Annotated in this window: 57 protein-coding genes and 2 tRNA genes; 26 read left to right on the plus strand and 33 right to left on the minus strand. The window is 46.8% G+C overall.

Features of this window, described 5'->3' with window-relative positions:
- The first annotated feature begins 21 nt into the window (after window positions 1-21).
- Window positions 22-95: transfer RNA gene (locus K2Y22_08240), tRNA-Gly, on the plus strand.
- Between the two features lie 234 nt (window positions 96-329).
- On the opposite strand, the gene K2Y22_08245 is transcribed toward K2Y22_08240, so the two are convergent.
- A tRNA-Met gene (locus K2Y22_08245) sits at window positions 330-406 on the minus strand.
- 120 nt (window positions 407-526) lie between these two features.
- Between K2Y22_08245 and dtd the strand changes: the two genes are divergently transcribed.
- Complete coding sequence (gene dtd, locus K2Y22_08250; protein MBX9878435.1) at window positions 527-967, plus strand: D-tyrosyl-tRNA(Tyr) deacylase; 441 nt, start codon at window positions 527-529, stop codon at window positions 965-967.
- Window positions 968-1073: 106 nt separating this feature from the next.
- Here the strand turns inward: dtd and tmk (K2Y22_08255) are convergent, their stop codons facing one another.
- Together tmk (K2Y22_08255) and tmk (K2Y22_08260) are read right to left on the minus strand one after the other, a co-directional pair.
- Window positions 1074-1778 carry a dTMP kinase gene (gene tmk, locus K2Y22_08255; GenBank protein MBX9878436.1) on the minus strand — a complete coding sequence of 235 codons (705 nt, stop codon included), beginning with the start codon at window positions 1776-1778 and terminating at the stop codon, window positions 1074-1076.
- A gap of 18 nt (window positions 1779-1796) precedes the next feature.
- The gene (gene tmk, locus K2Y22_08260; GenBank protein ID MBX9878437.1) at window positions 1797-2453 is read right to left on the minus strand and encodes a dTMP kinase; all 657 of its coding nucleotides are present in this window, start codon (window positions 2451-2453) and stop codon (window positions 1797-1799) included.
- 174 nt (window positions 2454-2627) lie between these two features.
- Between tmk (K2Y22_08260) and K2Y22_08265 the strand changes: the two genes are divergently transcribed.
- The gene (locus K2Y22_08265; GenBank protein ID MBX9878438.1) at window positions 2628-3377 is read left to right on the plus strand and encodes a tetratricopeptide repeat protein; all 750 of its coding nucleotides are present in this window, start codon (window positions 2628-2630) and stop codon (window positions 3375-3377) included.
- A gap of 22 nt (window positions 3378-3399) precedes the next feature.
- Here K2Y22_08265 and K2Y22_08270 read toward each other — a convergent pair whose 3' ends face one another.
- Together K2Y22_08270 and kdsB are read right to left on the minus strand one after the other, a co-directional pair.
- On the minus strand, window positions 3400-4191 hold the full coding sequence (locus tag K2Y22_08270) for a hypothetical protein (protein ID MBX9878439.1): 792 nt from the start codon (window positions 4189-4191) through the stop codon (window positions 3400-3402).
- 41 nt (window positions 4192-4232) lie between these two features.
- Complete coding sequence (kdsB, locus tag K2Y22_08275) at window positions 4233-4994, minus strand: 3-deoxy-manno-octulosonate cytidylyltransferase (GenBank protein ID MBX9878440.1); 762 nt, start codon at window positions 4992-4994, stop codon at window positions 4233-4235.
- A gap of 114 nt (window positions 4995-5108) precedes the next feature.
- Between kdsB and K2Y22_08280 the strand changes: the two genes are divergently transcribed.
- Both K2Y22_08280 and K2Y22_08285 read left to right on the plus strand, forming a co-directional pair.
- A complete protein-coding gene (locus K2Y22_08280; protein ID MBX9878441.1) occupies window positions 5109-5603 on the plus strand; it encodes a hypothetical protein in 495 nt (164 codons plus the stop codon).
- Window positions 5600-6361, plus strand: a complete 762-nt coding sequence (locus tag K2Y22_08285) for a hypothetical protein (GenBank protein ID MBX9878442.1) — start codon at window positions 5600-5602, stop codon at window positions 6359-6361. The genes K2Y22_08280 and K2Y22_08285 overlap by 4 nt, the downstream gene beginning before the upstream one ends.
- Here the strand turns inward: K2Y22_08285 and K2Y22_08290 are convergent.
- From K2Y22_08290 to hisS, 5 genes are all read right to left on the minus strand, one after another.
- Window positions 6345-7088, minus strand: a complete 744-nt coding sequence (locus tag K2Y22_08290) for a DUF2490 domain-containing protein (protein MBX9878443.1) — start codon at window positions 7086-7088, stop codon at window positions 6345-6347. The two genes, K2Y22_08285 and K2Y22_08290, sit on opposite strands and share 17 nt — an antisense overlap.
- Window positions 7089-7151: 63 nt before the next feature.
- Entirely contained in the window at window positions 7152-9260 is a 2109-nt protein-coding gene (locus tag K2Y22_08295) for a tetratricopeptide repeat protein (GenBank protein ID MBX9878444.1), read from the minus strand.
- A 55-nt stretch (window positions 9261-9315) separates the two neighbouring features.
- Window positions 9316-10161: an AAA family ATPase gene (locus tag K2Y22_08300; protein MBX9878445.1), complete on the minus strand. Its 846-nt coding sequence runs from the start codon at window positions 10159-10161 to the stop codon at window positions 9316-9318.
- Between the two features lie 21 nt (window positions 10162-10182).
- Window positions 10183-10605: a hypothetical protein gene (locus K2Y22_08305; GenBank protein ID MBX9878446.1), complete on the minus strand. Its 423-nt coding sequence runs from the start codon at window positions 10603-10605 to the stop codon at window positions 10183-10185.
- A 7-nt stretch (window positions 10606-10612) separates the two neighbouring features.
- On the minus strand, window positions 10613-11905 hold the full coding sequence (gene hisS / locus K2Y22_08310; protein MBX9878447.1) for a histidine--tRNA ligase: 1293 nt from the start codon (window positions 11903-11905) through the stop codon (window positions 10613-10615).
- A gap of 253 nt (window positions 11906-12158) precedes the next feature.
- Here hisS and K2Y22_08315 point away from each other — a divergent pair, with 253 nt between their 5' ends.
- Window positions 12159-13730, plus strand: coding sequence for a sensor domain-containing diguanylate cyclase (locus K2Y22_08315; protein ID MBX9878448.1), 1572 nt, complete (start codon window positions 12159-12161; stop codon window positions 13728-13730).
- A gap of 35 nt (window positions 13731-13765) precedes the next feature.
- Entirely contained in the window at window positions 13766-14248 is a 483-nt protein-coding gene (locus tag K2Y22_08320; protein ID MBX9878449.1) for a hypothetical protein, read from the plus strand.
- Here the strand turns inward: K2Y22_08320 and K2Y22_08325 are convergent.
- Entirely contained in the window at window positions 14245-15183 is a 939-nt protein-coding gene (locus K2Y22_08325; GenBank protein ID MBX9878450.1) for a M48 family metallopeptidase, read from the minus strand. The genes K2Y22_08320 and K2Y22_08325 overlap by 4 nt on opposite strands.
- 124 nt (window positions 15184-15307) lie before the next feature.
- Between K2Y22_08325 and K2Y22_08330 the strand changes: the two genes are divergently transcribed.
- A complete protein-coding gene (locus tag K2Y22_08330; protein MBX9878451.1) occupies window positions 15308-15943 on the plus strand; it encodes a hypothetical protein in 636 nt (211 codons plus the stop codon).
- Between the two features lie 14 nt (window positions 15944-15957).
- Here K2Y22_08330 and K2Y22_08335 read toward each other — a convergent pair whose 3' ends face one another.
- Both K2Y22_08335 and K2Y22_08340 read right to left on the minus strand, forming a co-directional pair.
- Window positions 15958-17940 carry a hypothetical protein gene (locus K2Y22_08335; protein ID MBX9878452.1) on the minus strand — a complete coding sequence of 661 codons (1983 nt, stop codon included), beginning with the start codon at window positions 17938-17940 and terminating at the stop codon, window positions 15958-15960.
- 26 nt (window positions 17941-17966) lie between these two features.
- Window positions 17967-18224, minus strand: coding sequence for a YggT family protein (locus K2Y22_08340; protein ID MBX9878453.1), 258 nt, complete (start codon window positions 18222-18224; stop codon window positions 17967-17969).
- A gap of 88 nt (window positions 18225-18312) precedes the next feature.
- Between K2Y22_08340 and thiL the strand changes: the two genes are divergently transcribed.
- From thiL to K2Y22_08360, 4 genes are all read left to right on the plus strand, one after another.
- Window positions 18313-19293 carry a thiamine-phosphate kinase gene (gene thiL / locus K2Y22_08345; GenBank protein MBX9878454.1) on the plus strand — a complete coding sequence of 327 codons (981 nt, stop codon included), beginning with the start codon at window positions 18313-18315 and terminating at the stop codon, window positions 19291-19293.
- Window positions 19294-19355: 62 nt separating this feature from the next.
- A complete protein-coding gene (gene folD / locus K2Y22_08350; protein ID MBX9878455.1) occupies window positions 19356-20234 on the plus strand; it encodes a bifunctional methylenetetrahydrofolate dehydrogenase/methenyltetrahydrofolate cyclohydrolase FolD in 879 nt (292 codons plus the stop codon).
- Window positions 20235-20246: 12 nt separating this feature from the next.
- Window positions 20247-20861 carry a hypothetical protein gene (locus tag K2Y22_08355; GenBank protein MBX9878456.1) on the plus strand — a complete coding sequence of 205 codons (615 nt, stop codon included), beginning with the start codon at window positions 20247-20249 and terminating at the stop codon, window positions 20859-20861.
- A 61-nt stretch (window positions 20862-20922) separates the two neighbouring features.
- Window positions 20923-21123, plus strand: a complete 201-nt coding sequence (locus tag K2Y22_08360) for a hypothetical protein (GenBank protein MBX9878457.1) — start codon at window positions 20923-20925, stop codon at window positions 21121-21123.
- 16 nt (window positions 21124-21139) lie between these two features.
- Here the strand turns inward: K2Y22_08360 and K2Y22_08365 are convergent, their stop codons facing one another.
- On the minus strand, window positions 21140-21829 hold the full coding sequence (locus K2Y22_08365; protein ID MBX9878458.1) for a hypothetical protein: 690 nt from the start codon (window positions 21827-21829) through the stop codon (window positions 21140-21142).
- 101 nt (window positions 21830-21930) lie between these two features.
- Here K2Y22_08365 and K2Y22_08370 point away from each other — a divergent pair, with 101 nt between their 5' ends.
- From K2Y22_08370 to msrB, 4 genes are all read left to right on the plus strand, one after another.
- On the plus strand, window positions 21931-23259 hold the full coding sequence (locus K2Y22_08370; GenBank protein MBX9878459.1) for a competence/damage-inducible protein A: 1329 nt from the start codon (window positions 21931-21933) through the stop codon (window positions 23257-23259).
- Window positions 23244-23756: a GNAT family N-acetyltransferase gene (locus K2Y22_08375; GenBank protein MBX9878460.1), complete on the plus strand. Its 513-nt coding sequence runs from the start codon at window positions 23244-23246 to the stop codon at window positions 23754-23756. The genes K2Y22_08370 and K2Y22_08375 overlap by 16 nt, the downstream gene beginning before the upstream one ends.
- Before the next feature lie 33 nt (window positions 23757-23789).
- Window positions 23790-24329: a peptide-methionine (S)-S-oxide reductase MsrA gene (msrA, locus tag K2Y22_08380; GenBank protein MBX9878461.1), complete on the plus strand. Its 540-nt coding sequence runs from the start codon at window positions 23790-23792 to the stop codon at window positions 24327-24329.
- A gap of 87 nt (window positions 24330-24416) precedes the next feature.
- On the plus strand, window positions 24417-24836 hold the full coding sequence (gene msrB, locus K2Y22_08385) for a peptide-methionine (R)-S-oxide reductase MsrB (GenBank protein MBX9878462.1): 420 nt from the start codon (window positions 24417-24419) through the stop codon (window positions 24834-24836).
- 16 nt (window positions 24837-24852) lie between these two features.
- Here the strand turns inward: msrB and K2Y22_08390 are convergent, their stop codons facing one another.
- The 7 genes from K2Y22_08390 to K2Y22_08420 form a co-directional block, all read right to left on the minus strand.
- Window positions 24853-26745, minus strand: a complete 1893-nt coding sequence (locus tag K2Y22_08390) for a hypothetical protein (GenBank protein MBX9878463.1) — start codon at window positions 26743-26745, stop codon at window positions 24853-24855.
- Window positions 26738-28699, minus strand: a complete 1962-nt coding sequence (locus tag K2Y22_08395) for a DUF4118 domain-containing protein (GenBank protein ID MBX9878464.1) — start codon at window positions 28697-28699, stop codon at window positions 26738-26740. The genes K2Y22_08390 and K2Y22_08395 overlap by 8 nt, the downstream gene beginning before the upstream one ends.
- Window positions 28700-28706: 7 nt before the next feature.
- Window positions 28707-29312, minus strand: a complete 606-nt coding sequence (gene kdpC, locus K2Y22_08400; protein ID MBX9878465.1) for a potassium-transporting ATPase subunit KdpC — start codon at window positions 29310-29312, stop codon at window positions 28707-28709.
- A gap of 9 nt (window positions 29313-29321) precedes the next feature.
- Window positions 29322-31436 (minus strand): potassium-transporting ATPase subunit KdpB, encoded by a 2115-nt coding sequence (gene kdpB, locus K2Y22_08405; GenBank protein ID MBX9878466.1) that lies wholly within the window; start codon window positions 31434-31436, stop codon window positions 29322-29324.
- A 24-nt stretch (window positions 31437-31460) separates the two neighbouring features.
- Window positions 31461-33251: a potassium-transporting ATPase subunit KdpA gene (gene kdpA / locus K2Y22_08410; protein MBX9878467.1), complete on the minus strand. Its 1791-nt coding sequence runs from the start codon at window positions 33249-33251 to the stop codon at window positions 31461-31463.
- A 14-nt stretch (window positions 33252-33265) separates the two neighbouring features.
- Window positions 33266-33355 (minus strand): K(+)-transporting ATPase subunit F, encoded by a 90-nt coding sequence (kdpF, locus tag K2Y22_08415; protein MBX9878468.1) that lies wholly within the window; start codon window positions 33353-33355, stop codon window positions 33266-33268.
- Window positions 33356-33452: 97 nt separating this feature from the next.
- Window positions 33453-34511, minus strand: coding sequence for a hypothetical protein (locus K2Y22_08420; GenBank protein ID MBX9878469.1), 1059 nt, complete (start codon window positions 34509-34511; stop codon window positions 33453-33455).
- A gap of 589 nt (window positions 34512-35100) precedes the next feature.
- Between K2Y22_08420 and K2Y22_08425 the strand changes: the two genes are divergently transcribed.
- Complete coding sequence (locus K2Y22_08425) at window positions 35101-35685, plus strand: hypothetical protein (protein ID MBX9878470.1); 585 nt, start codon at window positions 35101-35103, stop codon at window positions 35683-35685.
- A gap of 3 nt (window positions 35686-35688) precedes the next feature.
- Here the strand turns inward: K2Y22_08425 and queA are convergent, their stop codons facing one another.
- Complete coding sequence (queA, locus tag K2Y22_08430; protein MBX9878471.1) at window positions 35689-36795, minus strand: tRNA preQ1(34) S-adenosylmethionine ribosyltransferase-isomerase QueA; 1107 nt, start codon at window positions 36793-36795, stop codon at window positions 35689-35691.
- On the opposite strand from queA, the gene queG reads away from it, so the two are divergent.
- On the plus strand, window positions 36794-37825 hold the full coding sequence (gene queG, locus K2Y22_08435) for a tRNA epoxyqueuosine(34) reductase QueG (GenBank protein MBX9878472.1): 1032 nt from the start codon (window positions 36794-36796) through the stop codon (window positions 37823-37825). The two genes, queA and queG, sit on opposite strands and share 2 nt — an antisense overlap.
- A gap of 3 nt (window positions 37826-37828) precedes the next feature.
- Here the strand turns inward: queG and K2Y22_08440 are convergent, their stop codons facing one another.
- From K2Y22_08440 to ppsA, 5 genes are read right to left on the minus strand one after another with little or no spacing between them, the layout of a single operon-like run.
- The gene (locus K2Y22_08440) at window positions 37829-38611 is read right to left on the minus strand and encodes an SDR family oxidoreductase (GenBank protein ID MBX9878473.1); all 783 of its coding nucleotides are present in this window, start codon (window positions 38609-38611) and stop codon (window positions 37829-37831) included.
- A complete protein-coding gene (locus K2Y22_08445) occupies window positions 38608-38880 on the minus strand; it encodes a hypothetical protein (protein ID MBX9878474.1) in 273 nt (90 codons plus the stop codon). The genes K2Y22_08440 and K2Y22_08445 overlap by 4 nt, the downstream gene beginning before the upstream one ends.
- A 42-nt stretch (window positions 38881-38922) precedes the next feature.
- Complete coding sequence (gene secF / locus K2Y22_08450) at window positions 38923-39879, minus strand: protein translocase subunit SecF (protein ID MBX9878475.1); 957 nt, start codon at window positions 39877-39879, stop codon at window positions 38923-38925.
- Window positions 39876-41432 carry a protein translocase subunit SecD gene (gene secD / locus K2Y22_08455; GenBank protein ID MBX9878476.1) on the minus strand — a complete coding sequence of 519 codons (1557 nt, stop codon included), beginning with the start codon at window positions 41430-41432 and terminating at the stop codon, window positions 39876-39878. Before secD ends, secF begins: the two co-directional genes overlap by 4 nt.
- Before the next feature lie 45 nt (window positions 41433-41477).
- Window positions 41478-43892, minus strand: a complete 2415-nt coding sequence (gene ppsA, locus K2Y22_08460) for a phosphoenolpyruvate synthase (protein ID MBX9878477.1) — start codon at window positions 43890-43892, stop codon at window positions 41478-41480.
- A 373-nt stretch (window positions 43893-44265) separates the two neighbouring features.
- On the opposite strand from ppsA, the gene K2Y22_08465 reads away from it, so the two are divergent.
- The gene (locus K2Y22_08465; protein MBX9878478.1) at window positions 44266-46260 is read left to right on the plus strand and encodes a tetratricopeptide repeat protein; all 1995 of its coding nucleotides are present in this window, start codon (window positions 44266-44268) and stop codon (window positions 46258-46260) included.
- A gap of 72 nt (window positions 46261-46332) precedes the next feature.
- On the opposite strand, the gene K2Y22_08470 is transcribed toward K2Y22_08465, so the two are convergent.
- Together K2Y22_08470 and K2Y22_08475 are read right to left on the minus strand one after the other, a co-directional pair.
- Window positions 46333-47028, minus strand: coding sequence for a GGDEF domain-containing protein (locus K2Y22_08470; protein ID MBX9878479.1), 696 nt, complete (start codon window positions 47026-47028; stop codon window positions 46333-46335).
- Window positions 47029-47176: 148 nt separating this feature from the next.
- Complete coding sequence (locus K2Y22_08475) at window positions 47177-48526, minus strand: amidohydrolase family protein (protein ID MBX9878480.1); 1350 nt, start codon at window positions 48524-48526, stop codon at window positions 47177-47179.
- A 75-nt stretch (window positions 48527-48601) separates the two neighbouring features.
- On the opposite strand from K2Y22_08475, the gene K2Y22_08480 reads away from it, so the two are divergent.
- The 5 genes from K2Y22_08480 to fabD are packed head-to-tail and all read left to right on the plus strand — an operon-like array spanning window position 48602 to window position 52419.
- A complete protein-coding gene (locus tag K2Y22_08480; protein ID MBX9878481.1) occupies window positions 48602-49123 on the plus strand; it encodes a DUF177 domain-containing protein in 522 nt (173 codons plus the stop codon).
- Between the two features lie 40 nt (window positions 49124-49163).
- Window positions 49164-49358 carry a 50S ribosomal protein L32 gene (rpmF, locus tag K2Y22_08485; GenBank protein MBX9878482.1) on the plus strand — a complete coding sequence of 65 codons (195 nt, stop codon included), beginning with the start codon at window positions 49164-49166 and terminating at the stop codon, window positions 49356-49358.
- Between the two features lie 24 nt (window positions 49359-49382).
- Complete coding sequence (gene plsX / locus K2Y22_08490; protein ID MBX9878483.1) at window positions 49383-50420, plus strand: phosphate acyltransferase PlsX; 1038 nt, start codon at window positions 49383-49385, stop codon at window positions 50418-50420.
- Between the two features lie 2 nt (window positions 50421-50422).
- Window positions 50423-51427, plus strand: a complete 1005-nt coding sequence (locus K2Y22_08495; protein ID MBX9878484.1) for a ketoacyl-ACP synthase III — start codon at window positions 50423-50425, stop codon at window positions 51425-51427.
- A 53-nt stretch (window positions 51428-51480) separates the two neighbouring features.
- Complete coding sequence (gene fabD, locus K2Y22_08500; protein MBX9878485.1) at window positions 51481-52419, plus strand: ACP S-malonyltransferase; 939 nt, start codon at window positions 51481-51483, stop codon at window positions 52417-52419.
- Window positions 52420-52422: 3 nt separating this feature from the next.
- Here the strand turns inward: fabD and K2Y22_08505 are convergent, their stop codons facing one another.
- The 4 genes from K2Y22_08505 to K2Y22_08520 form a co-directional block, all read right to left on the minus strand.
- Entirely contained in the window at window positions 52423-53643 is a 1221-nt protein-coding gene (locus K2Y22_08505; protein ID MBX9878486.1) for a saccharopine dehydrogenase NADP-binding domain-containing protein, read from the minus strand.
- A 99-nt stretch (window positions 53644-53742) separates the two neighbouring features.
- The gene (locus K2Y22_08510; GenBank protein ID MBX9878487.1) at window positions 53743-54240 is read right to left on the minus strand and encodes a hypothetical protein; all 498 of its coding nucleotides are present in this window, start codon (window positions 54238-54240) and stop codon (window positions 53743-53745) included.
- Between the two features lie 122 nt (window positions 54241-54362).
- On the minus strand, window positions 54363-55070 hold the full coding sequence (locus K2Y22_08515; protein MBX9878488.1) for a glycosyltransferase family 2 protein: 708 nt from the start codon (window positions 55068-55070) through the stop codon (window positions 54363-54365).
- A gap of 8 nt (window positions 55071-55078) precedes the next feature.
- Complete coding sequence (locus tag K2Y22_08520; protein ID MBX9878489.1) at window positions 55079-55813, minus strand: hypothetical protein; 735 nt, start codon at window positions 55811-55813, stop codon at window positions 55079-55081.
- Between the two features lie 408 nt (window positions 55814-56221).
- Here K2Y22_08520 and K2Y22_08525 point away from each other — a divergent pair, with 408 nt between their 5' ends.
- Both K2Y22_08525 and K2Y22_08530 read left to right on the plus strand, forming a co-directional pair.
- Window positions 56222-56785 carry an S-layer homology domain-containing protein gene (locus K2Y22_08525; protein MBX9878490.1) on the plus strand — a complete coding sequence of 188 codons (564 nt, stop codon included), beginning with the start codon at window positions 56222-56224 and terminating at the stop codon, window positions 56783-56785.
- Window positions 56786-56876: 91 nt separating this feature from the next.
- Window positions 56877-57668 carry a hypothetical protein gene (locus K2Y22_08530; GenBank protein ID MBX9878491.1) on the plus strand — a complete coding sequence of 264 codons (792 nt, stop codon included), beginning with the start codon at window positions 56877-56879 and terminating at the stop codon, window positions 57666-57668.
- Window positions 57669-57671 lie beyond the last annotated feature (3 nt).

The raw sequence follows: 57671 nt of genomic DNA on the forward strand, positions 1-57671 counted from the left end.
TATGTGATGCAGCGCTTGAATGCGGGTGTAGTTCAATGGTAGAACGGCAGCCTTCCAAGCTTCATACAGGGGTTCGATTCCCCTCACCCGCTCCAATTAGCAAAAAAGCCCGGTCAGCGACCGGGCTTTTTTGTTCTTAATCGCTCCGGTCAGACAACCCACTGGGTTGTCTCCTTGCTTCGCTCCACCTCCGCTGCCATCCGGCAACCCACGCTCCATCCGACGACACATTTAGTGTCGTCTCCTTGCATCGCTCCTCGCGACGCTGCGTTCTCGCTGTTGCTTGTTAGCAAAAAGACCAGGTCTTTAACCTAGTCTTTCTGGGTACTTGGTTGCGGGGGTAAGATTTGAACTTACGACCTTTGGGTTATGAGCCCAACGAGCTACCGGACTGCTCCACCCCGCGTTAAGTGGACAGGGACATTCCTGACAATTTGAATGGTAACATACTTCGGCTTGCCATTAAGCCCTTGAGGTTAAATGTGGTTCAGAGCGCTGGAAACGCCGTGCGGGGAAGGAACTGACAGTGAAAGCAGTATTACAGAGAGTATCGAAAGGTTCTGTGACTGTCGATCAGAAGGTGGTTGGGCAGGTAGGACATGGCTTAGTCATTCTTCTTGGAGTACAGCCCGAAGACAGCGAATCCGAGTGTTCCTATTTGGCAGGCAAGATTGCCGATATGCGCATCTTTGGTGATGAGAACGGCAAGATGAATCTCTCGCTCAAGGACGTTGGCGGCGGAGCCTTAGTCGTCTCCCAGTTCACGCTGATGGCTGAGTGGAAGAAGGGACGCCGCCCGGCATTCACGTCAGCAGCGCCGCCGGATCAAGCTAACCGCCTATACGAGCACTTCTGTACTTGCCTGGAACAACTAGATGTTCCAGTGCAAAAAGGCATTTTCGCGGCCGACATGAAAGTCGAGCTGGTCAACGATGGGCCCGTTACTTTGATCTTAGATACGAACTAATATTGCTCCGGTTTCGCTCCGCTTCACCTTCGCTTGCCGTCCGGCATTCCACGCTTCGCTACGGATTGCTCTGTCGCAATCCTTCGCTTTCACTGTTGTATGCCACCTAAGCCGAGATATTCAAACGACCTGGTTTGCTGCTCATTGATTCGATGCTGGAGTGTGTTTCCATCAACAATGGCTTCAATTCGTTGCGCAGGTGTTTCTGCACCGTTTCGATTGGATCATCAGCGCCCAAGACTTTGAAGTTGTATTCGTCGACCATGTGGTCGTACTCTTGCAGAATCTTCGACTGATAGAGTTTGAAAGATTGATACAAGTCCGTGGACATACCAATGTCGCGACCGGATTCGTAGAAGTCTAAGCCGCCGCGAGTGGTGATGATTCGCTTCAAGAGACCTTCAAGAGGCATCTTCAAATAGAAGACGAGATCGGGTTCTACGGCAAAGCCGTATAGTTTGCGTACCCATGCTTGGTCGGCTCCGCGAACAACGTCACGAGCAAAGGCTGTGTAGTAGTAGCGGTCTGCAATAACAATTAAACCTGCGCGCAATGCCGGCACGATTATGTTGTGCAATCGATCTGCCAAGTCTGTTGCGTAGAGCAGCGAGAAGGTAATGGTGTTCAAAGCATTTTTTGACTTTGCTTTGTCGATAGCTGTGGAAATTAATTCTGATGATTTCCATTCGGTCATTACAGCGCCGTAGCCTTCGACGGCTAACCAGTTCTGCAACATTTCGGCGTGAGTTGAACGTCCAACACCGTCCGTGCCTTCTAAAACAATTAACTTACCGGGATATGCGTGAGCCACAATTCAATCCTCTAAAGCCTATATGCCCAATACTTTTGCAGCTTGTTCACGGAAAAGCATTTGCTGTTCGTGAATCGGCCGCGTAGCAGGCATTGAGTGGAATCCAAATTCTGAAATCATCTTGTCGTATTCGTTGATGATTATTGATTGAAACATTTGGTATGACTCTTTCGGGTCCGGTGACAAGCCGACATCCATACCAGCTTCGTAAAATCCGGGCAGGCGGCTGTTAGCGATGCGTTGCAGCGAAACTTCCACCGGCACCTGGAAATAAAATGCGCCATTGGGACGAATGGCAAATCCGTAAAGGTTGCGTACCCAATCTTTGTCCACGCCGCGAGCAACGTCACGGGCAAAGGCCGTGAAGCAATAGCGGTCGGCTAGAACAATCAGCCCTGCCTTTAGCGCAGGGATAATGATGTTCTCCAAACGATCAGCAAAGTCTGTAGCGTGCAAGATGCTGAAAGTTACGGGAATTAAGCTGTTGCTACGCTTAGCTTGCTTGATAGTTTTGGAAATTAACTTGGATGAATTCCATTCGGTGAAAATCACGCTATGTCCGCGAGATTCCAGCCAATTTCTGAGCAAGCTAAGCTGAGTTGATTTTCCGGAACCATCGACGCCTTCGACGACGATCAATTTTCCTGGGTAATTATGTTCTTGAAATAAACGCATAAGTTTTCTGACAAAGGGATAACGAGCCGTAAAGCGGCACGGGAAGTAATTATATCGTCTTGGCATTAAGAGCCGTTACGCTTTTGCTATACCCAATTACTCAGTTGTTTTAAGCTGATACCTTAGGTAATATTCTCACTGTAAATACGTTTTAACTCGTCAAGATATCTAGAGATGAATCGAAAAAACCATTTGCCAGTCTTGTTGAGCGTCGCCGGTTGTACACTGCTTTCTTTCTTCATGACAGCAGCTTCGGCCGAAGAATTGAAGGCGCTGCATCCCGAAAAGCTTGATCCGGCACCGCATTTGAAGCAAGCGATGACCTTCATCAAGGAAAAACGCTATCAAGAGGCACAGAAGCAATTAGATGCCGCTCTCGAATTAAACCCCAATTATTACGAAGCCTGGGGACAGCAGGCGCTTTTGTATGTGCTTAGTGGAAAAGACGATCAGGCAATTGCCAAGTATCGCCAGCTAGTTGAAGTTAAGCCGGAATTAGTCGATGCCCATGTCAACCTTGGAAGTATGTTGGCAAAGAAAAATCAGTTGAAAGATGCTGAGTGGGAATTGCGCAAGGCAATTGCAATCAACTATCGCTCCGTTGAAGGGCATTACAACCTGGCAAATGTTTTGGTGCGCGCCGGACGCTATGAAGAAGCGCTTACCGAATACAAAATGTGTTTGAAGTTGTCGCCTAACAATGCCATGGTCTACAACAACATGGGTGTCATCTACCAGTGTCGTGACTATCTAGAGGAAGCTCACGAAGCATTCCTGCATGCTTTGGCTCTTGATCCTACTAACGAAATGTTCGAGAAGAATTTGGGACTTTTACGTCAACAAATTCGTGGCAAAACATATCAAGCTAAGCACGTAATGCCGGCGCACACACAAGTTTCAACACTGAAGTCTGTTACGAAATAAGCGATTTGCTGAAGTAAGTAAATTAGTTCAATTGCACGCCGAGTTCGTTGGTGAGCATGATTTCAATTTCTTGACCAGGCATGAGGCTAATGTCGTCGCCTGAGCGGAACAAAGCAATCGCTGATCCGCCGATCAGTGTTGCAACAGCCGGTGCACCAAGGGTAGCAATGTTGGCTGCTACTAATGCACCGCGTGCGGCTCCTTGCGAATTCATGCCGGTTACTGATTTAACACCGCCACCGACACGAGTGCCGAAGTTGGTACCGGGATCTAACTCACCTTTAGTGTTGGTTACGCCCTTTTGAAATTCTAGAGCGGCATCAAGAGGAATAACTTCACCTGTTGGTGTGACAATTTGTTCAAGTCTTAAACCAATTTTTCCGGCGCGGCTAATTAGACGTGGTTTCGATACTTCGACAACGCGACCTCTAACAAGACTGCCTCTCGGCAATAATAAACTGCGTCCGACAAAGAGATCTTCTTTGCAGTGCCCTTCGAAGATGTCGCCGGGTTTGCTTTGGCGAGCGTCAATTACTTGCTCAACGACTAGCTTCAGTTTTGTTTGCACAGGCAATGTGGTTGACTCAAGACTTGATTGCAATGCTGTTTTGGATGAGCTTGTGCCGTTTAAAGCCCGAGTGGCGCTGGCATCATCAGCAAAGTCCGGAACATTTTTCGGCTCAATTGCGTGCATTGGCACCACGGATGGTGCAGGCGCGAAGCGTGGGCTGTGAGAGTCTTGCCGCGCGGCATCTGCCGTAGCGGTTGAGATTAAAAATGAAGCTGCGAGTATTCCAGCCAGATGTGCTTTCACTGTAGCTCTCCCAATTAAATGCCTGGACTTGTCAATTCAAATTATAGTGGAAAAGCTTGTGGCTTGCTTAAAAATGCAACGACTGCTTCAACATCGGTCGCTACATTAACCTCTTGGGGTCTGTAATTTGTCTGAATTACCTTAATGGCAATGCCATTTTCCAGGGCCCTTAGCTGTTCAAGCGATTCGGCCAGTTCAAGCCGGCTGGGGGGCATCTGAGATATGCTCAGCAAGGTATTGCGTCGATATACGTACAATCCGGCATGATGCAAATGAGACCGTGTTTGTCCTTCTCTTACAAACGGAATTGCCGCTCGTGAAAAGTAGAGGGCGAAGTTGTTCTTATCTACGACAACTTTGACAATGTTTTTGTTCTGAACTGCGGAATTGTCGGAAATAGGACAGGCAATTGTTGCCATTTGAATAGATTGATCTTCAAGCATAGGCTCTATGGCTTGGTCAACTGCTTGAGGATCAATGCAGGGTTCGTCGCCTTGCACATTGACGGCAATTGTAATGTCCTTGCGTTTTGCCACTACTTCAGCCAGTCTGTCTGTGCCTGAATGGTGATCGCTGCGTGTGAGCACTGCTTTGCCGCCGAAGGCAGTGACGGTGCTTAAAATGCGTTGGTCATCGGTTGCTACAAGTACTTCGTTGACAAGTTTGCACTGCATAACTTGACGGTAAACGCGCTCGATTAGCGGCATGCCGCCGATATCAATGAGGGGTTTGCCAGGCAAACGAGTTGATCCCCAGCGTGCCGGCAGTATTGCTACGATTTTTTCGTTCGGCAAAGAAGTCATGGGCATATTTTCCACTAACTTATGCAGTCTTGAGCGATCAAATGGTTGTCATTAAGCAGAATTTAGAACGCTTCTCGCTATGATCTTCTCGTATTGAGTTTTTGATGGTGTCAAATGACGACAGATTATCCACTGACTGAAGAAGAGTTGGTAAAGCGCGGCAAAGACTTGTTGGAATCGTCCGATGATGAATTCTCTTCTGTAGTTAACTTCATGCATCAGCTTCCTGAAGAGCCGCCGCTACCCGGAGAGTTGGCCAATAGAGTATTAGCTGCTATTTTCGGTGATGCTGAAAAAATGCCTGGTTTGGTGCGAATTCTTTCAGAGGGACTTGAGAAAGTTGTGCGCAAGGGCAACATCATTCAGTTAGTCAATGAAGAAGCTGAATCAGATCCCTGGCAAGGTTATATCGTCAAGAAAAAGCATGTAGTGCAATTTGAAATTGAGAATCAGCGTGGATCCGTATCGCTAAAAAATGTTTCTGGTTTGAGTTTTGTGGAAAACGGACTAGAAGCAGCTCTGCAGAAGGCAACTGTTAAACCACCGAAACTTGAATGTACTCTAAAGCTTGGTCTCTTTCCCGTACAAAGGACAGTCGATATCGCATGAGCGCAATACCAATCAAACCAAAAGTAATTGCCCACCGAGGCGGTTGTGAGTGGGCACCGGAAAATACTCTGGCAGCTTTTAAGCGTAGCCTTGAGTCTGGAGTCGATGGCATTGAATTGGACGTCCAACGTTGCGCAACGGGCGAGCTTGTTGTTATTCATGATGTTGAGATTTCGCGAACAACAAACGGCGCCGGCTACATAAAAGATATTACGTATCCGGAACTGCAGAGGCTCTCTGCCGGTTCTTGGTTTTCCGCAGAATTTGCCTCTGAAAAAATTCCATTGCTTGAAGAAGTGCTTGAACTTCTGCAAGGCAAACTTACGCTTCATTTGGAAATCAAAAATGCTCCTGTTGAATATCCCGGTATCGAAGATGATGTGTTGGATTTGCTATCGCAGTACAAATATCCTGACACTGTCGTAATTAGTTCTTTTGATCATCCTCTGCTCAAACGTGTTCATGAAAAAGCACCGAAGCAGAAGTTGGCTTTGTTGGCTGATGCTTACTTTTTGGATTTAGTCGGTTATGCCAAACAGGTAGGTGCAAATGTCTGGCACCCAGGTTTTGGAAACTTGCGCAAAGAGTGTGTGCAAGTAGCGCATGCTGCTTCTATGCCAGTCAACACGTGGACATTGAACAAAATAAGAGAATGGGCTTTTGCTTTAGCAATTGAAGTTGATGGCGTGATTACAAATGATCCAGTCGGACTAACCAACTTTCTTTCTCGCGCTGAAGCGGTCAATACCAGTTGTTGAAGATTTGAACCATGACGGAACTGCGACCGAGATCATCAACTGGGTCAATGCGGTTAACGTATTGCCACTGATAGCCGAGTTCAACGCTTGTGTGTTTGCTAATGTTGCGCCCAACGCCGGCATAAAGACGGTTCTGATCAAATCCGGATTTTATGTCTGTCTGTAAGGAGTTGAGATTGATGAATAATTCGTTTGAGCCGGCCAGATACCAATTAGTCTTGCCTATCGTATATGTGCCGCGAACTTGATGACGAGCTCTAATAGCGCAACCGTTTACAAAGTCGGAGAGCCTTTCTTCTAAGCGTGTTCTATTGGTAATTACAAATTTGCCTACTCGAGTATTCCACTCATTATTGAACAAGGCTTGCTGAAAAATACGATATTCATTAGCTGGTATTCTGCCTGGTATGTTGTAATTACTAATCCAACAAAATCCGTTGTAGACATAACCGTTTCGAAGAAATCGAAAACCAATTGCCGGTCTCACGAGCAACTGATCAAATCGCTGCACATTGTTGTTTATGCGCGGATTGAGTTCGAGATAACCCCACCAGCGTTTGCGGATAGGCGCGTTGAAATATATGGGAGACCACAGTCCCCAATCTTTTTCTACTTGCGCTGCGGCCGGTGAAGCTGTCAAGTCGCAGAGGGGTAATTGTGCCAAGAGCAGTATTGCTGCTTTTACAACTAACCCTAACTTGCATGCTGGTTTTTTGCCCAATATCATCCGCAGTGCGCCGTCAGTAATATTGTGATTATTGAATATGTATATTGTACGGCAAAGATAATTCTAAAAACTAATTTTCTTAAGTCCGTCAGTTGCCTTTCTCGATAAGTCCGAATTTGGATAGATTCTGATGACTTCTTTGTAGTCCGCAGCAGCTAGAGGATAGTCACGCTGCATTACATGAACAACAGCTCTTAAGTAAAGCGCTTGTGCGTCGTTATGATGCCCTTTTAGATACTTGTTCAAGATCGCAAGTGCTTCGTTGTACTGTTTTGCGTTGAGATAGAACATTGCTTCCTTCAACGGATGATAGCCTGTTTGCTTGCCACCTGGCTTGGAGCTATGGTGCGTGGTTTCAGCTGTAGACTCTTCGCCTGCTTCTGATTCTTTTTCCTTATCTTTTTCAGCCTCGGCTTTTGCTTTTTCCTCTTCTTCTTCTTTGACTTTTTCAGCTTCTTTCTTTTCTTCTTCGGCCTTCTTCTCTTCCTCTAATTTTTTCTCTTCTTCTGCTTTTTTCTCGTCTTCTTTAGCATCTGTGTCTTTTTTGTCTTCAGCACCTGCTTTGGGCCTCTCTTCAGCCTTTTTCTCGTCTTCAGCCTTTTTCTCGTCTTCGGCTTTCTTGTCGTCCTCGGCTTTCTTGTCGTCCTCAGCCTTCTTCTCTTCCTCTATTTTTTTCTCTTCTTCTGCCTTTTTCTCGTCGGGAGACAAAGGTTCTTTGTCTTTTTCATCTGGTGTATCTGATCCCTTTAGACCGCCCCAAGGATTAGTGTTTCCCATGCCAGGACTGCTATCTTTTTCATCCTTCTCTTCCTTGGGTGATTCGTTGTCGGATTTTATCGATTCGTCCATCATGGCTTGCCGATTTACCAATTGGTAGCCATTTCCTTCGAAATTGTTATAGTGTTCGGCGAGCGCCTGAGTGTCTCTGGATGTTAATTGCTTTTGTTCTTGCAAATCCTTGGCGTTGTATCCATAAATACCGGCAGCCATCATGTCATTTGGATTGCTAAGGTGTGGCAAGCCTAGTACGTGGCCAATTTCGTGCGTTACGACTGCTTCGAGCATTCTAATTTGCTCATCAAACATGGTGTCATATGCCGGAGAGGAGCGCGAGGGAATTGGAGTACTGTCAGCTAGTCTGTCTGTTGTGATCCATACGTGGGCTTTGGATAATACAGGATTGCCATCTCGAATTTTACTTGTCCAGGCTAAGCCAAGAGCCCTAGCCATATCTGTTGTCCAGTGAATGTGAATTTGTGCCGGCACTGGATCGTGTGGAACATTCGCAAAATTTTCCTGCATACGCAAAATCATCGGCTTCGCATCATCCATTTCTTTCCATGCCGATTCTGCAATGGGATCAGTGCCGTCGATGATGAATGTAATGTTGTCGTTGGAAGCTGATGTCCAGGCGCTTAGCGCTTTGGAAATAACATCGCGCATTTCGCTCCTATAGCCTCTTACTCCTTCACCGCTGTCTATGTAAACATGCAATGGCATGCGGCGTAGGTTCCACCAGCCTAAACCAGCTTCACCAAATGATGATTCGAATGGAAAGAATCTGTTTGACTGCTCGACCTTTTGTGCTTTGGACACTCTTGGTAAGCGCGCTCTAGCATTTTCTGCTTGCTTGCTGCGGGGATAGTATTCGATCACTTTTTCATAGTACTCTAAGGATGCATCTAGATCGCCGATACTTTCATTGGCGATACCACTGCCAAGCAATGCTTGTGCATTTGTGTCGTCTTTAGACAATACACTTTGATAAATAGATAGCGCATTTGGATATTTGCCCATGCCGAGATATAGTTCTGCCAGCAGCATTTGATTGTCGAATGTGTCCTGCAACTGAATTAGGGATTGCAATTCAGTCTCCGCTTCATTGAACCGGTGCAACCTGGTGTTTACTATTGCGAGAGCCTTATGTGTTTGGGGATCTTTAGGATTTAAATCCCGCGCTTCGGTAAATGCGTCGAGTGCTTCCGGCCAGTCTTGATTGCGATAGTGGGTGACGCCTTTGTTGTATGCTTCAGCCCAATTGTCGGCCGAAACTGGATTAGCAGAGACTAAGGATGCTAAAGCAACTATAGCCAGAGCGGCTCTTTTTAGCTTGCCCCGGTTAGACTTAATGACACGGCAATGCCGCCCTGCTTCGTTTCGTGTCAATTCCACCGCTCGGTCCTGATATGGTAAGTATTTCTATTCTAGCTGGCTTTTCAAGTCCGGACTAGACGCCCTTTTTAGCCGGTTGCTTCTGGCTAAGCATCTTCTCGAGTTCCATTGCCAACGTCAGGTAGGGAAGCAGGGAATAGCTGACCATTGATAGGTCTACCAGGTGCCTTCCTGTGTGAGCTTGTAATTCGCCCATCAGCTCAAATTGGCTTCTGTCCGGGATTACAGTGCGAAAAACGGCAAAGTCCTCTTCGAGAGTGCGTAGTCTTTGCTCTAATTCTACTTCTACGGTGCGGTCTTTCCTGAAGCGAGTAATCAGCACCCCTAGAATTTTGAGATCTTCATTGAGAGATGGCTCACCATGCACAATTTCGTGCACCTGTTCAAGCATGCGCTCAAGACCAGTCAAACTAATTACTGATGCCATCGTTGGAATGACTATCCAGTTAGAAGCGCAAAGCGCATTTAGCGTGAGCATGCCCTGGCTGGGTGGACAATCAATGAGAATATAGTCGTAATTGGCTGCAACTGGTTTTAGTGCATCGGACAAAATACATTCCGGCTTGCCGGAAAGAGTTTCAGGTGATGTATCGAGAGCTACTTCGGTCATCACTAAATCGGGTGATGCCGGTACCAAATGTAAGTTATCGCGAATGGGAAGTATGCAGTCAGCTAAACTGCCACCGGATTCGTAAATGGTGGCAAGACTATTGTCCTGAGCATGTTCCTTTTGCTCATCGTTTAGCTCGAGAGAATAAGTTAGATTTGCTTGTGGATCAGAATCAATTAGCAGAACTTTTCTGTGCAAACGAGAAAGTGCTGCACCCAGGTATGCGGTGGTGGTAGTTTTTGCAACTCCACCCTTTTGATTAGCAATGGAAATTATGTGTTTTGACGGCACTTTGTCTGCTTGGCTTCAACATTAGCGCATTTGCTGGCGCACGATGTTCGAAATAAGAGGGATTTCTGCATACTTACCCAGAAATGAGAAGATCATCCCATATAACAAAAGAAGAACACCGGCATTCATCAAGTAGCCCAATCCCAAAGCCACGCCGCCGCTAACTTGAGCCACTAATTGCTGCGAAATTGCCGGTATAAAATTTGCTAGCGTCATCATTATGGTGCTGATGAGCGATACAAAAATACTGCTCGTCCAACCAAGAATTAGCCCGATAATGCCCAACATTATTGATTGCAGGAAATGGAAACGGAAAAATTCCGACTGATCTCGCCTGCCGCCCAATATTATGTAAAGCAATCCGGCCAAGCCGAATGTCAGATAACATAGTCCGCCGACTATTTTTTCCAGGGTGGTGGGCTGATTGAGATTAGTCCAGGGCATTAGAACCTCAGGTAAGTTGCTCTCTAATTTTGCTTGCTAATCCGCTTAGTGGCAAGCGAATTTGACTGCCATTGCGCATGTCTTTCAATGTCAGTTCATTGGCCGCTATTTCATCGTCGCCGGCAATCACTACAAGCGGGCAGCCTTGCTTGTTGGCTTGTTGCAATTGTTTGGTGAAAGAGCGGCTTTCAAAGCCATTTGCAGGGTAATCAAGATCGGCAGAAATGCCTTCCTGACGCAATGCGGTAGCAACTTCTAGAGCTACTTCGGCTTTTGTGCTCACGACATAGACGTCTACTTTTGACGTGTCTTGGTTGTCGAGAAGTAGCGTTAGTCGTTCAAGTCCGAGTCCCCAGCCGACAGCTGCGGTTGAGGGACCACCGAGTGTTTTGATAAGGTTGTCATATCTGCCGCCGGCTGCAACAGTTGACTGAGCACCCAGGCGTTTGTCGTGAGAGACAATTTCAAATACCGTCCGCGTGTAGTAATCGAGACCTCTTACCAGGCGCTTGTTAATGACTATTGGGATATTGAACTTTTTGAGCAATCCAAGTAAGCCTTGCCAGTGACTTTCGCAATCGGCACAGAGGTGATCGAGCGCTGCGGGTACATCTTGGTATTGCTCTTGATCCGCTTTGACCTTGCAATCGAGCATGCGCAGCGGGTTTCTGTCGAAACGGTCGCGGCAGTCTTCGCACAAGTTCGGCAGTTTTTCTTTTAGTGATTGCTTTAAAAGCTCACGGTAAGCCGGTCTGCAAGCAGGGCAGCCTATGGAATTGACCTGCACTTCGAAATCCGTTAGTCCGGCTGCTTTGAGAAATTGCACTGCTACGACAATTACTTCGGCATCGATTAATGGGCCGGCGCTGCCGAAGGCTTCCAGTCCCAGTTGGTGAAACTGCCGATAACGCCCGGTTTGCATACGTTCGTAACGGAAAAATGGTCCCATGTAAAAGAGTTTGATGGGCGGACTCTGTCTGCCCAAGCCGGAATTTAAATAAGCGCGAACGGCACTGGCTGTGCCTTCGGGGCGCAAGGTCAGCGAACGGTCCGATTTGTCGTTGAAGGTATACATTTCCTTACCGACAATGTCCGTAGTCTCACCCACGCTGCGCTTGAAGAGCTCTGTGTGCTCGAATATAGGGAAGCGGATTTCCTTATAGCCAGCCGACATCAGCGTCTTACGGGCAAGCTCTTCCAGCTTTTGCCAAAGCTCTGTCTCCCCCGGCAGTATATCTCGCGTGCCGCGGGCTGGCTGCATGCTTAGTTGTTGCTGTTTCTCGTCAGTCAAAGTGTCCACTTTTGTTAGATTCCGGTCGTCGGCTAACCATTTTACCTGGTTTTATCAGCATGAAACAAATTCATTACCAGAGTCACAAAAGTGTAAAGAGCGAAGCCAGCCGTGGCAACCACGAGCTACAGCGAGAATGTAGGATTGCGACAGAGCAATCCGAAATGGAGCGTGGACGCCGGACGGCAGCGAAGTCCGAGCAGAATGCGAGGACGGAGCGATAAATCGGGTATATCAAAAGTGCGGAAAGTTAAGGACTATCATGGCTTCCGGGCTCGATACAACGAGAGACAAAGTACGGCTTTTGTCGTCGACCGATTTAGAAGAGGTCGTAACGATTATGTCGGAAATTATTCTTGGGCTAGGCTCGCCCAAGAGTTGTGCTGTTTTGGTGTTTGATCCGGATCTTGAGGAGTTTTCTGACAGGTTTACGTTTGGCGAGAAGAAAGGGAGTTTCGCTAAATTCGTTGAAGAGTTCAATTTGGAAGAAGATGAGCTAGATTCCGGTGTCATCGAAATTGATGCGGATGATTTTGATGTTCCGCCTGAATTGCAGCCAACGCATGTCTATCATGTAAAAGATGATGATGCTCTGTGCGCCACGATTATTATGTCGGGCGATTTGCATTACGAAGCTGATGACTTTGAGCAAATGCTTGATGATTATCCATTTGCAATGGCAGTGAAGCGCGCCTGGGAATTGAGTGAGTTAACGAAAGAAAATGAACGACTAAGACGCCGATACGAAGAGTTGGAAGACAGAATTATTTCTATGGAAGAGCAAACTCGTCAGCTCATTCATGATGTGATGTTAAAAGATTCATTGCGAACAAAGCACACGGATCGCGAGCGATTGTTGTACCGAATAAGTAATGCCGTGCGCAGTTCGCTGGACATTGAAAAGGTCTTGAAAGATGCGGTTGAAAATATTGGTTCGACCTATCAAGTCAGCCGGACTCTTATCATGGGATTTATCAAGGACGGCGAGCGCATAGACGTTTACGAATACCATCGTGAGGATGTGTCGCCGGCTAAGGTCTTGTTGGAAACAGTTGAAGGTACTGAGTTTATCCATGGGGCGTTGGTCAAGAAAGTCCCGCAATATTTGACTGACGATGGTAGAGCTAATGATTCAGAAATTCATTCGAAGCTTTTGCGTGAAATGGATTATCGTTCCGCGCTTCTTGTGCCGCTTGTGATGCGCGATCAGGTGCTTGCTGTTTTGTGTTTGCAGGACTGTGTCATTCCGCGCGAGTGGGACATTGATGACGTATCGCTTTTAAGTTCACTTGCCGACCAATTATCCGTTGGTATTGAAAATGCACAGTTGCATGCGGAGCGCGAAAGACAAGCTGTTACGGATGGCCTGACAGGCATTAACAATCGCCGCAAATTTATGGATGAATTTGAGCGCGAATTCGTGAGAGCCAAGCGCTATAGCGAGCCGTTTTCTCTAATAGTTGTTGACTTGGACTTCTTGAAGAAGATAAACGACAATTACGGTCACCAAGCAGGGGATGAAGCAATTAAGTCAGTGGCGACAGTGATGAAACAGTCTTGTCGCAATATTGATATTCCTGCGCGCTATGGTGGTGAGGAGTTCTGTTTGCTTTTGCCCAATACTGATATTGAACTTGCCGGCCAAATAGCAGAGAGGCTGCGCAAGCTTATAAACGAATGTTTGATTGTAGGTTTTGGTAATATTTCGGCTTCGATTGGTGTGGCATGTTACCCTAAACATGCAAGTGATCCCGACACTTTGTTTCAAAAGGCTGATGAAGCGCTTTACAAAGCGAAAGAAGGCGGAAGAAATAGGGTTAGTATTTCTGAGTAAAATTAGAGTAGAGCTAGGACATTAGGAGAGAAACAATGGGCATTTTCGACGAACTGGTGACCGGACTTAGCAAGGAAATAACGAAGGTACAGAGCCGTTCGCAGGAAATGGTGAAGAGCTATGCGCTTAACAGCCAAATCCGCACTCTGGAAAGACGGAAGAGCGGCATTCTCACCGAGTTGGGTCGCATGGTATTTGATAAGTATGAGCGCAAGCTGGAAATTACTGACGAGAATTTCAAGTCGCGAACAGAGGAAATTGCCGACATCGACGATGAAATCGCTGATTTGCAGGATGAGCTGGAAGCTCTGCAGCTTGCCAATGATCCGACAGCTTCTGCTTCGCAAAAATCGCAAGCGAAAGCCGGCTATCACCCAACCTCCGGATTTACTTGTCCGAAGTGCGAGGCGCCGGCCAATCAAGACAAGCCGTTTTGTCCGTCATGCGGTTGTTCACTTGCGGAAGGCAAGGAAAAACGCCATCATCACGACGATGAGCTTTGCGATGAGGAACACTAGGTTCTGGCGCTTTTGCCACAATCCGGACAAAAGAAGAATGATGGACTTATTTTCGACTGGCAATGCGGGCATGTGCGCAAGCCTGATGTAGGCTCGCTTGTAGGATAACGACCAGCGAGAATTTCCTGGTACTGCTTACTGCGCGCCCAGTTCTGGATTTCTTTGGCGCGATAGACCGGCAATGGATGGCTTTGTGATAGTTCGTGCAGCAGCTTGTAGACTTTATTCAGCGTTGAATAATCGAGTTCTTCATAAGTGTCCGCTTGTCTCAAGAATTCTTGTGGATCAGTCTGAGAGAAAACCGCTTTTGATCCACCTGCCAGCTTCATGTGCAAACGCAAGCAGACATCAGGATCTTGCACGACAAGCAATTCGGCTCTGTCAGCGGAGAGTTCCGATTTGCGCGACCATTCAAATAATGCAACTGCTAGTCCCATAGAAGCCATGCCGCCTAATCCTAGAATGCGACCGGCTATTTGTCCTAGAAAATAAGCAATGGATCTATATAGAACGTGTCCGCATTTTACATGTCCTAGTTCGTGTCCTAGTACCGCCATCAATTCTTCTTCATCTAAAAGATCTACGAGAGCTGATTGCAAAACAATGAACGGTCTTTCCACACCGAAAGTAAATGCGTTGACTTGTGGATTTGTGGTTAGAAATAAATCCGGCTCATGCATGTCCAAAATGTCAGCTGCTTCTTTAAATAGGCGATAGATTTTGGGACACTGCTTGGGTGTGACATGAATAGCTTGACCCATCAGCTGAATGCGAAAAACCCGCTCAATTCCCAGCTCCATTAATTTGCGAAAGACTTTATCTAATATGGGTATGCGCTTAACGGCTTCCAGTGCCTGCGTGTCAGCCGGATGTTCAAAGGCGGCTGATGTGATCCGGGGAAACCTCTTCCTGGTGCGGCTTTCGACTGTCGACATAATTAAAGCTTCTCCGCGGGTTTAATAATTCAAGATCTATCTACCCAGATCTAACGTGCCAATAAGCTCGACCTGGGGTATATATTAAGCACGGTTTTGCCTTAAGTCAGCTGAGGAAGTTTTTGTGGCCAAGCATCGCAATTTGGAATCTGGATCAGAAGGCTTATCCAAGAATGATTGTGAGTCCAGCAACAAGGCTTCGCTGGAAGCAAATCTATCCAAAGTGGAAAAGTTGCCTGCCGATTTGCCGCAACCTCCTACTGATGGGAAGTTTCAAACGCTTCTGCCGTACATTTATGATTATTGCCGCAAAATTGCACACTCTAGATTAGATGCTGACGCTAATAAGCCGATTAAGGTTCAAGTCCCATTACCATTTGGCAAGAAATTTCATTATGACTCGCATAAGGTCGTAAATAAAGGTTACTCGCAGGTTGACTCAATTGATATGGGTAAATCGGGGCTGCTTGAGAGTGTATATCAGGTTACCGACGGCAAGGAAGTAATTACTTTTGATAAATCCACCATTCAAATTCATTCATTAGTCGCGCCACTTTTGAAAAGCAAAGAGACATTCAGAACTGAACAATTATCGAATGCTGAGAGGCCGGTCATTATTTTTAAGAATGCTGCCAAGAAATTGCCGCAGTTTATGCAGGATCATATTCATGCGGATCCGCGTGAGATTATCGTTGCCGACCCGTATGCTCCAGCTGACATTCCTTTCAACCAGGCTGACAAGGCTGAGAAAAAGAAATAAGTACTGCTAGAGAGCTACATACTCAGTATTTCTAATCCGCGACCAACAACAATTGCTAAATTATCTTTGATAGCAATTGCTGATGCTGCATCAACTACCGGGAAAGAAGCAATTTCTTTGGGCGCTGATGGCGTCGTAAAGTCAATTATTGATGCCATGTCTTTGCCGTCAGCGGATTTACCGACAACAACTGCTTTGTGATTTGCAACAGCTACAGCGGCAGCGTCATGTGGCAACGGTGTTGAGCCAAGAAGAGAAAGTTCTTTTCCTTCTTTGGATATGATAAGCAAGAAGCCTCTGTCGTTGGAATCAATTGCTGCGGCAACTGAATATTCATCGCTTAAGGCAATGTCGCGAATAGCGAGATTTTCAAAATGACGAGTGCCCACAAGTTCTGGTGTTTCCGAAGTTGTGTAGAGAGCTACATCATGTAATCCACTGAGTAGAAGATAACCACCGGCAGCTGATAGTCGGCGGTAGTTTGCATCGACGTCAAATGATTTTTCCGGTGTCAGACTGTTTGAATATGTTTGAATCGGATAAATCGTTGTTTTCTTCGACTGTGCAGAAAGGACATAGCCTCTTTGTTTTTCCGTATCAAATGCGACTTGTTGTCCGTTTACCTTGATCTCGGCAACGGTGGAATCAATTGAATCCATTTTGCGTAAGGTTAGCGATTCTTTGCTCAAGCAGAGGATGTAACTGCCCGCACCGGCAATTGATTTTGCCGTGCTGTCAACTTTGGTGACGCCGACAATGGTCGGCTTTTCCGGTTTGGAGATGTCGTAGACCTTGAGATCGGCTCCGCCTAAGACAACCAGATTTCCCCAGGCGGCAACACTGGAAGCAGGCAAGCGGGGAATGGAGAATGTGAATACGTGCTGCCAGACGGATTTGTTGAATGAAATAATTTCTGCTCCGGCGCTTCCTGCAGCTATGTAGCCGTAATTGTCTTTAACGGATAAGCGCGCTTTGGAAGTCATTCCTGATTTGCCCGCCGGCAATGGAATTGCTGCTCCGGCGATTAATTCCAAAGAGCGATTGTATGTGACCGGCTGTACACATGGATTGAATTTTTGTTGACCTAACACCAAAAACCAATTGCGTTGGGCTGCGACATCAATGACTCGGGTCATGTCTGGTATTGGTGATGAAGATACCTTGTGTGGAGATATATCCATGTTGACCAGTGTCATGGTGCACTCTGGTTTGCCTGGCTCTTTACCGGCCAACAAAATGAGATTCTTCTGGCGAGCGAATGCCGTGTAGTGACCGGATAGATGTATGCCTTTGTGTAAAACCGGCGAGGCGATGTCAGCTAAGTTAACAAAATCAAGTCGACTATTATCTCCGCCTTGCAAAACCATAAGTGACTTGTCTTGCAGATCTAATCTGCTCACAGGCGACTCAGTCTTTAGGGTGGACAGCAATGCCGGCTCGACTAGTTTGCCGTGTTTTAAGTTTGTGGCAAAGAAAGCAATTATGTGTTCGCCTTTGCCGCCGGCGCCACCGATGACTATCGTGTCTAAGTTAGCTGCGATGCATGTTGGCTCTGAGAATTGTCCAAGCTGCACAGTTGATACCACATATGGTTCATCCATCGGAGACAAGCTGATTGATAAGAGCTCATAACGAGTTTCTGATTGTTCGCCTTCTTTGCTGACGATGGCAAAGGCACGATGGGGAATTGCGCAGAAGTCGATGAGCTTTCGTCCAAGACCTGTTAATTCGCCTATAACACGAGCCGAGTCGGCTTTTTTAAGTTCGACTATGGCAATGTGACCGAATTCATCGGCGAAGCAGGTATAGCCACGATCGACGATGGCCACGTGATCCGGTGCAATTGCCGGCGGCCAGGCTTGACGGACTAACGTGTACGGTCCGGATTTGATTTTTGCTGCCGGCTTTTTCTTTGCTCGAGCGTATGCCGGGATACTAAATTCCGGGAAAAACGCTAACCCAAGAGAGGATAGCAAAAAATTTCTGCGTGTCAGCATGCGTTAACCTTTGCTAGACGTCTTGATTATGGAAGTAATTGTCGCACTAGATTGCCGGCTAATTGAAGAAGAATAATGGCAATCATGGGAGAAAGGTCTATGCCGCTAATTGGCGGGATAAGCCTTCTGAATGGTTCAACGATAGGTTTGACAGCCATATCCAACCACTTGAATGGCGGTTCATACCAGCGAATATTGGGAAACCAGCTGAGCAGACACCAAATTACAATTAGCCCGCATGCGAGCTGGATGACACTGGCTATTAAACTTCCGATATCTAACATTCAATTATTCTCTCTGGAAATTTGTCTGGATTTTCCCTGGACATGTGACAGTTCCAGATTGTAACATCTACGGCAATTGCAGGCATTGATGACAGCTCCCAGATTCCCATTAACTAGCGAACAACAGCTTGTCGAAGACATTAAACAATGGTCCGGCAATAAGCATATTGGTGACGATTGTGCCATTTTGCCGGGCGGGCAGCTTGTAACCGTCGACGCACTTGTCGAGGGCACGCACTTTATAACTAGTGAAATCGGGTATGGAAATCTTGGCTGGAAAGCGGCAGCTGTTAATTTAAGTGACATTGCGGCAATGGCCGGTCGCCCTAGACATTTAGTTGTAAGCCTGACATTGCCCAAGGATATTGAAAAATCATCTGTTCGCGAATTGATGATTTCGTTAATCGACTGCGCAAAAACATATAGAGCCAATGTGGTTGGTGGCGATTTAACAGCTGGACCTGTTTTGGTTGTTAATGTAACTGCCATGGGTGATGTCCACGAAGCTGGTTGTTTGACTCGATCCGGAGCCAAAGTCGGAGATGTTGTTGTTGTAACAGGTGACTTCGGCGCAAGTGCTGCCGGACTGTCGCTCTGCGGAAATAAAGCTGCACAGGAAAAATATCCCTACGTCTGGCAGAGGCACACAAAACCCTCCCCACGATTGTGTGAGTCCTGGGCGCTTGTGAGAAATACTGCCGGTCGTGCCAGCCTGATGGATGCGTCTGATGGACTTGCCGATGCTTTAATTCAAATTGCTAGAGCTAGCCAAGCGCAAAATGGCGATTTGGGTATAGAAGTAAATCAATCAGATATACCAATTCACGAGCAAACTAAAGAAGTGGCACAACTTTCCGGTGTTGATCCTCTTGAATGGGCTTTTTATGGCGGTGAAGACTATGAACTGGTCGGCACATTGCCCGAGGAAATTTGGAATCACTGGAAAGATAACAACCCGTTTAAAGCCATTGGCAAAGTTGTTGCCAGTTCGGGTGTGTTTTTAAATAAGGGCAAGGCAAAAATTGCTCTCGATTTGAAAAAAAGCTTTCAACATTGGACTGACTTGTAAGATTCTTGCGCTTTACGCTGCCATAATATTCTCGTAGCGGTAAGGGTTAACCGGGGTTTCAAATGAGCGCACTCGATGTCAGCAATATTCTAGATGGCAAGCAGGTAGCCAATTTAGTTCGTGAAGAACTGAGGCTCAAGGTCGATGGTTTTGTTCAACAAGGCAAGCGCCGACCAGGACTTGCAGTCGTACTCATTGGCGAAAATCCAGCCAGTCATGTTTATGTGAAAAACAAAATTGCCGCTTGTAAAAAAGCCGGCATTGAAAGTTTTTTTCATCAGTTCGCAGCGGATGTAACTCTGCCGGAAGTGCTTAGTTGCATCAAGAAATTAAACAGCGATGAAAACGTTGATGGAATTCTAGTTCAGTTGCCTCTGCCCAAGCATTTGCCGACCGATGAGGTACTTGAAGCGCTGTCACCTGATAAAGATGCCGATGGTTTACATCCATATAATCTCGGACAGCTTTTTTCCGGCAAAGATGGATTGCGCCCCTGCACACCAAAAGGAATTATGGTTTTACTCGAACGCTATGGTGTTAATTTGTCAGGGAAAAATGCCGTAGTTGTAGGTCGTTCTAATCTAGTGGGCAAACCAATTGCATTGATGTTGCAAGAAAAGAATGCCACGGTGACAATGTGCCACAGCAAAACAGCAAATTTGGACGAAGTATGCCGATCCGCTGATGTCTTGGTTGTTGCAGCCGGGCGTGAAAATATGGTGCGCGGATCATGGGTAAAACCAGGCGCGGTTGTTATTGATGTAGGCATCAACAGAATTGAAACTCCCACAGGCGAATCACAATTAGTTGGGGATGTGGAATTTGCCGGCGCTGCCGAAGTGGCTTCTCTAATTACTCCTGTTCCGGGCGGAGTTGGTCCGATGACTGTAGCAATGCTTTTAGCAAACACAGTTGCTGCATACGAAAAGCATTTAAAGTAATTGGAGATAGGCATGACACAAGAGACGGAAAAGAGACTGCCTCTCTGGGCAAGAATTCTTGTAGCAATGGTAGTTATTACCATTGTTGGTGGAACAACTATCGCGATTTGCGGCGTGGCATTTACGCAAAAAGTCTTTAACGAATCAATGAATCCGCAAATGATTAGCCGAGCTGTAAGTGATATTGCTGAGTTTTCTGAGCCGTTGCCTAAGGGGTTTAAGTATTTGTTCGGCTACAGCAATAAATTGATGAAACCATTTGCGATTGTTGCAGTCGATAACCCCGTCGACAAACAATATCTCACTCTAATGAAGTACCGCCAGGACACCGGCAACACACAAAAGTTGTTGGATAGTTCATACGAAATTGGTTTTTCTACTCCAGGAACATATGTCAGATTTGTTTCGGTGGAAAGCAAAGGCACGTTGCAGATTGGTGGTAAATCGGTGCCTTACATCATAGGCAAGACCATTGACTCTCAGGACCATAAATCTCAAGGGATAGTAGCTACGCTCATAGATCCGGATCAAAAGAAGGCATTTGTCCTATATGGGCTACAGCTGTCGGATGATGCCTACAACCTGGCGGCAACCGAAAGTCTTTTAAAGACCATTAAAAGCCTCTAGATACGTATGGCTATTATGTTTTATGATAGTAGCCGCACATAATTGTTAGGAGTTTACCGGGATGTCTGAAGGTGATCACGCCGATTCTTCTTTGAAATGGCTGACTTTTTTCTTTGTTTGTTTTGTCATTGTCATGGCAATCGGTGCATTTGCGATTTTTACCTACAACGTCAATGCTCCTGAGCCGAAACCAGCCGGCGGCGGACATCATGGCATGTTGTTGCCTGAAGACGGCCTTGCCAAGCTGACGCAGCTAGCATAAGCATTAAGGCTGTTACTTACTCTCGACCGCTGTTTGTATAAGAGCCGCGCCTGCCCGTGACCGAAGTTATTACGGCGACGGTCTTCAAGAGTTTTTCGGATAATGCCTTATCAGCAGCTGAATCCGAGTCTTTGATTCCTAGTAGCAACCGATTGTGTTGCAGAACATCCATTAGTGAATATTCGCAAACCAACAGGAAGCGGTTGTTGCCGAGTATATGCATGCGCATTGCGCGATGCCCGATGTCATCTGGTCCGCCAAGCTCTTTGTAATTGGCCTGGTGATCGGAGACAATCGCTTCAACTCCCTGGTCCAATTTTGCATGACGCTTGTTGACAATCACTGAAGTTGATTGCGGTGAGTTGTCAGCCAGTACATAGACGTATTCAATACCTTCTTGTACTTGGCAAAGAAGAACTGCTCCCGATCTCACATAGATTTGCGATAGCGGTGTTGCAATGACTCCGGAGTGCAGTGCTTCTATGACTATTTCGCCGGAATCTAATAACAGCTTGTCAGGTTCCGGCTGTTCGAACTTTGTCTTGCGTGCGATGTGCAGTCGGAAATTACTTTTGGAATTTGTCTTGGCAGTAGCTTGAGTTGATTTGTCTGGACTCACAGCAGGTTCGGTACCCGCCACGCAGGGCATGGCTAGTTGGGCGGCCAATACAAGGGATAAGCCATATGTGGCGATATTTAATTTCATTCGAGTTCCCCCAATCCCATGATTTCAGTTTATCAAGCCTAAGGTCATAGATTGAACAATTAGTTGCCAGCAAGTTGATAATAAGGAAAAGGGGACACGTGATGGCGAGAGCAGAAATCCTGGCAATTGGCACCGAGCTTCTGCTTGGTCAAATTATGAATACCAACGCGCAATTCTTGTCGCAGGAATTGGCTGATTTAGGTATTGACTGCTTGTGGCATACAACTGTCGGTGACAACAAAGATCGCATCAAAGATGCGCTCAGGTTTGCCTTGGACAGAACAGAAATTGTAATCACTACAGGTGGACTTGGGCCAACTGCTGATGATTTAACTATTGAATGTATTGCGGAGTTTTTCCAGCGACCGCTTTATTTTGATGAAACAATTTCGCGCTACATCCAGCAGATTTTTGCCAATCGCGGATTACCTATGCCACCGTCGAACGACAAACAGGCTAAAAGACCGGATGGTTCGGATATTCTTCCAAATCCTGTTGGCACTGCTCCGGGAATAATTTGGAAACTCGATGCGCAGCTTTTGAAACAAGTAGGAATTAAAAACCCTGAGTTGGAAAGAGTAATTTTGACTTTCCCAGGTGTGCCGAGTGAAATGGAAATTATGTGGGAGCAAACAGGACGCCCATATCTAGAGCAAAATTACAGTGGTGGTGTCATCTGGTCTTGCGATTTGAAACACTATGGTATTGGTGAATCAGCTCTGGCTGAACAGGTTGGAGATTTGTTGGACATGTCCAATCCAACTGTTGCGCCGCTGGCAGGACGAGGCGAATGTCGCTTGCGCGTCACTGCTAAAGCAAAGACAGTTGAAGAAGCTCAGAAGATGGCTCAACCTGTAATTGACGACATCAAATCTCGCAGCGGAACTTTGGTTTACGGTACAGACAAAGACACATTGGAAGCAGTCGTCGGCCGCATGTTGAGTGAACAAGGATTGACGATTGCTTTTGCTGAATCTTGCACAGGCGGTTTGGCCAGCAAGCGTCTCACGGATATTGCCGGCAGTTCAAAATACGTCAAACTGAATCTTGTTACTTATTCCAATGAAGCTAAAAGCGAAGTGCTTGGTGTGCATGACTTTATTCTCAACCATAAGGGTGCGGTAAGTCCTGAGTGCGCCCATGCAATGGCCACTGGTGCACGCCGTCTTGCAAGTGCTGACATTGGTGTTGGCATTACCGGAATTGCCGGACCTGATGGTGGAACACCTGAAAAACCAGTTGGTCTTGTCTATGTAGCCTTAGTTACGGAAGATTTCCAAACAGATAAGAAGTTGCAGTTTTCTCCGGAGTTATCCAGAGCAGAGATTCGCGAGCGTACGGCAAGCGAGGCTATCAATTTGGTGCGCTTGTTCTTGTTGAAACAGCGAGTCAAGGCAGCTCCGGGAAGCGAATCATGGAACTTCGGCTAAAGAATTCGACAATTAGAGAATGGCGCAGGCAGGACGAAGTGCCTGTACTTGTTCATGCCAATGATAAGGATATTTGGATTAACCTTACTGATCGTTTTCCTTATCCGTATACAAGAAAAGATTCCAGAGACTGGATTGAATATAACTTGCGTCTAGAGAAGCCAATGAACTTTGCTATCGAAGTCGATGGCGAACCTGTTGGCGGTATCGGCATCGGCATTCGCGAAGATGTGCGCAGATTAACTGCTGAAATTGGCTATTGGCTCGGCAAAAACTATTGGGGAAGAGGGATAGTCACAGAAGCCCTTACCGCTTTCAGCGACTATTGTTTCAAAAACTACAATCTTTGCCGGTTGGAAGCATCCGTGTTTGAATGGAATCCGGCTTCTATGCGCGTATTGGAAAAAGCCGGCTATGAGCGAGAAGCCTGTCTGAAACGAGCTGGGGTTAAAGACGGCAAAATCATTGATTTAATCCTGTATGCTAAAGTCCGCTAGTTGCCGAAATGTTATAAACAGGTAGGAGGTATCATGCAACTTATTGCCGGTTTCTTACTGTTTTTAGTTTTGCTTCTAAACCAGAGTGCAGCTAGTGCTGCAGATGAGAATCAGCGGGCTTTATTTTCGGCTGGCTGTTTTTGGAAAGTGCAGTATGTGTTTAGCAAGGTGCCTGGCGTCATAAAAACTCGCGTTGGCTATTGTGGTGGTTCTATGACCAATCCGAGTTACGAGCAAGTTTGCACAGACAAGACAGGGCACGCTGAAACTGTAGAAGTTGTATTTGATCCCAAAAGAACCAGTTACGAAAATCTCCTAATGGTATTTTTTGACAAACATGATCCGACTACTCTGAACAGGCAGGGTCCTGATATTGGAACTCAGTATCGTTCGATGATTTTCTATACAACTCCGGAGCAAAAGATTGCAGCACTTAAGTATGTCGATGAACTTGAACGTTCCAAACACTTTTACGCACCAATCAGCACGAAAATTGAGGCTGCAGGCAAGTTTTATCCAGCCGAGGAATATCATCAAGATTATTACAAGAAACATGGCAATGTTTGTTTTTGAGGACCTATGAAGAAACTGCATTTACTAGCACTGTTTTTAATAGTTGTTTTTGGAATTACATCCTGTGTGCAAGCGAAGGAGCAAACTGTGACCGACAACAAAGATATGAGCGCGAAATCCGACAGCTACTGGAAGGAAAAACTCGATCCGCATGTTTACGAAGTGACACGCTGCAGTGCTACCGAAGCACCCTTTAGCGGTAAATATTGGAACAATCATGAAACAGGCGAGTATCGTTGTAGTAATTGCGGCGAGCTTCTATTTCAATCGACGGACAAATTTGACTCCGGCACTGGATGGCCAAGTTTCACAAAAGCTGAAGGAACTTCAGTTGCCACTAAGGAAGATCGCTCGCATGGCATGGTGAGAGATGAAGCTGTCTGTAGTCACTGCGGTGCTCACTTGGGACATCTATTCACTGACGGGCCGCAACCGACAGGTATGCGCTACTGCATCAATTCCGCGTCGTTGGATTTTAAGTCAAGTAAGGACAAAGACAAAAAATAAGTATAGATGTGAGCGCCTAACTCACATGTACTCTAGGCCTCATTTTGGGATTTGGCTCTGCGGAACGGAGAATTTCCCTGGTTAGAGGAGCAGATTCTCCCTCTCCCCAGAGAACATACTTAAGCACATAGGCTAGTGGATGACCTTCGGTCCAGCCAAAGTAGACATGCGGAATTTGGCCTGTTCTATTGCGCAAAGTCAACAGTATGGCGGCAATAGCATTTGGCACGCTTGCACTGTCGCATCGCCAGACATTGTGTCCATCGATGTTATGTCCCGTGACACTAATTGTGTTATCGTGAAATTCGGAAGGATCTGTAGGGGTGACCTCAAGAAAAATGAAGTTGCCCTCGTTTTCTTGTAGGCTATGGATCTGGCGTGACTCTTGTTCTTTTTGTTCGTAGCTGCTACCCCCAGGACGGTGAGCCAGTAGGCGAATCTCTCTAAGATGTTCTTCTAGCATTTGCTCGACAAAACTAAGTGATTTTCGATCAAAGTTCACTGTGCCGACTCTTAATTCGGTAGACCTTATGCAGCGTGACAAAATGGAGGTGGACATCATAAATAGGATAATCACACCGGCAATTTGAATGCCGTCCGGCCGCTCAAGGATAATATTGATGGTGGCATAAACAAAGACAAGAGTTACGATTAGGAAGTAATATCCTTGTTTTTGATTTACTTTCCAACTGGCAATAGTTGCTGCCAATGCTGCAGATGTCATAAAAACTAAAAGGCCGGTTGCAAATGCTCCAGCCTGAGCATCAACGTCGGCATTGAAGTGCCAGACAATCAGCAGAGAGAAGCCTGTTATAAGTAATACTAGTGGACGTAGGGCAGCCACCCATTCAGGAGCCATACCATACACCGGTAGATAGCGGGGAATTAGGTTTAGCAGACCGGCCATTGCTGATGCTCCGGCAAACCATAAAATTAACAGCGTGCTGACATCGTACACGGTGCCGAATACGTGACCAAGAAGCCCGTGCGCTAGATAAGCTAATGCCCGGCCGTTGGCTTTTCCAGTCTCGGCAAATTCATGAGCCGGGATGAGCGTAGTTGTTATAAATGAACTGGTGAGCAAACAAAAGGACATGATGATAGCAGCTGTCAAAAGGAGATACTTAGTATTTCTAATTCTGCCGGCTGGATAGGCGGAAGTGTCCATTGCACTTCCTTTGATAAGAGGCATAACGGCCACGCCGGTTTCAAATCCGGACATGCCTAAGGCAAGTTTGGGAAATGCTAGCAATGAAATGGCAACCATCTGCCAAATAGATGTGTACGTCCCAAACAACATGTTGTACCAATTTGTTATTACCTGCGGGTGGTGAATAATTTCGTTAAGTGCCGCTGCAAATACGCAAGCCGTTAGGAATAGAAAAGACCATGCAAGAATAACGGCCAGCCAAATAGCATCTTTAAACCCTTTGAGAAATACGGCACCTAAAAATGCCACCAGGAATACGGTCAGGACTAACTGATTTTGCAGCCAGACAGGTGACCATGGGTTCTCAATCACGTGCTTTGCGGCATCAGAAGAACAAAGTGTGATGGTCATTAGAAAGCCGGTTGATGCAAAGCCAAGCAAGGTGATAACTAGTAGCTTGCCCCACCAGCTTGGCAAAAGCTTCTGCAACAAAGCTACACTGCCTTGTCCATTGGGACTAAGCTCGGCAACCTTGGCGTACATTGGATAGGCTCCGAACAGATTCAAAATTACCAGGAGTAGCGTGGCAAATGGCGATAAAACACCGGCAAAGAGAAATGCCATTGCCGGAGCAAAACCCAGAGAAGAAAAATAGTCTACCCCTGTTAAACACATAACATTAAACCACTTGTCCTTTTGCTGGCTTTGCTCGCCAACGCGTTCAAAAAACCAATGTTTAATATCTGTTCTGCTAAACAATTTGACCTTCACTCAGTTGAGCTCGTTCGATAGCAAGTGCTGTCTGATTGACAAAAGTTTCAATCAGGTGTTTCTCATCAGGATCACTAAAGCGATCTTCTGGATTGGCCATTACGCCAATAACGCCAATTGCGCCTCTGGTCCCAATAAGTGGCATATAGAGAGCTTTTGCGCCCGAAAGTGTTGTCGTTGTAGCTCCGGCTGCCTGCTGATTGAGAAAAACCCATTGGGCAACTCCTAATTCTTTGGAATCGATGTCAAAGCTGGGTAAGGCTGTCGATACCTGCACTAAATGCTGGTTTTTGTCAGCTAAAAAGCCGACGATTTTTCCGTCACTGACGTCTGCAATATGCTTGAGAGAAATGTCGACCACATGTTTTGTACTAATTGCCGCGGCTTGTTCTCTGGTCATGGCGTAAAGAGAAGCTGTTTGACGTTCCAAGTCTCTGGCAAGCAGTGCTTGATGTTTAACCGTTGATGTTAGAGTGCTTAGTGTCAAACCAACGATGAGCATTACCAAGAAAGTAAGTAGGTACTCCGTGTCTGATACAGCGAATGTAAAGTACGGTGGGATGAAGAAAAAATCAAACGCAGCTACACTAGCAATGGCGGCCAAAATTGATGGTCCACGGCCAAGACTGAGAGCTACTATGACAATAGCCAGCTGATAAATCATCGCTAAATTTATGGGCGAAATATGGCGAAATAAGAGAAACGAAACAAAAGTGGCAGCGCCGACAAAGAGCATCGAAAGTAAATAATTCTTTGGTTTTGAATGAGTGGCGACGAAATCTGCAGCAGGCTTCTCGCTTTGACTCTTATCACCGGTTATGACATATACATCAATGTTGCCGCTGTGTCTAATTAGATCATCAACTACGGATCCAAATAGAATTTCTCTCCAACGTTCTCGAGCTGGTTTACCAATGATTATTTTGGAAACGTTTCGTTTTTGTGCGTACTTGACCAATTCTTCAGCAGCGTTACGTCCGTTCAATCGAATGGTTTGCGCGCCAAGCCGTTCGGCCATATGTAGGGTTCTAGTTAGTCTGTTTTTTGTGTCGGCTGTCGGTGAGTGCCCTGGTACTTCTACATATGCTGCAATCCATTCTGCTTTCAATGTTGCCGCCAGGCGCTTGGCTGCCCTTACCAGTCGTGCAGAAAGTGGGCTTGGACCGACGCATACTAGAATGCGGTCGCTGACAGGCCAGACCTCATGAATGGCGCTTGTTTCACGGTACTTAAGCATTTGTGCGTCAACATGTTCAGCAGTTACTCGCAAAGCCAATTCGCGTAAGGCAATAAGATTGCCCTTTTTGAAAAAGTGTTTTAACGCTGTTTTGGCATTGTCTGGTAAGTAAACTTTGCCTTCTTTCAATCGTTGAATAAGGTCGTCCGGTGGCAGATCTACTACTTCAACTTCATTTGCTCTTTCAAATATAGAATCCGGCACCGTCTCAAGCATTTTAATGCCGGTTATTTGAGTGACTAAATCGTTGACACTTTCCAAATGCTGAATATTGACGGTCGTTAGGACGTTAATACCGGCTTGTAAAAGTTCTTCCACATCTTGCCAGCGTTTTTCATGCCTTGAACCAGGTGCATTGGTGTGGGCCAATTCATCTATCAATATAGTGGTTGGTCGTCTCAGTAAGGCTTGGTCCAGATCAAATTCATAGAGTTGCGTTGTTTTATAGGGCAAAACCTTTTGAGGAAGAATTTCCAATTCCTCAAGTAGTTCTTCTGTATCCTTACGCCCATGGGTAACGACGACGCCACCAACAACATCAATACCATCTTTAAGTAGTTCTTGAGCTGCTTCCAGCATCGTGTAGGTTTTGCCTACTCCGGCTGCTGCACCAAGGAATATTTTCAGCTTACCTTTTGATTGGGTAGCTTCTTCTTCCTTGATGCGGGCAAGTATTTGTTCAGGCTTGTCCCTTATATGATCCATTGCCTTACTATTGCTTCGTTTGTTTCAGTGAATCCAGTGCCAGATTCAATTGTAAGACATTAACCCGTGGTTGACCGAACAACCCCAAATCTCTGTTGTTAGTATGTCTCTTGATAAGTTCATTCACGGCATTTGAATTAATGCCTCTTGCTTGCGCGACTCTTTCTGATTGCAAAAGGGCGTTTTGCGGACTGATATCAGGATCCAGTCCTGATGATGATCGGGTAACGGCGTCTACAGGCACCAGGATGTCTGTCCCTAAATTATTTTCTTTGCGATAGTTTTCAGCCAATTGTTTTACGCCGGCAAAAGAAGCACCGCCAAGAATGAGTTTCTTAGATGTTGGACCATAGTTGGTACCAGATGAGGACTCGCCGCTATATCCGGATCCGGCGGCAGATGGGCGCCCGTGAAAATATTCCGGCTTGACAAAAAGCTGTCCCAAAAGCTCAGAACCAACTGTCTGTTGGTTAATGGCTATCAAAGAGCCATTTGATTGATGGGGAAGCATTAGCTGGGCAATTGCGGTAATAACGAACGGAAAGATAATTCCCGTAGCAATCGCCAGCAGTACGGTTAATCTGATAGCAGGGGCAATTTGAGATAACATCATTTATTCCTCTTAGGTGGCAGGAGCCAGGCGCATTAAAACGACTATCTGATCTATGAGCCAAATTCCAGGAAATGGCACAATGAGACCGCCCAAGCCATAAATCAAAAGATTGCGCGACAGCAAAGCCTCGGCACTCATTGGCCGATACTTGATACCACGTAGGGCAAGAGGAATTAAGGCAACAATGACCAGAGCGTTAAAGATAACGGCTGAAAGTATGGCTGACTCAGGAGAGTGCAATCCCATAATGTTCAACTGCCACAAGGGTCCATGCTGTCCAGGTGCTAGTGCGTAAAGTGTGCCGAACATAGCCGGCAGGATAGCGAAGTATTTGGCTACGTCGTTGGCAATGGAAAATGTTGTTAATGCGCCGCGTGTCATTAAGAGCTGTTTGCCAATTTCTACTACCTCGATTAATTTAGTTGGGTTGGAATCAAGATCAATCATGTTGCCGGCTTCTTTGGCTGCTTGAGTGCCGGTGTTCATAGCCACTCCAACATCGGCTGCTGCTAAGGCTGGAGCGTCGTTAGTACCATCCCCGGTCATTGCTACAAGACGTCCACCTGTCTGTTCTTTTTGAATTAATTGCATTTTTGCCTCAGGCGTAGCTTCGGCCAAAAAGTCATCAACCCCAGCTTCGCTGGCAATCGCCGCTGCAGTCAACGGGTTGTCACCCGTAATCATTATTGTGCGAATACCCATAGCTCTTAATTGTAAAAAGCGTTCTTTCATACCGCCTTTTACAACATCTTTTAAATGAACCACACCAAGGACGCCTCTTTTGCTGTCAGCCACCGCCAGCGGTGTGCCACCGGACTGAGCTATGCTGGTAACAGACTTCTCGACTTCTGCTGTTACCGGAAGATTATTGGCTTTCACAAATTTAAATATGGCTTCTGAGGCCCCTTTGCGAATTTCATTGTCGTTGATATTTACTCCACTCATACGCGTCTGAGCAGTAAAGGGAATGAATTCCGGTTCCCTTGTGGACAACTCTCTCTCTCTCAATCCATGTTGTTTTGCCAAAACAACAATAGATCTGCCTTCCGGTGTTTCATCAGAAAGAGAAGATAATTGAGCAGCGTCAGCAAGTTCTTCGATACTCACACCAGGCGCGGGTACAAATTCGACTGCCTGGCGATTACCCAAAGTAATCGTGCCGGTTTTATCAAGCAAGAGGGTGTCCACATCGCCTGCCGCTTCAACTGCTTTGCCGCTCATTGCCAGGACGTTGTGCTGCAAAACTCTATCCATGCCGGCAATACCAATTGCTGAAAGCAGTCCGCCAATTGTAGTTGGAATGAGGCAAACCAGTAGAGAAATAAGAGAGAAGACATCTGGTGCCTTACCGGCACCCGCCGAGTGCACAGAGTAAATTGAATAAGGTAAAAGGGTCGATACCGCCAAAAGGAAAACAATGGTCAAGCCGGCGAGCAAAATGTCTAGAGCTATCTCATTAGGGGTCTTTTGCCGGGCAGCACCTTCGACTAGCGATATCATTCGGTCTAAAAAGGTTTGACCGGGATCTACGGTTATCCGAATACGCAGCCAGTCAGACAGAACCGTTGTGCCGCCTGTAACCGCGCTGCGGTCGCCGCCACTTTCTCTGATAACCGGCGCTGATTCACCTGTTATGGCGCTCTCGTTGACTGTGGCTACACCTTCGATTACTTCACCATCCGAAGGGATGACTTCACCGGCTTTTACAAATACTATGTCGTTTTTCTTTAGCTCGGTGGCTGCTACGGATTCAGTCTTACCACCAGCTAATTCACGGAGAGCAATGGCTTCTTTGCGCCCACGTTTGAGCGTGTCAGCTTGAGCTTTTCCGCGTCCTTCGGCCATAGCTTCAGCAAAATTAGCAAAAAAAACAGTAGCCCAAAGCCAGAGTGTAATTTGTATTTCAAAGATAAACTCGGAATGGTTTATGCCGGAACATATATTACGCGCAAGCAAAATCATTGTAACGAGACTACCCACAGCGACAACAAGCATGACTGGATTTTTTGCTAAATGTCTTGGGTGTAGCTTGAGAAAAGCATCTTTGCCGGCTCTTTTTACAATTAGCGGATCAAAGAGTGGTTTGGTCTTTTTCTTAGGTGGGATAATGTCTAGATCTTGCATGGAAATGTGCCCTGTTGCGTGAAATTAGAAGAGGCGATGTTCATTCATAAGGAAATGCTCGACTATTGGGCCAAGCGTTAATGCCGGAAAAAACGTCAAGGCGCCTACTATCAAAATAATGCTAATTAAAAGAAGGGTGAATAACCAGGTGTAAGTCGGAAAGGTTCCGCTCGTAGCTGGAACATACTTCTTTTGGGCAAGTGAACCGGCCATTGCCAGGACTGGAACAATCATCAGAAAGCGGCCAACGAACATGGCTAAAGCCAAGAGAGTATTGTAAAAGGGTGTGTTTACTGAAATGCCGGCAAAGGCTGAGCCGTTATTACCGGTAGCCGAAGAGAAGGCATAGAGTATTTCTGAGAGTCCATGCGGCCCACTATTATTGATGTTGTTCCAAGTTGCCCCCTGGGGATTGAGGAAACTCTTCTCCGGTAGGTTGAGTACACAAGCCAAACCGGTGAAAACTAGAATGCAAAAGGCGGCTGCTAAAACGAACAACATAGCCATTTTTACTTCTTTCTTCTCTATTTTCTTGCCAACATATTCAGGAGTCCTGCCAACCATCAAACCAGCTATGAAAACTGTCAGAACGGCATAGATAAGCATGCCGTAGAGACCTGCTCCAACACCACCAAAAACTATCTCGCCAAGTTGAATATTGAGCAACGGAATCAGCCCGCCTAAAGGCGTGTAGGAATCATGCATGGAGTTAACCGCTCCACAGCTGGCATCGGTTGTGACGGTGGCAAAAAGTGCCGAATTAGCCAAGCCAAAGCGTACTTCTTTGCCCTCCATATTGCCACCTGTGTCACCAAGGGCTTTTGTGGAAATTTCTACATTTTGTCGGGCGACATTAGGATTCCCTTGAGCTTCGAAGTGATAGCAGATAAAGACACCGGCAAAGAATAATAAGAACATTGCAGAAAGCAGAGTCCAACCCTGGCGTGTGTCACCGATAGCCCTACCAAAAGTGTAGGTGAGTGCAGCTGGTATGAGAAAGATGCTTAGCAATTGAATAAAGTTGCTTAAGGGAGTCGGGTTTTCAAACGGATGCGAACTGTTGGCATTTAAGAAACCACCACCATTGGTGCCCAGCATTTTTATGCTTTCTTGGGAAGCTATGGGCCCTTGCGGAATAATTTGTTTGCTGCCTTCGATGGTCGCTGCTTCTGTATAAGCATTGAAGTTTTGTGGTACGCCCTGATAGACCAGAAACAAACTGTAAACAAAGCAAATAGGCAAGAGAATATATAAACAAGTACGAGTCATGTCAGCCCAAAAGTTCCCTAAGCCCTGGGCCGTTCGTCTGGCAAAACCACGGATGAGGGCAACTGCCACTACAATGCCTGCTGCTGCGGAAACCCAGTTGTGAAATGCCAGACCAAGCATTTGGGAAAGATAGGATAAAGTGTTTTCGCCGCTATACGCCTGCCAGTTAGTATTTGTTGTGAAAGACATAGCTGTATTAAATGCTAAGTCCGGTGTCAGCGCAGTAGCCCAACTTGGGGCATTAGCAGTGGAAAACTGCATGGGATTGAACGGCAGCAGGCCTTGTAAGCGCAAGACTGCGTAAGTAAACAGCAGGGATACTAACGAAAATGCCAAAAGAGATTGGGTGTACTCTATCCAAGTCATGTCATGATGGGGATCAATGCCTACGAGTCGATACGAGTTTGTCTCGAGCGGTCTTAATAGTCTGCTTAAAAAATGGTTCTTGCTTTCTAGGACGGCATAGATATAGGCGCCAAGCGGTTTAGCGCATAAAGCAATTATTACGGCAAAAAGCAAAATCTGGAACCAACCGATAGCGGTCACGTGTAACTCCTTTTTTAAACCCGCTCTGGAAAGAGCAGAGCAAACAGCAGATAGACGAGCAATGCTGCTGCTGTTGATCCAGCAATAATATTGTCAAAAGACATGGGTAATTTCCTTGCTAGACCTTGTGGCAACCATGGACATACAGGCTACCCACAAGAAACAGCACAATTGAAAAGACGATGTAAAAAACGTCAAGCATTAGTGCATTCCGATCTGCGGCAAGCGGCCTTCAGCATGCGGTGCGCTGGCAGTCATTTGCTTTTCGCCTTGCACAACCATGGCTAGTTCAAGCAGCATGCGCTTCATTTTTAAAATCTCACACGCTAGTTGATCCAACATTATTGTGCGAGCGGTAAGGGAATCTATGGACAGTCCTTTACGTTGTGCTACGCTACCGGTAAGGACACCCAACTGTTTTTTCGAGCTTCTATCGGTAAAGCCAGGCATGTTAGCATCGGCTATCCAGCGATCGGTAAGCTGGGCAAGTCTGGTTTTACCATTCGACTCGCTTGCAGGAACTTGATGAAGAAATGTCCAAACTGAACGCGGATAATCAACTTCACTATTGCCGGGATAATTGAATAATTTTGCCAGCATGTTTGGATCGACATCCGAAGTCATCTTCTTTCCTTTTAGCTGCTTCAAGGTCCACATCGAAGCAACTGAAGGAACCAGTCCTGCGGGAATACCAATAATTCCTGAAGGTATGGCAAATTTGGCATTTTTATAAGTGGGAATAGCCAAGGCTTCGGTGACAGCCCATAAAGCGCCGTTGCTGATGAAACTTAAGGCGTTCATGCGAGCAATGGCCTTGTCTCTGTCATTTGTAAATGTCGCCAAAATTTCTTGGCAATGCTGATACTCATTCTCAATTTCTGAAAGGGTGAAGTCCACTTCTAGGTCTGTTTTTTGGATTAATAAATAGGACCTTTGCACTTCTTCGGCTAGATTCTGCCGGGCATCTAATGATTCCAGCGAAGGAGTTGTATTAAGTGAATTCACTCGAGCACGCAGAGAGTGAATATTTTCCAGTAAGGCGGTAAGGCCTATGTTATTGGCCAACTGCAATGAATTGGGCGAAATGCCATCAGTATTTAAAGTGATACCAGTTTTCAAAATTCTCGGTGGTAATTTCTCAATGTTGGCGCTAGACTCTGCTGGTTGACTCGTCGCTATATTCATTTGTGCCTGACAAGGAGACACGGAACTTGTAGCTAAAACTAAAAGTCCGGCACAAAGACGATTACCAAGTAACATTTGACTAACCTCCAGTCGACAATGTATTTGCCTGACTGTCGCTACAGCGCAGGCGATCTCAAAGATCGAGCAACAGAGTACAAGTCTATCAATTAACAAAGCATCAAGTTGGAGTTTATCAATATCAAATTCGTGTCAATTACACCGGATTTATTTCCCCGGTATGGGAGCATATTCGGCACTGCGATGCCCAAAACGGCCCTGAACCATCTTATGCTCGTCTTGCAGCTTTGTGATTGTTGTATGCTGGCTACTCTGGAAGAATGTTCCAAGATAAAAGCAGAACACCGCCACACTCAGTATGAGTAGTAATAGTAAGTTGACCCTGGTGCTTTCAGGTAGAGCGTTATATGTATAACCCTTGTTATTACGAATCATTTGCATATCCAAAATAGACTGTTTGCACTGCTTTGCCGCAGGCACGCAAAAGTAATATAAGCTAAAAGTAATCAACAAGGTGTCAAGATACGATGCCAGCTTATTAAGACGGTATCAATAAGGCAGTGACTCTAGTATGGTTGGGTAGCGATGCCCAAATTGTCAATATTGCGTAATTGCCCCATTTTAATGGATCGGAACTGCACCTAGAATGGCGCTTATTCAGAGGGGCGGACAATTGGACGGATCAGACTATAAAGCCGGTGAGGCCAAACTTGACACAAGCGTAGATTTCAACGCTCCTGTTTTGCTGCAGGGTGGTGTGGAGAAACACCTTAAGCACAGTGGCAGCAGTCATGCAGAAATTTGGGATCCGGATGCAAGTAGCCGTGAGCTATTAATCGAATGGGATATTTGGCGCAACAAAGTAGCCCAGCAAGTTAACAGCAATATGGTCAAACACATTAACAGTTGGGATGGTCAGGAAATCAATTTGGCCACTCGTCGAGTCGAGTCAAAATTTCCTACTGGTGTTCATGCCGGAGTTGATTTTGTGATTGGCTCTGATCAAAAGGTTTTGAAGGCCGAAATAGTCGAGCCTTCCGGTTACGCTGAATATGATGCGCTAGTTGTTAAATCCGTTTACGAGCTTAATAAGAAAGCAAAGTTATTGCGCTTTCCGGAAAACTCCAGACGGAGAAGTGTTGAAGAAGTACTCGACTTTCAGCAGGCTAAGGGGCATCAAGAAAAGCGTTTTCTCAAATTTGGCGACATCGAACGAGTGCAACTCGACTAAAGTCTAAGTAATTAGCATGGCGTCGCCGTAACTGAAAAACCGATAACGTTCATCAATGGCTTCTTTGTAAGCATTCATGATCAGTCCATGTCCGGCGAAGGCAGATACGAGAACTAACAGACTTGATTTGCTTAAGTGGAAGTTTGTAATTAAGCCGCTCAGTATTTTGAACTGGTATCCAGGCTGAATATAGAGCGATGTCTGCGATGATTCGATGGGCACGAGTTTGCCTGAGCTGCCTGCAGTCTCAAGTGCTCGACAGGATGTAGTGCCGACTGCGATAACGCGTCTTTTTTCAGCGAGTGCTTTGTTTACTATTTCAGCTGTTTCTCGAGGAACACTAAGCTGTTCAGACTCAATAGTGTGTTCTTCAAGCGAAGAGGTAATCGGTTTGAAAGTACCGGGACCTACGTGCAGCGTAACTTTGGCAATTTCGATTCCTTGCGATTGCAATTGTGCAAGTAGCTCATCAGAAAAGTGTAATCCCGCAGTAGGGGCTGCCACAGCACCTGGACTCTTTGCGAAAACAGTTTGATATCTTTCCAAATCTTTGCTGCGCAAATTCTCTTGATGCTCGCGATGAATATACGGTGGCAAGGGCGCAAAGCCGATTTGAGACAAGAGTGCATAGACTTTGTCTTGTGTGCCTAGATCAACAAGCAGTCTTTTCTGTCCGTCTTCACTCAAGACAATGTCTTTAACGCGAATTTCGTGCTTGGCATTACTTGTCTCTACTTCCAATACTTCGCCAGGTTTTAAACGCTTTAATGGCGTGGCTAAAGCCAGCCAGCAGTGAGATGTTTGTCCTGTGGAATTGGTCTCCGGACGCAAGAGAAGTATTTCTATAATGCCGCCAGTTGTTCGGCGAGCAGTTAGTCGGGCTGGAATTACCCGTGTGTCGTTAACTACCAATACATCGCCTGAGCGAAGCAGTTTGGGTAAATCAGAAAACTTATGATGGGCAATTTTGGACTCTTCTCTACCAACGTGCATAAGTCGAGACGTGTGCCTAACCTCCGACGGCTCCTGAGCAATTAGCTCCGGTGGCAGATCATAGGCAAAATCATCCAGTGAGTATGTACAATTGGCTGATGTGGAATGCTGAGACATGAATTTAAAGGCTGTAATCTCTGAAGTAACGGAGTCTTTGGGCTTTGCCCGTTGCGTGATTGGCTCACTTGAGCCGATGGAGGCGGAAAGGGCAGAATTTGAGCGCTGGCTTGCTCGGGGCTATGCCGCAGGCATGGACTATTTGAAGCGCAACCCACATTTTAGGACATCTCCCCAACTTCTGTATCCCTCCGCCCGTTCAGCCATTGTCGTTTCTGCCAGCTATTACACTGAAGTGCCCCCTTCGCCAGGTGACCACTATGGGCGAGTCGCCCGCTACGCCGTGGGTTTGGACTATCACGTTGTCCTGCGAGCAAAACTAAGAGAACTTAAGACACAGCTCGAAACAAAACTGGGCAGACCGCTCATCGGCAAGGCATACACGGACGATGTGGCACTTTTGGAACAAGGCTTTGCCGCCCGCTCCGGACTAGGCTTTATTGGAAAACACACTTTGATAATTGGACCGAAACTGCTCGGCTCCTACAATTTTATTGCTGAGTTGTTTACCGATTTAGAAATTGAACCTGATGAGAAGTATCAGGGCACATGCGGACAGTGCTTCCGCTGCGGCAACATCTGCCCGACAAATGCAATTATTGAACCAGGAACAGTAAATGCTGGGCTCTGCATTTCCTACCTAACGATTGAGAATAAAGGTGGCATTCCGTTAGAGTTGCGCAAATCGCTTGGTGACTGGGTCTTCGGCTGTGATGTCTGCCAGGAAGTTTGTCCCTACAACCAACGTCCATCGGTGACACAATGGAGGGAATTTCAACCGGAGTCAGGAGTAGGACATCATATAGATCTATTCGATCTTCTGGAAATAAAATCAGACGAAGCCTTTCACGAGCGCTTTGTGCGTTCGGCAGTAAGACGACCAAAGCGTCGCGGCATGTTGCGTAATGCACTTGTCGTTATTGGAAATAAAAAACCGGTCGGCGGTACGGACAAGATTCGTCAATTCATCAAGCAAGAAGAAGACCCAATGTTGATCGAGCACGCTGAATGGGCGCTCAAGCAATACTGAACTCTACATACCGGCTGTTAATCCGCCGTCGATTGGAATAATTGCGCCGTTTATATAGCGGGCGTCGTCGGAGCACAGGAAGGTGACGACAGAGGCAACTTCTTCGGGGGTGCCGACGCGTTGCATGGGGATATTTGCTTCGACGAATTCTTGTAGGGCTTGCTCGCCGGATATACCTTTGCGAGCGCCTACTTCGGCGTTGAAGCGTTCGCAAAGTGGGGTGCGAATGCAGCCGGGGCAAATGCAATTTGTGCGAATGCCTTGCGAAGCATAGTCGAGAGAAAGGCTGCGTGTCATGTGAATGATGCCGGCTTTAGATGAGCTGTAGGCTGCGTTCACTTTTATGCCGCGCAGTCCTGCATCAGATGCGTTGTTTGTTATTACACCGAATTTCTTTGGAACCATAACTTCCAAGCAAGCTTTTGTAATGAGATAAGTGCCTTTCATGTTCACATCCATGACACGATCCCAGTCTGATTCTGATGTTTCCATCAAGGGCGAGATGAATTCGACACCGGCATTATTGAAGAGGAAATCGACGCCACCAAAAGTTTTTACGCAACCGGAAACAGCGTTAGTAGCCGTTGAGGGCAAGGCAATATCTCCGGCTACGGCAATTGCCTTGCCTCCAGCGGTTTTGATTTCGGAAACAGTTTTTTCAGCTGAAACAGCATCGATATCTACTACGCAGACAGATGCGCCGTCTTTAGCAAAAGCAATCGCGGTGGCTTTGCCAATGCCTGAGCCACCACCTGTTACGAGTGCTGCCCTACCTGTAAATCTCACTTGTGCTTGTCTTTGAGTTCTTCGACCGAATCAACAAATTCTTCTTCGGCTTTTTCCTGCAGCTTCAAAGCTGATTCGATTTCGGCTTTGGACATGATGCCTTTAGCCACAATCAATTCGCCAAATTGCTTGTCGGAGTTGATTTTTTCTTGCATCAATTCATCCAACTGCTTCAAATTGATTTTGCCCAGCTTCAGCAAAATCTCTCCCAATCTTTCGTGGCGAGCCAACAAGTTCCATTTTTCTTCGTCAGATTCAGGCATATTCATTTGAGCTGTCCTAGGTTAGAAGTTGTCGGGATGCCTTTACTGTTAAGCAGTCTTCAGTTTTCTGGATGCTTTCAATTCGCGCCACCAGACAAGCAAGCAGCTTGCATTGAAGATGGAGGAATAAGTACCGGAAATAATACCAATTAACATTGCCAGAACGAAGTCCTTGGTGGTGGAGCCACCGAGGAAATACAAGGCAGACAAAGTGATGATAACGGTGAGTGAGGTGTAGAGCGAACGTGCCAGCGTTTGATTAACACTGTCATTGGCAACATCGCCAAACGTTTTGCGATATTCCTCGCCTTTGCTGTTCGTTGCTTTAGATCCGACAAACTTCACGTTTTCTCTAACTCTGTCGAATACAACGATGGTGTCGTGCACAGAAAAACCAATTACGGTAAGTACGGCAGAAATAAATAAGCTATCTACCTCTGTGCCTATGGCTAAACCTAGAATGGCAAAGATGCCACACAAGACAAGCACATCGTGGAATAAGGCAATAATTGCGCACATAGCGTAGTCAAACATGAAGCGATAAGAAATATAAGCCACCATCATGGCAAAGGTTACGATAAGTGCCACTAGTCCTGCTGTTAACAGTTCTGGTCCAACGGTTGCGCTAACTTTGTCTACCGAGAGTGCCTTGAAGTGACCCAATTGTGCAGTCAAAGCATCATCTAGCTTGTGTTTCTCTTCTTCGCTTTCAATTGCTCTGGTGCGCATGACCATTGCATCGCCACCGGAAATATTTGCTTGCTGAACTTGTGAGCCTTCAAATCCGGCTTTTTCCAGAACGCCACGGACTTCATCAAGAGTTACGGGCTTGTCAAATTGGTACTGAAGAATTGAGCCGCCGGTAAAGTCAATGCCCGGCTTCAATGGTGCATGGAATTGCATTAGGCACAGCAGAATCCCGATGATACCAGGCACTGTAATAACCAGCGAAATGCCGATCCATATCCAGCGATATTTGACGATGTCTACATGTACGTTTTTCATTTTGTCCGGCCCTTGTCTGAAGAAAATAGGGCGCTCTTTGGAGCTTGCGCTTTACCTTGAGCACGCTTCTGGTCGTACTTGTGACCAAACAGACCAATTTCTTTGGGGATGAAGTGTAACAGCACGCGAGTAGCGGTGATGGCGCTGAACATCGAGACGCCGACACCGATTGCCAGTGTGACTGCAAATCCTTTTACTATCGAAGTACCAAATATGATCAGCACGCCGCAGGCAATTAAGCTGTTGACGTTACTGTCAAAAATGGAGCTGAACGCCCGGGAGAATCCAGCTTCAATAGCAAGGAATAAATTCTTTCCTGCTTTTAGTTCTTCTTTTGTACGTTCGAATATAAGAATATTTGCGTCAACAGCCATACCAACTGACAGGATGAAACCGGCAATACCGGCAAGCGTCAAAGTTACAGGTATGGTTTTGAAAATTGCCAGCGTTGTAATTGTATAGAGAATCAAGGCGATGTTTGCCACCATTCCAGCGATACCGTAAATGCAAATCATAAAGAGCATGACAAGCGCGATACCGACAACACCGGCAATCAAACTCTTTTGAATTGAGTCTTGTCCAAGCGTGGCACCGACTGTGCGCTCTTCGAGAATTTTTACCGGCACTGGTAGAGCGCCCGCATTCAATTTAACTGCCAAGTCAACTGCTTGTTCACGGGTGAAGTTACCGGTTATCTCGCCACTGCCTGCCATAATCGGCTCGCGGACGTTGATACCGCGATATTCGTCTAGCGGCAATGGACGACCATCGGCTCCACGCTCTGTCGGTACACCATCAAGGAAAATACCTATTTGTCTGCCGACTAAGCGGGATGTAAGTTCACCAAATTTCTTGGCGCCATCTGGTTTGAATTCAAAAACAATTCTCCAGGTGCCACCGGAAACCATTGGTTGAGCTTGAGCGTGTTTGAATTCTGCTCCAGTTAAACCAACATCAGTCCAGACTGGTTTGCCGTCGAGTCCCATATCCAATTCTTTGAACTCTAACAAAGCGGTTGTACCGATTCTGTCTTTTGCTTGTTGCGGGTCTTTGACACCGGGCATTTCTACAAGAAGACGATCAGCGCCTGCGCGTTGTACAAGTGTCTCGGAAACACCTAAGCTGTTGATTCGGTTGTTGATTACTGTCTCAACGCCCTTCATTACTTCAGGTGTAATTTCCGGCACCAACTTAGATGGCAACGCTTGCAGCAACAATTGGCTGCCGCCGCGCAAGTCCAAGCCGAGTTTCAAATCCGTATATAAAGCATAGCCGTGTGACTTGGCTATAACTTGGACGTTATTGCCGAGCGACGCATCATCGAAGGCACGCTTGATGAGATCTTCGTGCTCAAAGTTATTCATCTTGTCCCAGCCCGGCGTTTTCTCGACGCGGGACATCACTTCTTTTTGCAGCTCTTCCGGCGGCAAATCAGATAAGTGTTTCCAGTCTTCGATAGTGCTTACGGGCACTATTGTGAAGAGGTTGCAAATAGACCAAATGAAGACGCCGATGACGGCAAGTAGCTTCCAATTTTTTGTTATTAAGTTCATAGGGGCAGATTCTAGCGCACTAGACCTACCTTATCTACTGTATGTCTAGGAAGCCGCGACTCCATTGGCCACTTCCGACTCAGCTTTAGCAAGCATGATCAAGGTCTTGATGACCGCGTCTTCGGTGAGCGAAATGCTGTCTATTTCCTGTTCTATAAGGAACTTGACTATCTCCGGATAATCAGAAGGTGCCTGTCCGCATATACCTATTGGTTTTCCGGCAGCTTTAGCAGCTTTAATGGCGGCTGCAATAGTTCTTTTAACTGCGTCGTTTCTTTCGTCGAACAATCTAGCAATGATTTCATTGTCTCGATCTAATCCAAGGGTGAGTTGGGTCAGGTCATTTGAGCCAATCGAAAAGCCATCGAAGACTTCGGCAAATTCTGTCGCCATCATTACATTGGATGGCAGTTCGCACATGACGTATACTTCCAGTCCGTTTTCACCCTGACGCAAACCGTTGCGACGCATCTCCTCAATGACTAGCCTTCCTTCTTCCGGTGTGCGGCAAAATGGAATCATCACTTTTACGTTAGACAGACCCATTTTGTCTCTAACTTTTGACAGAGCCCTGCATTCCAAGGCAAAACCGTCTTTGTAGCGCTCGTCGTAATAGCGGCAAGCACCACGGAAACCAATCATGGGGTTTTCTTCCAACGGTTCGAACTGTTTGCCTCCGAGCAAATTGGCGTATTCGTTTGTTTTGAAATCGGACATACGTACAATGATTGGACGTGGATAAAAGGCGGCAGCGATAATGGCTACGCCTTCGGATAATTTGTCTATAAAGTATTGCTCGCGACTTGGATAGTCTCTAGTTAGTTTGGTTATGGCTTCGGCTGCTTGCTGGTCTTTTAAATCGGAAAACCTAGTCAGTGCTAGTGGATGAACTTTTACTTCGTCGGCAATAATGAATTCCAGTCGAGCAAGTCCAACGCCGTCGACAGGTAACTGAGAAACGGAAAGTGCTTGTTCCGGGTTGCCTAAATTGAGCATTAGCTTAGTGCGGATCTTAGGTAGTTTATCCAGATGCACTCTGTTTCTGGTAAACGGTAATTGTCCTGAATAGACAAGTCCTTGATCGCCTTGTGCACAGCAGACGGTTATGTTGGCTCCGCTCTTCAAAATATCTGTTGCGTGGTGTGTACCGACAACACAAGGCACACCAATTTCTCGACTGACAATTGCAGCGTGGCAGGTCCGCCCACCGCGATTGGTGACAATGGCTGCTGCACGTTTCATTATTGGTTCCCAATCTGGATCAGTCATGTCGGTGACAAGAACTTCCCCATCTTTAAATGACGCAAGTTCTCTTACTGATGGAATTACTCGTGCTGCGCCGGCGCCGATGCGTTCACCGATGGCACGTCCCTTGAGAAGAACTTCGCTGGTTGATTCAAGTCTGTAAGTTTCTAACACTTGCGTGTCTTTAATTGTGTGCACGGTTTCCGGGCGTGCTTGTACTAAATAGAGTTTATTGTCGAGACCGTCCAGCGCCCACTCAATATCCATCGCTGTTTCTTTGCCATAACGTTTCGAATAATGTTCTTCTACAGCAAGCGCCCATTGAGCAAGCTTCAGTACTTGATCATCTGAAAGGCTGAATTTTTCTCTTTCAGCTGCCAAAACAGGATCATTTTCTGTTGTGCGTGTGCCATGACCTGAATAGACCATGCGCATTTGTTTGGCTCCAAGTTTGCGCCTGAGGATAGGTCTGAGCCCTGCTTTTAGAGTTGGTTTGAAAACAATGAATTCATCGGGATCAACTCTGCCTGCCACAATGTTTTCACCTAGTCCATAAGAAGAAGTAACAAGAATGACGTCGCGGAAACCGGATTCAGGATCAAGCGTAAAGATGACGCCGGACGAGGCAAGATCCGAGCGAACCATTTTTTGAACGCCGACTGAAAGCTTTACCGACAGATGATCGAAACCTTGATCTATGCGATAGGCAATTGCTCGGTCGGTAAACAGTGACGCCATGCAGGCAAGACAAGCATCGAGTAGGGCGCCTTCACCGCGTATATTCAAAAACGTTTCTTGCTGTCCGGCAAAGGAAGCTTCCGGCAAATCTTCGGCAGTGGCACTTGAACGAACGGCAACGTCTAGATTGCGTCCATAACGCTCTTCCAATTGCTTGTAGGCTTCCTTTATGTCCGCCACTACTTGTGGTGGCAAGCCGACATCTTTAATTAAGGCTCGCGCGGACTGTCCGGCGCGGGCAAGTTCTTCAATGTTGTTCTTGTCCAAACCGGTAAGCAATTTGTCTAAATGGCTTCGCAGTCCATTTGTAGTAATTAGTTCGGTATAGGCTTCTGCTGTTATGGCAAATCCACCCGGCACAGGAATACCGCCGGCTGAAAGGGTTTGAATCATCTCGCCCAGAGAAGCATTTTTACCTCCAACCAGCGGGACATCGTCCAGTCCAATTTCCTCAAACCAGGCAATGTATTTAGCCATAGAAGCACCTGCAAGCGGGGGATGACTCCAAGCGTCAGATACATTTAGCTTAGCCAAGGTTCCCGTTGTCAGGTGGGTAAAAGCCTGTGGATCAAAGAAAATTTCTAACTTCTTTACACATAGGCTTTGCCCGATAGCACTTTTGGTTATCAGTCGGAAAATGAAAGCCGCCGTGAGCTAAGAGGGATCAGGCTTTAGCCGGATTTTGCATAGGTTGACACGCAGCAGGCGCATTTTCCAACAGACATGTTTACCGAAGTGCCATTAAGCTCCCTTTGACCAGGGAGTTCATAGTTTATTGAAGTCAAGCATGTAAATTCGTACCCGTTCCACTCGCGTCCTGCGTGAGTGATGTTGACTTAGGAGGATTCGAATGTTTGGAATGAAGTATCAGCCGAACAAGAGCTGCGACGAGCAGGTCGCTGTGAGGTGTGAATCGCTGGATAGCGAGCGCAGGCTGAGTGAAGCGAAGCCGGAGCGTAAGATAAGTCATAAACGCCTGTTGCTGGCAGCTAGTCTGTCTGTAATGAGTGGCTTGGTTGTCTTCAGCGCTTCCGCTGTACCAGCTAATGCCCTTACACAGAGCAAGAGTGAAGTCCTAAAAGGACGCATTCAAACAGACATTAAAGCAGCCGATGATTTGATGTTGAAAGGTAAGTATGCTGACGCTGCTGACCTTTATTATCAAGCCATGAATCAAGACTCAAAGAATATCCAAGCCCTTGTTGGCTATGGAACAGCTTTGGGCAAGCAGTTCAAACTTGATGCTGCTGATACGCAATTGGATAAAGCAATTCAACTCGACCCAAACAATGCTGCTGCACACAGTGCTAAAGCTATGGTTCTATTGAACCGTTTGCAATCATCCAACAACACGATTATCAAAAATCGTGATTCGATCCTGCAACAAGCCTGGCAAGAATGTAACACGGCTTTGCAAATTGACTCCAAGTCACCAGAAGCCAACTACAACATGGGTCAAGTGTTGAAGGAGCAAGGAAGATTGGATGATGCAGCCAATTCATTCCGCGCAGCCATCAAAATTGACGGGAACTTCTCCGATGCTTACACCGGCTTGGGTCTCTGCAAGCTTTCGCAAGAATCGTTGGCTGAAGCCCAAGATGCTTTCAAGCACGCAATTCAAATCAACTCCGGCAATTCAACTGCTCACTTTGGTTTGGGTAAGACCTACCTTAAGCTGGGACAGTTGGACGCTGCTATTAAGGAATTGAATACATCCTTGTATCAATATCCAAACAGCGGTCCGGCACGCTTAGCCATGGGTGAAGCATATGAAGCCCAAGGTAATACCGTTGCAGCAATTAAAGAATACAAGCAATCTATAAGCATTAAGCCGGAAAACGCTTCTGCTTATTTGCACATTGCTGATATTCGCGAAAATCGTGGCGACACCGAATTGTCCATCGCTGAATTGCGCTCAGCTTTGGAATTGATGCCGACCAATCCTGAATTGCGTCAGCGCATAGGTGATGAGTGCTTGTCCTTGGACAAACTTGATCAAGCAATCAAAGAGTACCAAACTATTTTGTCGCAAACGCCAAACAGCGTTCCTGCTGCTCAAGGTTTGACTCGTGCCTATTACTTGAAAGCACAAAAGGACTCGGCAAACGCTTTCTTGTCGTCTAACGACTACGAGCAAGCTGAGCAAATGATCCAGCAAGCAATCAACTTGAATCCAAACAATATGGAATTGCGTTTGGCTCAAGCAAAAATGCGCGCATTGTCCGGTAAGCCTGTTGACTTAAGCGCAATCGGCACACCGACCAACGATGGCGAAAGAATTGCATACGCTGAAGCATTGCTGGCACAAAATAAGTTCGCTGATGCAGATAGCCAAATGAATATGGTTATCTCCAAAGCAAATGATCCAAAGCAAGTATTTGCAATAGGTGATCTCGCTTTGATGATCAAAGACTTGAACGCTGCTGAGTCAGCCTACAACAAGGCATCAACAATGCCGGGTTCAGGTACCGCTGAGCGCGCTAAGCGTGGTTTGGCACTCTGTGCTAAAGCTCGTGAACAAGCTAAGCAAGACTTGAACATGGCGCAAGACCTGGCCATGAAGAAGCAATTGGCTTCGTCCATCGATAAGTACCATGCTGCTATTTACGATGATCCGAAAGTAGCGCAAGCACGTATCGGTCTTGCTAAGACATTGGAAAGACAGCGTCCGTTGGCTTCCAGTGATATTCGCGAAGCGATAACTCAGTACAAGGCCTACATGGCACTTGATACCAGCTTGCCTGAAAAGGAAAAAGCTAAACTCGACAAGCACATTCAACAGCTTGACGGTAAAGCCTACAAGTTGGAGATGAAAGCGCAAGCTCAAGGCAGAAGCCAGAGCTAAGTTGAGCCAATAGATAGAAGAAAGGGCAGGTCATTGACCTGCCCTTTCTATTTGTTTCTTTTGCTTGCTGTATTACACAGTGCAGGCTCTGTCGCCGCCGCGTTGGACTGCTAATTCGAGCGCTTGTACTGAGCGGGCGATTAACTCGTCGTGCTCGCGTGCGTGCGTTGGGAAAGATGCCAGTCCTATTGAGGCTGTCACTTTGAGGTTGTGCCAGTTGTGCGTGATGGCTTGAGTGCCTATGCGCTGTCTCAATCTTTCTGCCACCACTGATGCTCCCGAAGTGTTTGTTTCCGGGAAGATAATGGCAAATTCTTCGGCGCTGTAACGAGCCGCAATATCTACGTCACGGATACTTGTGCGCAGAACATTAGCTACAACTTTCAATACGGCGTCCCCTGTTAGCGCTCCGTATTGGCGGTGAATTTCCTTAAAGCCATCGATGGAGATCATGGCTAAAGAGACAGGACGCTTGTAGCGCTTGCCGCGCTTAATTTCATCCTTCAATTCCTTCAAAAATGTTCTGGAGTTGTAGAGTTCCGTGAGTGAATCCAATAGAGCAAGACGCTCTAAGTCTTCGGTCTTTGCGGAGGTCAATGTAGCCTGCGTGTTAGACAAAAGGCTGCGTTGCTCCAGCTCCTTAACCCGTTCCATAACCTGACTGTCGACAGCTTGGCGTTGTACGGCTTGCTTAGTGCGTTGCGGGGACTCTAATACCCGGCAAAACATGCAATTTTGACTGCAAATATGGTCTTTCATTCCTGCCATGACTGTTACCTGACTGATTGTGTACTAACTGCTGAGACTGTCCTAAAACTACTCAGGGCCTATGTTCCCTGGCTGGCTTTCGGTCAAACCCGATGAGACCAGTATAGATGAAATATTTAAATTGGCCTAATAATAAGGGCTTTATGCCTCAAACTGGCATCTGGTGAGCCATTGCGGTCACTTTTCTGCCCTCTACAATTGGCTTTCCACCGACAAAAACGTCAGTTGCCGAGGTGCCCCCATAGAGCAAAAGATCATAGGGAGCCGTCTCCGGCCGATAAACACCGTCAATTGCAAACACAGAAATATCGGCTTCTTTGCCCGGTGTAAGGGTCCCGACCTTATCGGACAGACCAACCGCATGGGCGGCAATTATGGTTAATGCTTCGATGGCTTCCTTGGCTGAAAGTGAAAATGCCGGGTTTACAGCGCGGTGCAAATTCCAGGCAAAACGCGCTTCATTTAAGACATTCAGGTCATCTACAGAGGCGGAACTATCTGTGCCGAAGCCTACATGTAGACCCGACTCAACCATCTTTAGAAGGCGAGCGACACCATTGCGCAAACGGCTGTTGCTGCGCGGACAATGGGCAATGGCTACCTGAGCCTTTTTGAGAAGTTCAATATCCTTGTCACTTAAGTGGACGGCATGGGCGGCTAAGGTGTTGCTGCTGAGCAAACCCCAACTATCTAAGTGTTCTACTGGAGACAGTCCTTTGCCGCGCCAACTGTAATTGGCTTCAGAACCCGATTTCGGCATGTTCACCAAAAATGCTTCAAGCTCTGCATTGCCTGTGTGAATCCATTCGCATTCTTGTTGTGACTCTGAAATATGCACTAAAACCGGCAGCCCCTGTGAGTCTGCCCAGTCTTTTGCATGTTGCCAGAGCGAAGGACAGACTGTGTAAGGCGTATGCGGCGCTACTGTCATTGTAATAAAACCGGCATCAATAGCCGATTTCAGCTCATTTGGCGAAGCCGTCATGAAGTTGTGATATTTTTGCAGCCACGATTGCCAAACAGCTTGCGATGTTTCTTCCTCAATGCCGAAAACTTCCAGCCCGACAATGGCGCGCAGCCCGACTTGCGCCGCTGCATTGGCCGCTTGCCCTGTAAAAGAAGAGTCGACGATAAGAGTCGTGCCTGATTGAGCAATTGCGCACGCACCGTTTAGAGCTGACTGTTTCCATTGGTCATCGCCCCATTTCCAGGCGTTAGCCATGAGATTGCTTATCCATTTGAAGAACCCGGATTGCGTATCAAATAGTGCAAGGTCCGAGTAGTCCAAATGGGTGTGCAGGTTGATTAGACCGGGAGTAATTATTGCCTGCCCGTAGTCTTTGGTAATTTTTTGTCCTGTGGAATTGAACTCATCGCGAGTGCAGACCGATGATATTTCGCGTCCTTTGACGACAACGACGCCGTTTTCGATGGGCGGATCATCAATAGGCAATACCCAGCGGGCGGTAAGTGCTAGATAGTTGTTGTCGTTTGGCATGAAGTTGGTAAAGCTCGGCTAAGTACTAAATGTTGTTGTACTACAGTTAGGGCTATTTTGTGCTATCTTGGCAGGGTGAAAATAAGCATAGACGAGCTAAAAGCTCAGCCGCAACATATCGAGTTCAAAGAGACCATCGAGGGGCTGGAGGCAGTCAAGCCTGTCGTGGGCGATATTACGCTCAGCCTTTCCAGCTATGGTGTAAAAGTCATTGGTAGAGTGCAGACTCTGCTGAAATTGCACTGTGATCGTTGTCTGCGCCCGTACTTCCAGAGTATGGCAGTGGACATTGATGAGCAACTTGTTTATCCGTCGGAAGAGGACATGCAACGCGAACGGGAACTCTTGAAAGACGATTTTGTCGAATTGTTACCGGCGGATGGGTTAATTGATGTTACTGACCTTCTTTATCAAGCGATCACTTTAGCTACCCCAAGTCACCTATCTTGTGGCTCGGAATGCCCAGGATTGCCGTCTGGCGCCTCTGGTTCCGGTGGGAAAACATTAGCTGGAGATAAGAAAAGTCAAGATTTAATTGATCCAAGGTGGAAGAACTTAAAGACTATCTTTTCAAACGATGAAAAAGACAAGAACTAATAGATAATATGTGATCCGTTGCAACGGAGATATAAGTCAAATGGCACAACCTAAAAAGAAAACATCACATCAAAAGCAGCACTCCCGCCGTTCCAAGGTGTGGAAGGCTACAGCTCAAACCATCACCACTTGCCCGCAGTGTGCACAGCCAACGCGCCGTCACCAAGCTTGCGTAGAGTGTGGATACTACAGAGGCCGTCCAGCTCGTCGCGCTGAATCAGTAGTAACAGAGTAAAACTTTCCCGGTAAGGCGTAACAAGTGCAGCCCAACCGTTCCAAACAAATCCACATCGCAGTTGACGCCATGGGCGGCGACTATGCTCCACGCGAGGTCGTGCACGGGTCAGTTCTAGCAGCTCGCGAGTACGGCATCGGCATTCAGCTGGTCGGACCACCTGAGGCTATTGCTAGAGAGCTCAATCGCCACGACAAACAGGGTCTGGATATTACGATAATTCCAGCGTCAGAAGTTGTCGCCATGGATGAGAAGCCTAGTCGGGCAATTGTTCGTAAGAAAGATGCATCTATTGTTGTAGCTATCCGCCAGGTACGTGAAGGGCTTGCCGATGGTGTTGTCGCAGCCGGCTCTACCGGTGCTGCTGCCGCTGCCGCCCATCTGGGGCTGGGTCGCATTGCCAATGTCGACCGCTCGGCCATTGCTTGTTTGATGCCGACAATTTTGGACCGTTATTGCATCTGCCTCGACATGGGTGCCAATGTTGAGTGTGATGCTAATCAACTTTTGCAATTTGCCTTGATGGGCTCCATCCTATCTAAAGGTTTAATGGGATTAGCCGAACCACGTGTCGGTATTCTCAATATCGGAGCTGAAGAGACCAAGGGTAATGAATTGGTTAAACAGGCCTATGCGTTGTGCAAAGAAAGTAAGGAATTAAATTTCGTCGGCTTCACCGAGGGACGCGATTTCCCAATGGGCAAAATTGACGTTGTTGTAACTGACGGTTTCACCGGCAACGTTGCGTTGAAGACTGCCGAGGGTATCGCCAATATGGTTACCCATATGTTGCGTCAAGAATTGCTCAGCGACTGGCGTGGAAAAATTGGCGCTGCTATCGCCAAGCCAAGCTTCCAGGCGTTGAAGAGACGCATCGACTACAATGAATTTGGGGGCGCACTTCTAGTTGGAGTTAAGGGGGTTTGCGTCATTGCCCATGGAGGCTCAAAGCATAGAGCCATTAAGAATGCCATCCGCACCGCTAAAGATATGGTGAATGCCGACATTGTCAAACAAATTGAGCTGACTTTCGGCAAAGTTGTGGCAGGGAGTAAGAAGTGAGTTTGTCCGTCGGAGCCAGGCTAATCGGGGTCGGTGCATGCGTCCCTGAAACATTGGTCACCAACACCGATCTAGAAAAACTTGTCGATACATCTGATGAATGGATTCGCACGCGCACCGGTATTCGTGAGCGTCGTGTCGTTAAAGAGGATGAAACAGCAGCCGGTCTAGCTATGGGTGCTGCGAAAGACGCAATTGCATTTGCCGGAATTGACCCGGCGATAATCGATCTAATTGTAGTTGCTACATCGACTCCGGATAATCTATATCCTTCTACTGCTTGTTTGGTACAAGCGGAAATTGGCGCAACTAGAGCAGCTGCCTTTGATCTGGAAGCAGCTTGCACAGGTATCATTTACGCCTTAGCCGTTGGGCAACAATTTATTGGTTCCGGGACATTTAAAACGGTACTTGTAATTGGTGTTGATATTCACTCGCGTTTCTTGGATTGGGAAGATCGCAATACTTGCGTTTTGTTCGGTGATGGCGCCGGTGCATTTCTCTTGCAGGCTGCTGATGAGAACGAAATTTTGGCGACTTATCTTCGCGCCGACGGCACTGGCGGACATTTGCTGTGTATTCCAAATGCAAATGTTGCTTATCCGCATGCCGGAACAACACCACCAAAAGCAATGAACCGTTTCCTGAGCATGAATGGGCGCGTTGTATATGAGTTTGCCATCAAGGCTGTTCCTGAAGCCATTGAAGCAGCGTGCGCAAGAGCTGGTATTCAGTCAAAAGATATTGATTTTCTCGTGCCTCACCAAGCTAATCAACGTATCATCAAAGCTGCTGCCGATCGCTTAGGTTTCCCGCCGGAAAAAATAGTCACCAATATTGATCAGTACGGCAACACCTCTGCTGCTTCTATTCCGTTGGCATTTTCCGATGCCGTTAAGCGCGGACAAATTAAGAGTCCGTCTACTTGTGCATTAGTTGGCTTTGGTGGAGGACTCACATGGGGCGCTGCCATTCTTAAGTGGACTGCCAAGGATTCCCGTAAGTAAGTAGAATACTGTTGTAGAGGCGCATTGCATGCGCCCTTTCGTTTGGAGAGTATATGAAAATCGCTTGTTTATTCCCTGGTCAAGGTTCGCAGTCTGTCGGCATGGGGAAAGATCTATTCGATAACTTTGCCGAAGCTAAAAAGACTTTTGAATCAATCGACAAAATTGCCGGACGCGAATTGAGCAAGCTTTGCTTTGAAGGTCCTGAAGAGGAACTTAAGCGGACAATAAATACTCAACCAACAATTCTGGCGGCATCACTTGCCGCTTGGCAGTGTTACAAAACAGCAGGTGGACCGACACCGCAGTTTGTTGCCGGTCACAGTCTCGGTGAATTCACCGCACTGGTTGTATGCGAAGCGCTATCGCTTGAAGAAGCAGTAAAACTTGTCGACACCCGTTCGCGCTTAATGGAAAGCTGCCCCAAGGGCGCTATGTCGGCTGTGATTGGTTTGGACAAAGCAGTGTTGCAAGACGCATGCACTAAAGCAACAAGTGGCGACTCAGTTGTGATCATCGCCAACTTCAACACTCGTGAACAACTTGTAATTTCAGGAAGTCCTGATGCTGTTGCTAAAGCCGGCGAATTGGCTAAAGCGGCCGGCGGTAAAGTAATTCCACTTCCTGTAGGTGGCGCATTCCACTCGCCTTTGATGGCAACTGCTGCTTGCGAATTCGAAAAGCAAATTACCCAGTGTCATTTGAATGATGTTCAGTTTGCCGTTGTGCAAAACGTTGATGCTAAAGCGGCTGCCTCCGGCAGCGAAATTCAAGCGAAGCTCGCCAAGCAAATGCCGAGTGCTGTACTTTGGTGCGACACGATTGAATACATGCTTTCGCAGGGCGTTGATACTTTCATTGAAATAGGACCAGGCAAGGTGCTGACAGGCACCGTCAAGAAAATTGATAGACAAGCTCGTATCTTCAATATTTTCGACAAGGCCAGTTTGGAAAGTACTCTCAGCGCATTGCGTCAAACAGTAAGCGCTTAAGTATTAGTTACTCAGAAACTCTTCGGTTATTTGGCGCATGAATATGTCTCGCTTAGATAATTCGTCAAAGAACGGTTGAATTGGTACGCATTGTTCCGGTGCCAGGACGCCGCGCTCTTTGATAAGACCGCGAGCAACCATGTTGGCGACGATGGATGGTGGCACGCCAGTATCGAGAGCGCCGCAAGAAACTTTCCACTCTTTGTGAGCCAATACTGTCGTTTCCATACGGACGAGTTTCTTGTGACCTGATTTCTTGCCGACAATATCGACGCGTACTACTTCGCTGTCGTTTGGATCTGTGTCCGGTGTTTCAATTCTATTGATTAGATGACCTAAGACTTTGCGTGGGTTGGCGCTGCCCAGTTCAGCCGGCAGCGCTTCTGTTGTGCCGAATCCTAAGTCAACTAGGAATTTCAATGCTTTGTGCAATTCTTCCGGAAGTCCCAAGCGGAAGGTGACATTTCTCACGCCCTTGGTTTTGTAGCTGAGAGGTAATGTTGCAACTTCTGAATGCAGAGTCAAAATAGCTGAGCATTTTCCAACTGGTGCGGGCAAATCAAGTTCGATTTCGCCCGACATCGGTTTGCGCGCTTCGAACTTTCCGTCTTGGAATACCATCGGTTCCAATGTGTATTCATCCAACAATGTATCTAAAGCGTAGGGCGGCAGAAGCGGATGAGCAGTTTTGACGAAGTCTATGCAGCCTACGGCAATATCAATGGACTCAACACTGTCTAATTGATCAGCGCCGGCGGCAGCCATGATATTGGTCATGCCTGGTGCGGCACCCATTCCAAGAATTGCCAAAAGTCCTTTTTGCAGAAAGCGCTCGTGCAGTTCTAATTGTTTGCGAGTCGTATGAAACAAGCCGCCGAGATCTATATAGTGGCAGCCGGCTTCTAATGCTGCTTCCATGACGGCAATGTTGAAAATATACGGACCGGAATTGATGACGATGTCTGATCCTTGTAAGATGCTTACAAGTTGAGACTTATCGGTGATGTCGGCAAAGGCTGCTATTAACTTGTGTGCGCCATCCTTGCTTGCTCCGCCGACTGCTGTTAGAGCAAGTCCTTTTTTGCCGAGCGCTTCAACCATTGCTTCAGCTTTTTTGATATTGAAATCGGCAATCGTCACTTCTTTCTCGTGACCAAATTCCAATAGGTCACGGATAATTACTTGTCCCATAGCGCCAGCGCCGCCGAGCACGACAATCTTCATCCTGCAGTCCTTGTATCAAGGATTTGCCCATTATACGGGAATGGGCGCATGCAATGCGCGTACGAAGACAGGTGGAATCGACACGAAAGGGAAAAAGTCTTAGAAGTGGCGGTTGTTGCCGGAGCTTTGGTTCTGTGGTTGTTGGTTGTAGCCGCCGTAGGTTGACAATCCACCTGAGCTTGGTTGACTGTATCCGAAATTTGATCTGTCGGGTTTGTATTCGTTGTAGGTCTGCTGGTTTTGTCCCGGCGTATAGTAATTTGGCTGTTGTTGTGGCGGCATGTTGTAGTAGCGGCGTTGTGGATAACGGCGCTGATATTGTTGTTGAGGTTCTCTTGGTCGATAGATATTGTCACCAGGAGTCTTGATGGCGCCGCCATAGTTAACGCTTGGTAAATTGGGATTGTTGTTCGGCTCAATTCCTTGTGCTGTTTTGCTGAGCGTTCCGGAGCCGATATAGGTAGAGGACGGGGTCGCTAAACCGTTTTGGCTTTGGCGCACAACCCGGCTGCCGCCGTATTCATAGTGATGTTGTGCCGAAGCCGGCAGGCAATTGATGCCCAAAAGGAAAAGCAGGCTGAAGGCAGGTATTTTCATTGTGCAGGACCTTTGTAGGGGCGCATTGCATGCGCCAGTATTTAGTAATTTCGGCTGAGCCGAAGCAATGCTCACAGCCGACATTCCCAGTGTACCGCGTTGTCGGGAGTTGGCAAGTGCTTTTAATCTACGAAACGGAATTTGATAAGAGCCCAAATTGCTCCAAATCCATCTACCCAAGTGATTTTTTTGCCTTCACTGTAGTCTCTACCGTAGTAAGAAATCGGCAGTTCATAGATCCTTACACCTTGCTTCAGTATCTTGGCTGTTATCTCAGGTTCGAAATCAAATCGGTTTGATCTGATGATTACCTTTTTGAATACAGGAGCTTTGAATACCTTGTAGCAGGTCTCCATATCAGTAATTGTGCAGTTGTAGAGTATGTTGGTGAGCAGCGTCAGGAATTTGTTGCCCAAATAATGAGTGAAGTTGAAAGCTCTTGTGACCGAGCCTCCCGACAAGCGTGAGCCGTAAACAACATCGGCGTGACCTTCAAGAATTGGCTGTAAAAGATTGGGGTATTCTTTAGGGCTGTATTCCAAATCCGCATCTTGAATAAGTATGATGTCGCCTTCGGCATGTCCTTGAGCTGTGCGAAGTGCGGCGCCTTTGCCCTGATTCTTCTCGTGGAAAAATACACGTGCTGAATATTTACCGGTATCCAGGCTTGCAAGAAGTTCGCGCGTGCCGTCTGTCGAGCCGTCATCGACAAGCACTATTTCCTTATCGAGCCCGCAATAGTTGGCGGACGATACCGACTCCAGAACTTGCGTAAGGGTTTTTACTTCATTGAAAACCGGCATCAAAACAGAAACTTTTTTTGGTTGCATCACAAATCTCAGGCTGGCAAAGAGAGGGCACGGTGGTGAGCGGTTAGCTCTAGAGAATCATCGAGCTCAGGCAAAGCGATATCGCCATAACGGCGTTTCAATGCCAAAGCAATTAGGTGATCGGCAAAATGCGGGTTTTTCGGCAATAGGGATCCGTGCAGATATGTGCCGAATATAGTTTTTTCGGCGACACCTTCAAAACCATCTTCGCCATTGTTGCCATTGCCCGTAGTTACTTTGCCCAAAGCTTTTGTCTCGGCTCCGAGAAAAGTTCTGCCGCTGTGATTCTCAAAGCCGACAAGAGTTGAGCCGTCTTCTCTATTCACGACAACGTTGCCAATCATGCGTTTGTGTCCCGCTACTGTATAAGCATCTATTAGAGATAAGCCTGGCAACTCCGGACCTTCGTGTGGACGGTAGTAATGACCAAGCAGTTGGTAGCCACCGCAAATAGATAGAATCACCGCGCCGGCATCAGTCGCTTCTTTTAAAGCTTTTTTGTGACGTTGCAAATCTTCGGCGATGACTTGTTGCTGTTTGTCTTGTCCGCCACCGATGAAGTAAATGTCGGTGCCAATGTCAAGTTTGTCGTCGAGTCCAACGGCGGTAACTTCAGCATTGATACCGCGCCACTGAGATCGTTTGACAAGCGTCAATATATTTCCTCGATCACCATAGATGTTGAGGAAGTGCGCGTACAGATGACAAATGCGAATTGAAAGGTTTTCCGGATTTTTTGACATTTATCCATGATACCGCCGGTGGGGGCATCAGATAAATGAGAGAGTTTGCTTTTCAAGAAGTGCAAGTTAGCAAGAGGCGCATAATGACTGGGTTTCAGCGCGTATCGATATCGATCGTAATTACTATCAGACCATTGGCAAGTCTTTTTATTTCTTGACTATCGGTTGCCATGAAACAGTCTATTTATCAGCCTTTTGGTGCATTGTGTCCGTATATATTTTTGGGTGACGAGATGTGTATTTGTTAACGATGTTTAAGGATTCTAGATTTGGCTTCAGGACTGCATTTGAGCCATGATGTCACCCATTCGGGCGTTTTTTATTTGACTTCACACTATTCGCTGTGGGTGTAGGTGCGCTAACATAAGCTTCAATAGGAGTTAGGTCATATTTCGAGGAGTGGTTCATATGAAAAAGGAGTTGGCAACTCTCGCAAGCGTAGCAATTGCTTTGTCTGCAAGTGCCTTCATTACTACAAGTCCAGTTAACGCTCAAGGCGCGACCAACATCAGCGAATTAACCGATGTTGTTGGCAACGAATGGGCTTATAACGCTTTGAAAGAACTGGTTAACAACGAATGCCATATCTTGGTAGGTTATCCAGATCGCACGTTCCGTGGACAAAAGTCCGCGACACGTTTTGAATTAGCAGCAGCGCTCTACAAGTACGAGCAGTGCATTGCTGAGAGATTGGCTAAGAAAGCTGACAAAGCTGACTTAGAAAGACTAGCTGCGTTGTTGGAAGAACTTCGCGGTGAGTTGAATGCTCTCAAGGCCCGTGTTGATGATCTCGAGCGTCGCATGAAGCTCGTAGAAGACAAAAACTGGGAGCAAGATATGCGCCTGGCTTATGCTGAAAGAGCTAAGGGTTTCTGGTGGGAACGAGTATTCAAAGGTACCGTTGTCGATGTTCGTGACATCGGTGTCGGTGTTGGACGCGCTGCACGCGGCGTCTACAGCTACTTGTTCTAGGAAAAATTTGACCTGAACTCCTTGGAGATCCCGCTGGCAATCCCAGCGGGATCTTGTCTCAGGTATAAATAGTATTTTGGCGGTCGAATTCGTGGCAGATACGTTCAACAATGAATTGACCTTTGCCCTAAAGGTTGTCGAAGAAGCCGGTCAGGTGGCTCTTCGACACTTTTGTAATGGCGTTGCCTCTGAAATGAAGTCTGATAATACGCCGGTGACTGTTGCCGACAAAGAAGTTGAGGAGTTGATTCGCCAAGCTATTGCCAAGCAGTATCCGGCTGATGAAGTTCTTGGCGAAGAAGAAAGTTGGAATAATCCTTCTCCACCATCTGCCGGTAAAGGCAGGCGTTGGATTGTGGATCCAATTGACGGCACTTATAACTTCGCGCGTGGCGTGCCCATCTTTTCGATAATGCTCGCATTGGAAATCGACGGAGACGTCAAGCTAGGGGTTATTCACAACCCGGCATTGGCGGGTGAAATATTTTGGGCAGAGAAGGGACACGGAGCCTTTAAGAACGGCTCTCCATTGAAGGTATCCTCAACAGATAACCTGGAGGAGAGTCAATTCAATTTTGGTGCACCAAAGCGTATTCTTGCGCGAGGTCTGTGGACCGGCTTTACTAAGCTCATAGCCAATACCTACAGGCAACGAGGCTTTGGTGACTATCTGAGCTTTGCCTATGTGTTTGAGGGCAAGGCAGAGCTTGCTCTAGAGGTGGGACTAAAGCCCTGGGACTTGGCGGCGGTCAAAGTAATTGTTGAAGAAGCCGGCGGTAAGTATTACGACCTGACCGGCGGACAGTCGATTTACACGGGCGACTGCCTGATTACCAACGGCAAATTGGACGATCTACCCTTAAAAGTATTATTAGAGACCTAACTG

This window comes from Candidatus Obscuribacterales bacterium (genome assembly GCA_019744775.1).
In the GTDB taxonomy this organism is placed as follows: Bacteria; Cyanobacteriota; Vampirovibrionia; order Obscuribacterales; family Obscuribacteraceae; genus SBAT01.

Bases quoted from the DNA above. Each gene is read 5' to 3' on its own strand.
- K2Y22_08290 (MBX9878443.1), bottom strand. From the start codon at position 7,088: ATGATATTGGGCAAAAAACCAGCATGCAAGTTAGGGTTAGTTGTAAAA.
- K2Y22_08470 (MBX9878479.1), bottom strand. From the start codon at position 47,028: ATGGCAGGAATGAAAGACCATATTTGCAGTCAAAATTGCATGTTTTGC.
- K2Y22_08320 (MBX9878449.1), top strand. From the start codon at position 13,766: ATGGGCATTTTCGACGAACTGGTGACCGGACTTAGCAAGGAAATAACG.
- thiL (MBX9878454.1), top strand. From the start codon at position 18,313: ATGACAGCTCCCAGATTCCCATTAACTAGCGAACAACAGCTTGTCGAA.
- K2Y22_08365 (MBX9878458.1), bottom strand. From the start codon at position 21,829: ATGAAATTAAATATCGCCACATATGGCTTATCCCTTGTATTGGCCGCC.
- K2Y22_08505 (MBX9878486.1), bottom strand. From the start codon at position 53,643: ATGAAGATTGTCGTGCTCGGCGGCGCTGGCGCTATGGGACAAGTAATT.
- kdpF (MBX9878468.1), bottom strand. From the start codon at position 33,355: ATGTCTTTTGACAATATTATTGCTGGATCAACAGCAGCAGCATTGCTC.
- K2Y22_08315 (MBX9878448.1), top strand. From the start codon at position 12,159: ATGGCTTCCGGGCTCGATACAACGAGAGACAAAGTACGGCTTTTGTCG.
- K2Y22_08525 (MBX9878490.1), top strand. From the start codon at position 56,222: ATGAAAAAGGAGTTGGCAACTCTCGCAAGCGTAGCAATTGCTTTGTCT.
- K2Y22_08425 (MBX9878470.1), top strand. From the start codon at position 35,101: ATGGCGCTTATTCAGAGGGGCGGACAATTGGACGGATCAGACTATAAA.
- K2Y22_08370 (MBX9878459.1), top strand. From the start codon at position 21,931: ATGGCGAGAGCAGAAATCCTGGCAATTGGCACCGAGCTTCTGCTTGGT.
- K2Y22_08335 (MBX9878452.1), bottom strand. From the start codon at position 17,940: ATGCTGACACGCAGAAATTTTTTGCTATCCTCTCTTGGGTTAGCGTTT.
- K2Y22_08285 (MBX9878442.1), top strand. From the start codon at position 5,600: ATGAGCGCAATACCAATCAAACCAAAAGTAATTGCCCACCGAGGCGGT.
- K2Y22_08395 (MBX9878464.1), bottom strand. From the start codon at position 28,699: ATGGATCATATAAGGGACAAGCCTGAACAAATACTTGCCCGCATCAAG.
- tmk (MBX9878437.1), bottom strand. From the start codon at position 2,453: ATGCGTTTATTTCAAGAACATAATTACCCAGGAAAATTGATCGTCGTC.
- K2Y22_08305 (MBX9878446.1), bottom strand. From the start codon at position 10,605: ATGCCCTGGACTAATCTCAATCAGCCCACCACCCTGGAAAAAATAGTC.
- folD (MBX9878455.1), top strand. From the start codon at position 19,356: ATGAGCGCACTCGATGTCAGCAATATTCTAGATGGCAAGCAGGTAGCC.
- queA (MBX9878471.1), bottom strand. From the start codon at position 36,795: ATGTCTCAGCATTCCACATCAGCCAATTGTACATACTCACTGGATGAT.
- K2Y22_08360 (MBX9878457.1), top strand. From the start codon at position 20,923: ATGTCTGAAGGTGATCACGCCGATTCTTCTTTGAAATGGCTGACTTTT.
- K2Y22_08465 (MBX9878478.1), top strand. From the start codon at position 44,266: ATGTTTGGAATGAAGTATCAGCCGAACAAGAGCTGCGACGAGCAGGTC.
- secD (MBX9878476.1), bottom strand. From the start codon at position 41,432: ATGAACTTAATAACAAAAAATTGGAAGCTACTTGCCGTCATCGGCGTC.
- fabD (MBX9878485.1), top strand. From the start codon at position 51,481: ATGAAAATCGCTTGTTTATTCCCTGGTCAAGGTTCGCAGTCTGTCGGC.
- K2Y22_08515 (MBX9878488.1), bottom strand. From the start codon at position 55,070: ATGCAACCAAAAAAAGTTTCTGTTTTGATGCCGGTTTTCAATGAAGTA.
- K2Y22_08520 (MBX9878489.1), bottom strand. From the start codon at position 55,813: ATGTCAAAAAATCCGGAAAACCTTTCAATTCGCATTTGTCATCTGTAC.
- K2Y22_08475 (MBX9878480.1), bottom strand. From the start codon at position 48,526: ATGCCAAACGACAACAACTATCTAGCACTTACCGCCCGCTGGGTATTG.
- kdpB (MBX9878466.1), bottom strand. From the start codon at position 31,436: ATGCAAGATCTAGACATTATCCCACCTAAGAAAAAGACCAAACCACTC.
- K2Y22_08510 (MBX9878487.1), bottom strand. From the start codon at position 54,240: ATGAAAATACCTGCCTTCAGCCTGCTTTTCCTTTTGGGCATCAATTGC.
- kdpC (MBX9878465.1), bottom strand. From the start codon at position 29,312: ATGATGTTATCTCAAATTGCCCCTGCTATCAGATTAACCGTACTGCTG.
- kdsB (MBX9878440.1), bottom strand. From the start codon at position 4,994: ATGACTTCTTTGCCGAACGAAAAAATCGTAGCAATACTGCCGGCACGC.
- queG (MBX9878472.1), top strand. From the start codon at position 36,794: ATGAATTTAAAGGCTGTAATCTCTGAAGTAACGGAGTCTTTGGGCTTT.
- K2Y22_08355 (MBX9878456.1), top strand. From the start codon at position 20,247: ATGACACAAGAGACGGAAAAGAGACTGCCTCTCTGGGCAAGAATTCTT.
- K2Y22_08280 (MBX9878441.1), top strand. From the start codon at position 5,109: ATGACGACAGATTATCCACTGACTGAAGAAGAGTTGGTAAAGCGCGGC.
- msrA (MBX9878461.1), top strand. From the start codon at position 23,790: ATGCAACTTATTGCCGGTTTCTTACTGTTTTTAGTTTTGCTTCTAAAC.
- K2Y22_08420 (MBX9878469.1), bottom strand. From the start codon at position 34,511: ATGTTACTTGGTAATCGTCTTTGTGCCGGACTTTTAGTTTTAGCTACA.
- K2Y22_08445 (MBX9878474.1), bottom strand. From the start codon at position 38,880: ATGAATATGCCTGAATCTGACGAAGAAAAATGGAACTTGTTGGCTCGC.
- ppsA (MBX9878477.1), bottom strand. From the start codon at position 43,892: ATGGCTAAATACATTGCCTGGTTTGAGGAAATTGGACTGGACGATGTC.
- secF (MBX9878475.1), bottom strand. From the start codon at position 39,879: ATGAAAAACGTACATGTAGACATCGTCAAATATCGCTGGATATGGATC.
- rpmF (MBX9878482.1), top strand. From the start codon at position 49,164: ATGGCACAACCTAAAAAGAAAACATCACATCAAAAGCAGCACTCCCGC.
- K2Y22_08375 (MBX9878460.1), top strand. From the start codon at position 23,244: ATGGAACTTCGGCTAAAGAATTCGACAATTAGAGAATGGCGCAGGCAG.
- K2Y22_08340 (MBX9878453.1), bottom strand. From the start codon at position 18,224: ATGTTAGATATCGGAAGTTTAATAGCCAGTGTCATCCAGCTCGCATGC.
- K2Y22_08325 (MBX9878450.1), bottom strand. From the start codon at position 15,183: ATGTCGACAGTCGAAAGCCGCACCAGGAAGAGGTTTCCCCGGATCACA.
- K2Y22_08265 (MBX9878438.1), top strand. From the start codon at position 2,628: ATGAATCGAAAAAACCATTTGCCAGTCTTGTTGAGCGTCGCCGGTTGT.